The following is a 56277-nucleotide window of genomic DNA, read 5'->3' on the forward strand; positions in this document are numbered from 1 at the left end:
TATCTGCCACCCACCAGCTACGAGCGCAGGCCACCCAGACAACCTATCGAAGTGTCCGAAATTATTTGACCACCACACGGTGATATCCGGCTGGAACCATTCATTCTCTCGGCACGGACAAGCCCCCTCTCCCTTCAGGGAGAGGGCTGGGGAGAGGGAACGGTGTCACCCCAAACACCGAAGCCGCCAGTGAACACCATCCGCGAGCAAGCTCGCTCCTACAAAAGCCCTTCACCTCATGACAAGCTACGCGCCACCTCCCCCGCCGGCGCCACGCCGCTGTCCACCTCCTCCATCTCCAGATACGCCGTCTCGCGCAGGGCGAACGAGCAGACCGCCACCAGGGCCATGGCCGCCGCGCCGTACAGCGCCACGTAGACCGGCTGGTGCCCGCTGGCGATGAGGATGGCGGTGGCCGCGCTGGAGGCGGTGCCGCCGCCCAGGGCCGCGCCCAGCTGGTAGCTGGCGGAGATGCCCGAGTAGCGCATCCGCCGCGGGAACTGTTCGGCGAGGAAGGCCGGGATCGGGCCCTGGGTGGCGCCCATGAAGAAGCCCACCACCAGGTAGCCCAGCAGGGCCAGCGCCAGGTGGTGGGTGCCCAGCAGCGGGAAGAAGGCGAACAGCCCCAGGGCCATGATGGCCGCGCCGAAGATCATCACCGTGCGGCGGCCGTGGCGGTCGGACAGGTGGCCGAAGAACGGCGCCGAGATGACGATGGCGATGGACAGCGCGAAGTCGAACAGCAACGCCTGGCTGCTGCTGTAGCCGATGTCGGTGGCGTAGGCGAGGAAGAAGGTGCTGATGTAGGCCACGGTGATGTATCCGAAAGCGATGCCGGTGCACAGCAGCAGCTCGCGCGGGTGCTGGCGCAGGGCTTCGAGCAGCGGCAGGCGGGCCTTGGGCCGGGCCTTGGCCGGTTGCGCCGGCGCCGGGTTCTGCAGGCGCGCGTAGAGGCCGACCAGCACCAGCACGCCGCCGAGCCAGAACGGGATGCGCCAGGCGATGCCGCCCAGGTCGTCGCCGAAGGCCAGGCTGACCAGGGCGAACACCGCGGAACCGAAGATGCCGCCGATGCCGATGCCCATGCTCGTGAAGCTGCCCCACAGGCCGCGGCGGCCGCGCGGCGCCACCTCGATGCCGAACAGCGCGGCGCCGCCCCACTCCCCGCCCGCGGCGAAGCCCTGCACCAGGCGCAGGCCCACCAGCAGGATGGGCGCGGCCACGCCGAGGCTAGCGTAGTCCGGCAAGAAGCCGATCAGCAGGGTGCTCATGCCCATCAGCAACAGGGTGGCGACCAGTGCCTTCTGCCGCCCGTAGCGGTCACCCAGGTGGCCGAACACCACGCCGCCCAGGGGCCGGGCGAAGAAGCCGGCGCCAAAGGCGGCGAAGGCCACCAGCACCGCGGTCAGGCGGTCCATGCCGGGGAAGAACAGCTTGGGGAAGACCAGCGCCGCGGCGTAGCCGTAGATGACGAAGTCGTAGAACTCCAGCGCGGTGCCCATGCCGGAGACGCAGAAGGTTTTGAACGCCGAGCGCGAGCCGGGCTGTGCGGGGGTGTGATCGATCATGGTGTCTGCTCTTGTTCTTGTGGCAGCAGTGGCCCGTGCGGCGGCCTGGGGGCCGCCGCCGGATGTCTTTCGCAGGTGGCGCGGCGCTAGGTCAGAAGCGCAGGAAGCCGTCGCGGGCCAGGGCCTTGGGGTTGCCGGCGACGTACTCCAGGTTGCAGCCGACGCTGTCCAGGCCGATGGTCAGCAGGGTTTCCCAGCGCTCGGTGTCCGGCTGCGACAGGTCCGGGTGGAAGCACACCACCGCCTGTTCGCCGGCGTCGCCGCAGAAGGCCTCGGCGCGGGCCGCCAGGTCCTCGCGGGCCATGCCCGGGGCCATGGCCGCCAGGTGGTCGAAGCGCGCGTAGGTGGTGGAGACGTCGGCGGTGCGCTCGCCCCTGGCCTGCTGCGGGTCGACGAAATGGTTGGTGTGCAGCACCCAGCCGTCGGCGCGCGGCGGCACCACGGCGGTGGCCGCCGGGCTCATCTCGATGCTGGCGGCGCGCAGCTCGGCGTCGTCGCGGCTGAAGCAGGTCAGCACGGTGGAGGCGCTGACGCGGGCCGAACCCACCAGTTCGATGGCCTCGGCCACGCTGGTGGCCTCCTCCAGCACGCGGCGGGCGATGGCGTGCACCGGCACCCCGGCCTCGGCGTTGTCGCCGGCGTGGTGGAGGATGTTGAAGTGCATGCCCAGACCGGCGCTGTTGACGCCGATCTTGCCGAGCATGCCGAACTCGGTGAACAGCTTGACCGTCAGGCCGCTGCCGGCGGCCAGCTGCAGCAGCAGGCCGTGGGGCACCAGGCTGTCGTGCCAGTCCCAGGTCTGGATGCTCAGCGGCGCGGCGGCGCCATGGGGCGCGTAGACCGCGGTGGAGCATTCGCCTTCCAGCGGTTGCGCCGGCATCACCGCGAGGATTTCGGTGCGCGCGTTCAGCGCTGCCAGTTGCCACAGCGGCAACCCCACGCCGGCGGCCAGGCCCTCGATCTCCCGGGCCAGGGCCGGGCACCAGGCGTCCAGCGCGGCCAGGCTGGCCTCGCCGATGCCGCGCGCCTGCCCGGCGGGCACGCCCACGCGGGGGAAGAAGTCGAGGTACAGCGCCACGCTGCGCCGAATCTGTTCCGCCCACCGCTCTCCAATCTGCCGCCCGCGCTCGAACGGCTCGCGGGTTTCGCTCACGAAGGAATGGATGATCACTGCAAGGCTCCTTTGTCGATTTGGAAAAACGCTGGGCGGGCTTCCCCGCCCCGGCCGATCAGCGCCGGGCCGCCAGCGGCCGGCTGTAGACTTCGCGGCCGGCGAACCAGGTGGCCAGCACCTGGGTGTCACGCAAGGCTTCGGGTTTCACGGTGAACACGTCGCGGTCCAGCAGCACCATGTCGGCCTGCTTGCCGGGCTTGAGCGAGCCGATGCGGTCTTCCAGGCGGATCATGCGCGCGGCATTGAGGGTGTAGGCCTGGAACATCACCTGGCGGTCGATGGCCTCGTCGGCGTTGAGCACGCCCTTGGGGCCCTTGCGCGTCACCGCCTGGTAGATGGCCTTCCACGGGTCGGGCGTGGTGATCGGCCAGTCGCTGGCGCCGGCTATGGTGGCGCCGTGCTTGAGCAGGGAATGGGCCGGGTAGGTGTACATGAAGACCATGGCGTCCACGTAGGGTTTGACGAGGTCGATGCTCGATTCATCCGCACTGGCCCAGTAAAGCTGCATGGAGGCGATCACGTCCAACTGCCTGAAGCGGTCGAAGTCCTTGGGGTTGACCATCTGCAGGTGGGTGATGGAGTGCGGGATGCCGCTGTGGCGGTCGCGGCGCGCCTGGGCCATGCCGTTGAGCGCCTCGTGGATGGCGCGGTCGCCGATGGCGTGCACGTGCACCAGCCAGCCGCGGGCGTCGGCGGCGCTGACCAGCTCGCCGAAGTGCTTGGGGTCGATCAGCAGTTCGCCGAACTTGTGCGAGTTCTTGTAGGGCTCGAGCATGGCCGCGCTCTGCGCCGGCACCTCGGCCACGCCGTCGGCGAAGACCTTGATGCCCGGCAGCGTCAGGTTGGGCACGCCGAGGAACTGCTGGCGCACCTTGTCCAGCTCGTCGAGGTCCTTCGGGGTGGCCTTGGAGTCGGCCATCAGCAGCGCGGCGACGTGGGCGGAGAGGTCGCCCTTCTCGGCCAGGGCCTTGTAGATCGGCAACACGCCGGTGGAGGCGTTGGTGATGTCGGCGCCGGGGATCTCGTTGCCCAGCGGGTCCATCCAGGCGGTGATGCCCAGGCTGTTGTAGTACTTGAGCGCGGCGTAGGCGCCGCGGGTCAGCTCCTCGGTGCTGGGCAGCGGCAGCAGGGCCTGCAGCGGGTAGAGCCCGGCGTCCACCAGGAAGCCGTTGGGGGTGCCGTCGGCGTGGACGCCGAGGGTGGCTTTCTCCTCGCCCTTGAGCGAAGAGACTTTCGCCGCGTCCACCTTGGCGAGTTTCAGCATGGCCTGGTTGGCCCAGCCGGTGTGCAGGTCCCAGCCGACGAAGAGGATCGGCACCTGGGCCCATTCGCCCTGGTTGAAGGTCTTCTCCAGCGCCGGGATGTCGCCCCAATAGGTGGACGGCAGGCCGCCGACGCTGAGGAACCCGCCACGCTTCGCCTTGCCGTCGTCGCGCCACTCGCGCAGCTTCTTCTCAAGCTCCGGCACCGGCAGCAGCTCGCCGTCGAGGTTGGCCTGGAGCATCTGCAGGCCGCCCTTCACGGTGTGGCTGTGGGAATCGATGAAGCCGGGCATCAGCACCCTGCCCTGCAGGTCGACGACGCGGGTGCCGGCGGCCTTCAGGCGCAGCACCTGCTCGTCGCTGCCCACGGCCAGGACCTTGCCGTTCTCGATGGCCACCGCCTGCTGCAGGCCCTGGCCGGGTTCGGCGGTGTAGACCTTGCCGCCGTGGAGGATGAGGTCGGCTGCGGCCATAGTTTCCGCTGAGGAAAAAACACAGGCCATGGACATCAGCGCCGGAATCAGTATTTTCATGGGATCGCCTAGATTCTTGTTGTGTGAACGCAGGTTAACCAAAGCCCGGCGCGGCTTTAACGCCGATTTTTTGCACAACTTCTGTGCCTGACAGGAATAGATGAATGGACAAGATGACCGCCCTGACCATGTTCGTCGCCACCGCCGACCATGGCGGCTTCAGCCGCGCGGCCGAACACCTGGGCAAGACGCCCTCGGCGGTGACCAAGGGCGTGGCGCAGCTGGAAGCGGAACTCGGCGCGCGGCTGTTCGAGCGCACCACCCGGCGCATGGCGCTGACCGAAGCCGGGCAGATCTACCTGGAAGGCGCGCGCCAGGCGCTGCTGCACCTGCAGGTGGCCGGCGCGGAAGTGGAGCAGTTGCAGAAGGACCTGCGCGGCACCCTGCGCATCGCCGCCCCGCCCTCCTTCGCCCCGGCCTTCCTCGGCCAGGTATGCCGAGAATTCCTCGACGAGCACCCGCAGGTACGCCTGGAGGTGGACCTGCAGGACGAGTTCGCCGACCTGGTGGAAGGCGGCTACGACCTGGCCCTGCGCGACGGCCCCGTCGACCTGCCGGGGGTGATCGCCCAGCCGCTGCTGGAGAACCACCTGCTGCTCTGCGCCAGCCCCGCCTACCTGGCACGCAAGGGCATGGACGTGACCCTGGAGAACTACGCCGGGCACGACTGGCTGATCTTCCGCCACCCCATGCTCAACCGGAACTTCTGGTGGGTGAACCGCGACGGCGAACGCATCCGCCTGAAGCAGCCGGTGCCGCGCCTGGCCAGCGACAACTACGACTTCCTGTTGGCCTGCCTGCTGGCCGGCCAGGGCGTACAGTTCCTCCCGCAGTGGAGCGCGCGGCCCTACCTGGAACGCGGCGAACTGGTGGAACAGCTACCGGACTGCTGGCGCGACCAGAGCGCCTTCGGCGCCACCATCCACGTGCTGTTCCTGCCGCACCGGCGCAACACGCGCAAGGTGCGGGTGTTCATCGAGGGGTTGAGGGCGCACCTGCGGGCGCAAGGGTTGGGCTGAGGGGGATGCCGCCGGCGCTTTTCGTAGGGCGCATAACGCCTACGGCGTTATCCGCCATGATCGCGGACGGAGTCCGCTCCTACGCTGGTCGAGCCATGCCATTCCCCTGTAGGAGCGCGCCCTGCGCGCGAATCGCGGGCAGGGCCCGCTCCTACAGTTCCAGGAAGCACCGTCGTAGGAGCGGACTCCGTCCGCGATTGGATTCACCGGCCACGCCAGACGCCCCGGTAGCACGGCCAGCGGCGGATAACCGCGAACGGTTATACGCCCTACGGTTGCACCACCGTAGGAGCAACTGTCCATTGGGTTCCCGCGTTCGTTCGCGAGCAGGCTCGCGCCTGCGAGAAGCCGGCGACACCAGCCGGCCCTAGAGCGGCAACTGCCCCGCCACCTCGGCGATCTGCTGGCGCAACCACGCATGTGCCGGGTCCTGCTGGTTGCGCCGGTGCCATACCGCGCGTACCACGGAGATCGGCGCCTCGTAGGGAACGGCGCGGGCGAGGAAGGCGCCGTCGCGGGCGAACTCGGCGGCCAGTTGGGATGGCACCAGGGCGACCATGTCGGTGTCGCGCAACAGTGCGGGAATAGCCAGCGAGTGGGCGACGGCGATGCGCACGCGGGGCGCCGTGCCGGCGTCCGCGTAGGCGTCTTCCAGGGCCTGGCGGCCGAACATCTCCGACTGCCGGGCGAGGCCGCGCTCCATGATGAAGCCGCCGACCGCGCCCTCCTCCTGGCCACCCAGGGACACGGTGACCAGCGGGTAACCGGCCAGGGCCCGCCTGTCGATGCCGCGGTCCGCCAGCGGGTGGCCCTTGCGCAGCACCAGGGATTCGCCCTCGCGCCACAGCTCCAGGGCCTGGAAGCGCACCGGCAGGTCGGCGAAGACGCCGATGGCGATGTCGATGTGGCCGATGTCGATCTGGCTCGCCAGGTCCAGGCGCGTGGAGGGGCGTATGGTCAGGTCCACCAGCGGGCCGAGTTCGCCCAGGCGCCGGCCCAGGTGCCCCAGCAGCAGTTGGCTGACGTAGTCGTTGGCGGCCACCACGAAGCGGCGTTGCGCCCGCTGCGGCTCGAAGGGCTCGGCGCCGAGGGTGGCCTGGATCTGCAGCAGTGCGCTGCGCAACGGCCCGGCCATCGCCGTGGCCCGCGCGGTGGGCTCCATGCCCCGGGCGGTGCGCACGAAGAGGTCGTCCTGCAGCGCCTCGCGCAGCCGGCCCAGGGCGTGGCTGATGGCCGACTGGCTGAGGTGCAGGCGCTTGCCGGCGCGCAGCAGGTTGCGTTCTTCGAACACCGCGTCGAACACGCGCAGCAGGTTGAGATCGATGCGTCCGAGGTTCATGGTCGCCCCAGGTCATGGCCGAAACCTGGATTCTAGCCAGCGCGGCAGCGTCGCCGACAGGCCGGCGCCATGCACGGCATGCAACATCACCTTGCACATCCATCGCTTCGAAGCCGGAGCGCGGCCTGGCATCGTCCTGGCCATGGCGCGGCCCGAACGGCCGCCCTCCTCCAGCAACCGGACGAGAGCATTCCCATGGCAAACCAACCCTCCCCCAACCAGCAGGTCCTGCTGGCCCGCTGCATCCCCTTCCTGGAAACCGTGAAGGACATGACCCCCGGCAGCCAGGTCGAGGCCTGGCTGAACAGCAACTACGGCCCCGACAGCGCCTTCTACCAGGACGTGGCCCGGCTGATCCGGCTGGGCGTGGAAGTCGAAGGCTGGGCCGCCAACGTCGAGATCCAGGGGCGGCACTATCGCCGCTCGCGGATCGCGCCACCATCCGAGGCGACCTTCGGCTTCAGCGTCACGGCGGTCTACATGGACAGCCGCGACAATGACCAGGGCAACCCGGAGGGCAGCTTCCGCGGCGACTACCATGCCCACCCCTACGGCGAATTCAACATGGTCATCCCGCTGGACGAAGGTGCCGCCCTGGCCGGCCCCAACGGCTGGTGCCATGCGGGCTGGACGGCCCCCGCGCCGGGCAGCCGGCACTTCCCCGAAGCCAGGGGCGGCGCGGTGATCGCGCTGTTCTTCCTGCCTGCCGGGCGCATCTCGTACGACGTGCAGGCACCCGAGGCGTGACGCCGGGGTCAGGCCGCCATGCCGAGCACCCGCGCGATCTCGTCGGCGACCAGTTCCGGTTCGCTGAGGATCAGCCCATGGCCGGAGCGCTCGGCCAGCACGTGGCGGCCTTGGGGCGACTGCCGGGCGCGGTGGGCATGGGCGGCGTTGGCCGCCGTGCGTATCTGTGCGCTCATGCCGAAGTCCGCCAGGGCGCCGGAGATGACCGTCAGCGGGATGTCCGGCAGCACCGGCGGCTGGCTGCGATAGGCCTGCAGCGCCGCCACCAGGCCGGCCAGCTCGGCGCCGCGGGTGCGCATCACGGCCATGGTGAAGCCTTCCCGGCGCAGGTCGGCGAGCACGTCCTCGGGCAGCACGGCGATCGCCTTGCGGTAGCAGCGTTCCAGCAGGCCACAGCGGGCCAGCAGCCAACTGGCCAGGTGGGCGAACTTCTCCAGGCGGCGGAAGGCCGGGGTGAAGATCAGCTCGCAGGCTTCGTCGGAGACGTCCGCCAGCACCAGTCCGACGATACGCTGCGGCCGCGCGGCGGTGGCGGCGCGCACCAGGGGGCCGCCGCCGCTGTGCGCCACCAGCACGAAGGGGCCGGGGCCCAGGTGGTCGAGCAGGTCGTTGAGGTCATCGGCCATCCGCTGCATGCTACGCGGCTGGGCATCCGCCGGGCTGCGGCCGAGGCCGCTGCGGTCGTAGACCACCGCGCGGGCCCGCTGCGCCACCAGCGGCTGCACCAGCCCCCAGAAGGAACGGCTGGCGGCCAGGCCGCTCTCGAACACCACGGTGGGCGCCCGCCCGTCCGCCGGCCCCGGCAGCGCCTGGTAGAACAGCTCGCGGCCATCGCGGGTGCGCGCCAGCCCTGGCGTGCCCTGGGTCGGCGCGGGTGCTGCAGGCTCGATGGCCATGGTTCGTCTCCTGGTGGCATGGCGAAAGATGGCAAATGATAATCATTAATTCACATCGATAGACAGGTGTCTGTGCGCCCAGGATGACTCGGAATCCAGCGTCGCTCGGGACGGCTCCCTCTCCCGCTTGCGGGAGAGGGAACGGGGTCAACCCGAAACATCCATGCAACCGGGTTACACCGTTCGCGAGCAAGCTACTCGTGAGTTCAGTGCTCGCCCTGAAGAGCGCCCTCTCCCCAGCCCTCTCCCTGAAGGGAGAGGGGGCCAGTCCGTGCCAAGAAATGTGATGGCTTCAACCGGAAACCCTCGGTGTTGCCGGCTGCCTCAGGAATATCCAAGCGCACCGAACAGCCCCTTTCCCTGAATGGAGAGGGGGCCAGTCCGTGCCAAGAAATGTGATGGCTTCAACCGGAAACCCTCGGTGTTGCCGGCTGCCTCAGGAATATCCAAGCGCACCGAACAGCCCCTTTCCCTGAATGGAGAGGGGGCCAGTCCGTGCCAAGAAATGTGATGGCTTCAACCGGAAACCCTCGGTGTTGCCGGCTGCCTCAGGAATATCCAAGCGCACCGAACAGCCCCTTCTCCCTGAAGGGAGAGGGGGCCAGTCCGTGCCAAGAAATGTGATGGTTTCAACCGGAAACCCTCGGTGTTGCCGGCGGCCTCAGGAATATCCAAGCGCACCGAACGGCCCCTCTCCCTGAAGGGAGAGGGGGCTAGTCCGTGCCAAGAAATCTGATGGTTTCAGCCGGAAGCCCTCGGTATCGCCGGCTGCCTCAGGAATATCCAAGCACACCGAACGGCCCCCTCTCCCGCTTGCGGGAGAGGGCTGGGGAGAGGGTGGCGGAGTCAGTCCGAAACACCCATGCAACCAGCTAGCACCGTTCGCGAGCAAGCTCGCTCCTACGAGAAGCAACCCCGCGCAGCTTCAAAGCACCCACCATTCCGCTCTACCATGCCCCATCTCCCACGCGTACCCGCCCATGCAGCTGAACAACCTGATCCGCCGCCTCGACCTGGTCACCCTGCAGCTCTTCGTGGCCATCCACGAGGAAGGCAGCCTGACCCGCGCCGCCGCCCGCGAGGCCATCGCCATGTCGGCGGCGAGCAAGCGCCTGAGCGAGCTGGAGGCCGCGCTCGGCACCGCGCTGTTCGCCCGCCAGGCGCGCGGCATGAGCCTCACCCCGGCCGGCGAAACGCTGCTGCACCACGCCCGGCGCATGCTCTTCAACCTGGAGAAGATCGGCCTGGAGCTGGGCGAGCACCTGCAGGGCGTGCGCGGCTACGTGCGCATGCTGGCCAACCTCTCGGCGATCATCCAGTTCCTGCCCGAAGACCTCGCCGCCTTCGCCGCGCGCCACGAGCGGATCAAGGTGGACCTGGAGGAACGCCCCAGCAACGGGGTGGTCCAGGGCGTGCTCGACGGCGTGGCCGACCTGGGCATCTGCTCCTCCGACAGCGACACCCGCGAACTGCTCAAGGTGCGCTACAAGCGCGACCAGCTGGTGCTGGTGCTGCGCGCCGAGCACCCGCTGGCCAGGCTGCGCCAGGTGGCCTTCGCCGACACCCTGGACAACGACTTCGTCGGCCTGCATTCGGCCAGCTCCATCAACATGCGCACCCACGAGGCCGCGCGGCGCGCCGGCAAGGTGCTGCGCCTGCGCATCCACGTGCCCAGCTTCGACGCCGTGTGCCGCATGGTGCAGGCCGACATGGGCGTGGGCATCCTGCCGCGCCAGGCCTTCGAGCTGTTCGGCGGCGCCCTGGGCCTGCGCGCGGTGGCGCTGAGCGACGACTGGGCCGAGCGCGAACTGCTGCTGGTGGCCCGCGAGCTGGAGTCGCTGTCGCCGGTCAGCCGCCTGCTGTTCGAGCACCTGCGGGACGCGCCCTAGGCCGGGCCTTTGCGCCGAACCTTCGCGTTTGGCGAAGGGTTGTTGCCGACACAGGGTTGGTGCGCGGCGCCCGTGGTCCCTAGTCTCGGCGCAAAGTCCAAGAACAACGAGGTACCGCGGTATGACTGCCCCGCTCGAAGGCATCAGGGTCCTGGAAATAGGCACGCTGATCGCCGCCCCCTTCGCCGCCCGCCTGCTCGGCGAGTTCGGCGCCGAAGTGATCAAGATCGAAGCCCTGGGCCAGGGCGACCCCCTTCGCAAGTGGCGAAAGCTGCACCAGGGCACCTCGCTCTGGTGGTACCTGCAGTCGCGCAACAAGAAGTCCCTGGCACTGGACCTCAAGGCCGCCGAGGGCCTGGCCATCGTCAAGCGCCTGCTGCAGCGCACCGACGTGCTGATCGAGAACCTGCGCCCCGGCGCCCTGGAGAAGCTCGGCCTGGGCTGGGACGTGCTCCACGCCATCAACCCCGGGCTCACCCTGGTGCGCATCTCCGGCTACGGCCAGAGCGGCCCCTACCGCGACCGCCCGGGCTTCGGCGCCATCGGCGAGGCCATGGGCGGCATCCGCTACACCACCGGCGAGCCGGGCTCGGCGCCGGCGCGCGCCGGCATCAGCCTGGGCGACTCGCTGGCCTCGCTGCACGCGGTGATGGGCGCCCTGCTCAGCCTGTTCAACGTGCGCGCCAACGGCGGCGAAGGCCAGGTCGTCGACGTCTCGCTGGTGGAAAGCGTGTTCAACCTAATGGAAAGCCTGGTGCCCGAGTACGACCTGCTCGGCCACGTGCGCGAACGCAGCGGCGGCTCGCTGCCGGGCATCGCCCCGTCGAACACCTATCGCACCGCCGACGGCGCCTTCGTGGTCATCGCCGGCAACAGCGACCCGATCTTCCGCCGCCTGATGCAGGCCATCGGCCGCCCGGACCTGGGCGAGGCCCCCGGGTTCGCCCACAACGACGGCCGCGCCGCCCAGGCCGCGCTGCTGGACGACGCCATCGAGGCCTGGACGCGCCGCCATTCCATCGACCAGGTGCTGGCCGCGCTGGAAACCGCCGAGGTGCCCGCCGGACGCATCTACTCGGTGGCTGACATCGTCGCCGACCCGCACTACCAGGCCCGCGGCATGCTGCTGGACAGCGCCCTGCCGGACGGCACCCGGGTGCGCATGCCGGGCATAGTGCCCAAGCTCTCCGCCACCCCCGGCCGGGTCAACTGGCAGGGGCCGCAGTTGGGCGAGCATACCGACGCCCTGCTCGCCGGCCTGGGCCTGGACGGCGGCGAGATCGCCCGCCTGCGCGAACAGGGGGTGGTGCAATGATCCCCGACAATCCCGAATTCCTGGTGGTCCAGGAGGTCGCACCGCGAGACGGCCTGCAGATCGAGCCGACCTGGGTCCCCACGCAGGACAAGATCGACCTGGTCGACGGCCTCTCGCGCCTTGGCTTCAGCCGCATAGAGGCGGGTTCCTTCGTCTCGCCCAAGGCCATTCCGGCGTTGCGCGACGGCGATGAGGTGTTCCGCGGCATCCGCCGCCAGCCGGGCGTGGTCTATGTCGCGCTGATCCCCAACCTCAAGGGCGCCGAGCGCGCCCTGGCCGCCGGCGCCGACGAGCTGAACCTGGTGCTCTCGGCCAGCCAGTCGCACAACCGGGCGAACATGCGCATGCGCCGCGAGCAGTCGCTGGCCGGCTTCGGCGACATCGCCCTGGCGGTACGCGGCCGCGCGGTGAGCCTCAACGCCACGGTGGCCACTGCCTTCGGCTGCCCCTTCGAGGGCAAGGTCGATGAAGACCTGGTGCCGCGCCTGCTGGACGCCTACCTGGAGCTGGGCGTGCAGGGCGTGACCCTGGCCGACACCACCGGCATGGCCAACCCGCATCAGGTGGCGCGCCTGGTCAGGCGCAGCCTGGAGCGCCTGCCGGCGGCCATGCTCACCCTGCACTTCCACAACACCCGCGGCCTGGGCCTGTGCAACGTGCTGGCGGCCTACGAGGCCGGCGCGCGGCGCTTCGATGCCGCGCTCGGCGGCCTGGGCGGCTGCCCGTTCGCACCGGGCGCTTCGGGCAACATCTGCACGGAAGACCTGGTCAACCTCTGCGAGGAAACCGGCATCCCCACCGGCATCGACCTGCCCGGCCTGCTGGCCCTGTCGCGCCGGCTGCCGGCGCTGCTCGGCCACGAGGTGCCGGGGCAACTGGCCAAGGCCGGGCGCAACTGCGACCTGCACCCGCTGCCGGCCGACCTGCCCGCCTGAGCCGGCGAAAAACACCGGGGCGCCAAGGCCCCAGCCAGACTACAAGAACAACAGGGCTGCCCACGCGGTGGCCCGACTGGAGAAAAACGATGAGTCTCGATGCCCTGCACCTGGGCGCCGCCGACGGCGCCGACAGCGAGAAAGCCCTGGTCCGCAAGGTGGCCTGGCGGCTGATGCCGCTGATCATGGTCTGCTACCTGTTCGCCTTCTTCGACCGCATCAACATCAGCTTCGCCAAGTTCCAGCTGCAGACCGACCTGGGCTTCAGCGACACCGCCTACGGCCTGGGCGCCAGCCTGTTCGTGGTCGGCTACGTGCTGTTCGAGGTACCCAGCAACCTGATGCTGTACAAGGTCGGCGCGCGCCGCTGGATCGCCCGCATCATGATTTCCTGGGGCCTGGCCACGGCGGCCATGGTGTTCGTCAACAGCGAATGGCAGTTCTACGGCCTGCGCTTCGTCATCGGCGCCATGGAAGCCGGCTTCGCGCCCGGCGTGCTCTACTACCTGACGCTGTGGTTCCCGCGGCACTTCCGCGGCCGCATCACCTCGCTGCTGTTCCTCGCCTCGGCCTTCTCCGGGCTGTTCGGCGCGCCGCTGTCCGGGCTGGTGCTCGGCCACCTCGACGGCGTGCTGGACATGCGCGGCTGGCACTGGCTGTTCCTGCTCGGCGGCCTGCCCTGCGTCGGCCTCGGCCTGCTGGTGCTGGCCCTGCTGAAGGACCGCGTGGAAGACGCGCCCTGGCTGAACGCCGAGGAAAAGCGCCTGCTGCTGTCGCGCATCGACCCGCCCCAGGCCGCCCACGGCCAGGGCTCGCTGCTGCAGGCGATCCGCATCCCCGGCTTCCTCACCCTGGGGCTGATCTACTTCCTCATCCAGGTCGCCTCCTACGGCCTGAACTTCTGGGCGCCGCAGCTGATCCGCAGCGCCGGCACCGAGAACCCCTCGGTGATCGGCCTGCTGACCGCAGTGCCCTACATCTGTGGGGCCATCGCCATGGTCATCTGTGGCCGGCTGTCCGACGCCAGCGGCGAGCGCCGCTGGTTCACCGCCGGGCTCATCGCCCTGGGCGCGCTGGGCTTCCTCTGCGCCGGCCTGTTCGACGACCACACGCCGCTGCTGATCCTCAGCCTGGGCCTGCTCGGCGCCGGCGTGGTGGCCTCGATCCCGAGCTTCTGGGCCCTGCCGCCGAAGCTGCTGGCCGGCGCTGGAGCGGGCGCGGCCGGTGGCATTGCGCTGATCAATACCCTGGGCCAGCTGGGCGGCATCGTCAGCCCGGTGCTGGTGGGCCGCATTCGCGATCTCACTGGCAGTACCACTCCGGCGTTGTACCTGATTGCTGTCACCAGCCTGGTTACGGCTGCGTTGGTCTTGTTTGCTTTGCCGCAGAAGTTGCGGATGCGTGATTTGCCGGTGCGGTGAGGGAGGATCTCCTTGTAGGAGCGAGCTTGCTCGCGAACGGTGCTCACCCGTGGCTACGGTGTTTTGGGGGAGCGCCTTTTCCTCTCCCCAGCCCTCGGCTGCGCGCCCCGCCCTGAAGGGAGAGGGGGCTAGTCCGTGCCGAGAGAAGGAATGGCTTCAGCCGGCAATCTCTGCGCTAGCCGGCTGACTCCAGAACATCAACGTCTGCCCAACGGTCCCCTCTCCCTTCAGGGAGAGGGTTAGGGAGAGGGCGCTCTTCAGGACACGCCCCGAATCCAGCCGGCAGAACACCGTTCGCGAGCAAGCTCGCTCCTACTTCGCCTTGTTCTCCCGCAGCATGCGTCTGGGAATCCCCAGCAGAATGGTCAAGCCCCCCGCGATCAATACCAAGGCAACCGTATACATCCCCCACGACAAGCTCCCCGTCGCCCCACGCACCCAGCCGATGACGATGGGCGCAGTCAGCCCGCCCACCTGCCCCAGGCTGCTGATCAGCGCGATACCGCCGGCCGCCGCCGTGCCGGACAGAAAGGCGGTGGGGATGGTCCAGAACAACGCCGTCACCGAGAGATAGCCCACGCACATGATCGACAGCAGGACGATCGACAGGCTCCAGTTCGATGGCAGGTAGCCGATGGCGGCGACGGCCCCGGCCACCACCAGGATGCAGGCCATGAAGTGCCAGCGGCGCTCCACCACCCGGTCGGAGTTCCAGCAGACGATGAGCATGCCGATCGCGCCGACTATCCAGGGCAGTGCGGAGAGCAGGCCGATGTACCAGACGTTGGTCACGCCCGACTGCTTGATCAGCGTGGGGGCCCAGAAGTTCAGCACCGAGCCGGCCCAGGGAATGACGAAGTAGCCGAAGGCGGCGATGTAGACCCAGGGGTTCCGCAGCGCCGCGGAGAAGTCGTGGCCCTTCTCGACGGCGGCCTTGGCGCTGGCATCCTCGGCCAGGTGCGCCTGAACGATGGCCTTTTCCACCGGGCTGAGCCACTTCGCCTGCTCCGGCTTGTCGGCCAGGTAGAAGTAGGCGATCACGCCGGCGACGATGGACGGCGAGCCTTCGAGCAGGAACAGCCACTGCCAGGCCTTCAGCCCGTAGACGCCGCCCATGTTGTGCATGATCCAGCCGGAGACGATGCCGCCGATCGTCCCCGCCGCGGCGATGCCGAGGATGAACCGGGACGTCACCCGGGCCCGGCGCCCGGACGGGTACCAGTAGGTCAGGTAGAGGATCACCCCGGGCAGGAAGCCCGCCTCCGCGCAGCCGAGGGCGATCCGCGCGACGTAGAACTGCATGGGGGTCTGCACGAACATCATGCAGGTGGAGATCAGCCCCCAGAGGATCATGATCCGGGAGATGGTGACCCTTGCGCCGAATCGCTGCAGGCACAGGTTGCTCGGCACCTCGAAGAGGATGTAGCCGACGAAGAACAGGCCCACGCCGAAGCCGTAGGCGGCTTCGCTGAGGCCGATGTCGGCGCTGAACTCCAGGTGGGCGAAGCTGATGTTCACCCGGTCGATGAAGCCGAGCACGTAGCAGATGAAGAGAAAGGGCAGGATCCTCAGGTTCAGTTTCCGATAGGTCGCGTCGACGTCCGACGGGTTCAGTTCGGCCAGCGTTATTGCGGGGGTTGCTGATTGCATCGTTGTTCTCCACCCGTTGGCTGCCTGCGAAAGGCATGCAAAGGCCCTTGCCCACTCTTCGCAGAGGGACAGCCGCTATTCGATTGATCGTGCTGGTGAGTGCGGGGTCAGCCTCGCGGCCCGCCCGGGGCGGGAGGCCTCAAGGCTCCCGTTCGGCGCCGAATACGCCGCGCTCGGCGAGCGCCCTTATCTGCTCGGCGGAAAAGCCATAGGCCATGAGTACTTCGTCGCGGTGCTCGTCGAGCCGGGGCGGCCGCCTGCGCAAGGCGCCCGGCGTGCGCGCCAGCTTCACCGGGATGCCCGGGCCGCTGTAGCCCTCCTCGTCCATGACCATGTGGCGGTGCAACGTATGCGGCGCCTGCGCCACCGTCCCGACGTCGAGGATGGCCGCCGCCGGCACGCCCTTGCGCAGCAGTTCCTCGCCGAACGCCTCGCCGCGGACCTGCCCGAACAGCCTTTTCAGCTCGACGTCGAGCGCGGCCCGGTTCTCGACGCGCAACCCGTTCGTGGCGTACCGCGGGTCGTCTGCCAGCCCGGGCGCCCCCAGCAGTCGAGCGAGCAGGCGGAACTGCCGGTTGTTCGCCACAGCGACGAATATCGGCGCGCCCGCCGTCTCGAACAGGTCGTAGGGCACGATGTTCGGGTGGCCATTGCCGACCGGCTTCGGCGGCACCTTCGAGGCCAGGAAGTTCGCCAGGTACGGGTGCGCCATGCTCACCCCGCTGTCGTACAGGGCGACGTCGGCCATCTGCCCGCGGCCGGTGCCGTTGCGTTCGTGCAGCGCCAGCAGGGCCGCGAGCGCCGCATTCATACCCGTGCACATGTCGACGATGGGCGAGCCCAGCCTGACCGGCAGCCGCCCGGGCTCGCCATTGATGCTCATCAGGCCGGAAAGCGCCTGCACCACGGCGTCGTAGCCGGGCAGTTCGCCGAGCGGGCCGTCGTCGCCGAAGCCGGTGATGCGGCAGTGCACGAGCCGGGGCAGGCGCCGGGTGATCTCCAGCGGCGACTCGATGCCCCAGGCGCGCAGGGTGCTCGCCTTGAAGTTCTCGATGAGCACGTCGGCGCTTTCCAGCATCGTCCAGAACACCTCGCGGCCGGCCTCGCAGCCCATGTCCAGGGTGATCGCCCGCTTGTTGCGGTTCACCGCGTTGAAGTAGGCCGCGCTGCCGTCCACGAACGGCGGGCCGAAGCCGCGGCATTCGTCGCCCTCGGGGCCTTCCACCTTGACCACGTCGGCGCCGTGGTCCGCCAGTATCTGCGCGGCGAAGGGCCCGGCGAGGACCCGCGAGGCGTCGATGACGCGCAATCCGTCCAGTGCACCGGCCATCACGCACCTCCCCTGGGCGCTTCGCCCACCCGCCACTCGAAGCGGCCGGTCGCCAGGTCCTTCTGCGTGACGCTCAGCGCCAGCCGGTGGTTGTGCGCATCGGCGGCGCCTTCCAGCAGGCCGTTCCAGATGTCGAAGACCGCCGGGTGCAGGGCCCGGGACTGGCCGAACAACGTCCAGCCGCGCTGGGTGATGGCGTAGCCCTCGGCGGTTTCCCGCACAGACACTTCGTCCCCCTGGGCCCGGGCCAGCCTGGCCAGGAAGTCGACGAAGGCGTGCAGCGACTTGTCCTTCGCCACCCCCAGGCGCGCCGCGGTCTCGTGGTAGCACTGCATGGCCACCTGGCGCGCCGAGAGACGCAGCACGTTCACGGCCTCGCAGGGGCCGAAGAGGTCGACGGCGGTGGGCAGGGTCGAGCGGACGTATTCCATCGCATAGTTGCGGCTGGCCTTCTCGATGCGCGCCTGGGGCCAGGTGCTGGAGGGCAGCGTGGGCGCGGCGGCCGGGTCGAAGTCCGGGGCGTCCTCGTGCCTGGCGAAGCGCAACCGCTCGTGGGGCGCCAGGGGTTCGTCGTATTCGTAGTAGTAGCCTTCCAGGCCGGACTGGCCATCGGCGGTCTGCTTGGTGCACACGAAGCCCAGGCGCGGGTTGCCCAGGCTGACGCCGTTCTGCGCATGCCAGCCACGCAGCATGGCCGCGGAAACCTCCGAGGGAATGGCGCACAGCGCGGTGCCCGACCAGATCCAGCGCGGCGGCGTGTAGCGCACCCAGGCCTTGCGGTCGCTCTCGTACATGTACTCGACCGAGACGCCGCCGATGTTGTTCGACAGGTAGTGATATTGCGCGGCGGCCACCGCAGGCGGGAGCTCGTCGATGCCCAGTTTCGCCAGGCCCTGGAGGAACCGTTCCGAGCGTTGGCGGCAGAACACCTGGTAGACCAGTTCCGCCGCGCGGGAGGTGCCTTGCCGGGTCACCGAGGAAAGTACCATGCCGGTGAAGAACGAATGGTACCAGTGCGCTACCGCATGCCATGCCTCGCTGGTTTCTTTATCGACTACCGTATTCATCTCTACTACCTTCTAGTTGTTTTAGGTTTGCCTGAGACCATCTACGACGTAATCCGCAATCTCTTCTGCAACTTTCATCCGCTGCATATCCGTTTCGCCCGGTTGCCGGCGATACCACATGGTCGTCCAGTTCAATGCCCCCAACAGCGGCTTGACCAACAAGTGCGAATCGACGGACTTGAATATGCCGGCGACGATTCCCTCCTCTATCACTTCGCGAAACAATGCTTCGTATTCGTCGCGCATGACGATGAGCCGCTGCATCTCCGCACGCTGGGCATCGGTCAGGCTGCCGGTGAGGTGCATCTCGACGCCCTGCACGGTCACCCGCTGATAGGACGTGTATTCCATCATCAGCCGGGTATGCTCGACCGCCATCCGCCGGAGCCGCTGGTCCGCGCTCTGGGCTACGTCCGCGGCGATGGGCGCAACGCTTTCCAGGTTCATTTCCATGGCCCGCCGGTGCACGGCGGCGAACAGGTCCCCCTTGCTCCGGTAGTAGTAATAGACACTGCCCTTGGTAGCCTGAATCTGGTCCGCCACGTAATCGATAGAAGTCGCTTCATAACCAATTCTGGAAAAAGCCTCTGCCGCGGCATCCAATATCGCCGACTGGCGCAATGGCATGTTTTCGTAACGGACGGATTTATTGGCCACACTTCATTCCTTTTTGTTCAGGTTTCCACACAACGAATGTTTTACCTGGCGCGCCAGGACCACTCGCTGGATCTCCGAAGTGCCTTCGTAGATTTCGGTGATCCGCTGGTCGCGATAATAACGTTCCATCGCGCTGGGCTTTACGTAGCCCCGGCCACCAAGAATCTGTAGGGCATCGTCCACAATGCAGTGGGAAGCTTCGCTGGAGAACAGCTTGGCCATCGCCCCCAACGCCGTTATGTCGTCGCCACGGTCGTATGCGCGGGCGGCTTCGTAGGTCAGCATGCGGGCCGCGGACAGCGAGGTGACGGCGTCGGCCAGTTTGAAGCCGACGCCCTGGTGGTCGATGATCGGGCGCCCGAAGGTGCTGCGTTCCACTGCATGGGCCGCGGCCTCCTCGAATGCCGCCAGGGCGATGCCGTTGGCCTGGGCGGCTATGACCACGCGGCCCACGGCGAGGGTGGCCAGCGCCAGGCCAAGGCCCTTGCCGGCTTCGCCGACGATGGCGTCGCCCTCGACGTAGGTATCCAGCTTCAGGTTGGTGGTGGTCGTGCCACGGATGCCCATCTTGTCTTCGTAGTGGTCGATCACCACGCCCTCGGCATCCCGGGCCACGACGAAGGCGCTGATGGCCTTCCTGCCGGCGCTCTCGCCGGTGGCGGCGAAGACGATGAAGTGCCGGGAGTGGCCGCCGTTGCCCAGCCAGCATTTCTCGCCGCGTATCCGCCAGCCCTTGCCCATGCGGGTGGCGGTGGTCTGCAGGGCAGCGGGGTCGGAGCCCGCGCCACGCTCGCTGAGCGCGAAGTTCACCGCGGCCCCGGTTTCGGCGAGCCCGCCCAGCAGCCGGCGCTTCTGCGCGTCGCTGCCGCCGAGCAGCACGGGGAATGCGCCGAGGGACAAGGCCGCCACGATCGCGGCGGTGGAAGCGCAGCCGCGCGCCAGTTCCTCGACCACGGCCACCAGCGCGCACAGCGACGCCCCTTCGCCGCCATGTTCGCGGGGCACGAACATGCCGCTCAGGCGGTTTTCCAGCAGCACGGGCAGGTGTTCCAGCGGGTAGCGCTGGTCGCGGTCGATCTCGGCGGCCAGCGGGCGGAAATGGCGCTCGCCGAGCAGCCGGGCGATCTCCTGCCAGCGGCGCTCGTCAGCGGTCAGCGGTGGGCTCCAGATGATGCTCATGGGAATACTACCAAGTAGGTTTTCGGGAAGTGACAACGAATCCCGGGCAAGCCGGAATCCCGTCTTGCGATCAACATACTACTCAGTATCTAAAACCGTCATCGCCTCGCCAGCAGCCCGTCCCCGCTGCCCGCCAAGCAAGATGCCACCCCTCTCCAGCCCTTCCCCCAACGATTCCCGAGCAAGCCTCCAGCCCGCAAAGCAGCGCAAACCCTGACGCAGGATGGGTGGAGCGAAGCGATGCCCATCGCCCTGATAGCCACACCTATCAGGAACACTCCTACAGACATAGATACCGCTTTACCCAGTCCAAACGACCAACGCCCTACCCGTCTATTCCGAGCCTTCCGTCCACGCCGGCGGAACCTTCTGCTATCCTGTGCGTCCTTTCGCTGTCGGTCACCGCCTTGACCGTGCTCCGCATGACAGCCGCGCGCCTGCGCACTCCATAAGAACCAAGGACACCTGATGACTACCTCTGCAACCGAACCGCGACGCGGTGCGGCCCTGGTGCTATTCGCCCTCGCCGTGGGCGGTTTCGCCATCGGCACCACCGAGTTCGCCACCATGAGCCTGCTGCCGCTGTTCGCCCCGGCCCTGGGCATCGATGCGCCCACCGCGGGCCATGTGATCAGCGCCTACGCCCTGGGCGTGGTGGTGGGCGCGCCGCTGCTGGCGGTACTCGGCGCGCGCCTGCCGCGGCGTACCCTGCTGGTGCTGCTGATGGGGCTGTTCGCCCTGGGCAACGGCCTCAGCGCGCTGGCGCCGACCTACCACTGGATGCTGCTGTTCCGCTTCGTCAGCGGCCTGCCCCATGGCGCCTACTTCGGCATCGCCGCGCTGGTGGCCGCCTCGCTGGTGCCGCCGCACCGGCGCACGGTGGCGGTCGGGCGGATGTTCCTCGGCCTGACCGTGGCCACCATCGTCGGCGTGCCCCTGGCCAACTGGCTGGGCCAGGCCCTGGGCTGGCGCTGGAGCTTCGCGCTGGTTGCCGCCCTGGGCGTGACCACCATGCTCTGCGTGCGCCTGCTGGCGCCCTACTCGCCGCCCGAGGCCGGCGCCAGCCCGCTGCGCGAGCTGGGCGCGCTGAAGCGCGGCCAGGTGTGGCTGACCCTGGGCATCGGCGCCATCGGCTTCGGTGGCCTGTTCGCGGTGTACACCTACCTGGCCGACATCCTCGGCGCGGTCACCCATGTCTCCCCCGCCGTGGTGCCGCTGGTGCTGGCGGTGTTCGGCGTCGGCATGACCCTCGGCAACATGTTCATCCCGGTGCTCGCCGACCGCGCGCTGATGCCCACCGCCGGCGGCCTGCTGGTGTGGAGCGCGGTGGTGCTGGCGATCTTCCCGTTCACCGCCGGCAATATCTGGAGCATCGCCCTCTGCGTATTCTTCGTCGGCTTCGGCGGCGCCCTGGGCACGGTGCTGCAGACGCGGCTGATGGACGTGGCCGAGGACGCCCAGGGCCTGGCCGCGGCGCTGAACCACTCGGCCTTCAACTTCGCCAACGCGCTGGGCCCGTTCCTTGGCGGCCTGGCCCTGGCCGCCGGCTACGGCTGGACCTCGCCGGGCTGGGTGGGCAGCCTGTTGGCCATCGGCGGCTTCGTGCTCTGGTCGATCTCCCTGGCCAGCAGCCGCCGCCAGGAAAGGGCCGCCCTGCAGGGCGACTGCTGAGCGGACGCGGCGGCCCTACCCACGGGCCGCCGTCACGGCCGCCGCGCCGTGGGCCCGTCGCCCTGCTGCCCGTCCACCCAGAGCGAGCGCAGGTCGCAGATGACCCGCGACGGGTTGCCGATGGACACCAGGCACACGCGGTTCTCCCAGCGGTCCCAGAGGAACACGTACTGGGCGTCGCCGCCGGCGGGGGTGTAGCGCAGCATCATCGCGGCCACCACGGCGATGGCCCAGACCGACAGCAGCAGGGCGAGGAACGCGACCATCTTCATGGCCGCCGACCTCAGGGCCGGACCGCGAGAATGCCCGAATGCACCCGGTACAGCGCCTGTTCGGTGGTGCTGCCGATGATCTTCGCCAGGCCCGGGTGGTAGAGGGTGCCCATGACCACCACGTCCATGCGCTTCTCGTTGGCGAAATCGCTGATGACGCGGGTGGCCGGGCCCTTGACCAGGTGCTGGTAGGGCCGGCCGACGCCGAAGCGTTCGCCGATGCGGTCCATGCGCTGGCGCGAGCGGCCGCTCATCTGCTCGGCGACTTCCGGCGACCAGGCCACGGGGCCCGCGGCATAGGCCAGGTAGCCGCTGGCCAGGTCGTAGGCCTGCAGCAGGTGCAGCTCGGCGCCGCACTGGTGGGCCAGGGCCTGCGCCGACTCTACGATATGGTCGTTCAACTGGTCGACGAGCACGTCGTCCTGGGACAGGTCCAGCGCGGCCAGCACCCGCTGCGGGCACGGGTTGTCGGCGGTGCTGACCAGGTGCAGCGGCACCGGGCACTGGCGCAGCAGCTGCCAGTCCAGCGGGGTCATGATGGCGCGGCTCAGGGCCGGTTCGTACTGGCTGTCCTTCACTACCAGGTCGATGCCGTGCTGCTCCACCAGGCGCAGCGCTTCCTTCAGCGGGTCTTCCGTCCACACTGCCTCGGCGACGACCTCGATGCCCTGGGCGCGCAGGTCGGCGGCGTGCGCCTCCAGCCAGCGTTCCTGGCGCAGGCGCGTCTCTTCGCGGGCGCGGGTCTGCAGCACGCTGTCGAGCACGCCCAGGCCCACCGGCAGGGCATCCAGGGTGACCAGGTGCAGGTGGGCGCCGCCGGCCAGGGCCAGGGCCTTGGCGCGCGCCAGGGCGGCGGTGTCACGGAGCAGGGGATCGCAGATCAGCAGCAGGCGCGAGTAGGCGTTCATGGGGACCTCCGGAGGGGGACAGGGGTTGTGCCCCTAAGCCTGCGCCTTCACCGCCAGCGGCCCCTTGATGTGCATCAAGCGCGCCGTCGCGCCCGCCCTAGGGCAGCATGACCGCAGCGGAGGAAAGCCCGGCTAGTCGCCGGCCGGAGCTCGGGCGCTGCGCACTTCCCGAGAAACCTGGTTCTGGATGGCGTAGGCCGGGTCTTCCAGGGTGTTGAAGTTGCGCACGTACTGGCGGGCGAAGCCGTCCACGCCCAGTTCGCGGTACTGCTGCACGTGCTTGAGCTCGTGGGCCCAGAGAGCCAGGTCGTGCAGGGCGTCGTCCTCGTTGCGGAACACCACCACGTCGATCAGGGTCACGGCGACCACGTCCTGGTTCTGCAACATGGCGCTGGCGGCGTCGATGTCCTGGCCCTGGCCGACGCGGTAGCGCACCGCCTGCAGCAGGTCGTCCGGGTACCAGGCCTGCAGTTGCACGCGCAGGTCCAGGGGCAGCGGCTGCACGCCGGCGGCCACCATGCGGTCGCGGGACTGGGTGAGCCACTGCGCCAGGGCCGGCGCGGCGACGTTGCGCGCGTCCTCCTGGAGCACGCCGAACACCCCGTCGGGGTCGGCGACGCAGATGCAGCCGCCCAGGCAGACTTCCGACTGCCCGGCCGGGCAGGCATACAGGGCCGCGCTGGCACTGAGGCCGGCGGCAAGGACCAGTGAAAGCAGCGGGCGCGACGGGCGGGACTTCGACAAGCGGGGCTCCTGGGGTTCGGGCAGGCGGGCGAGTATACCCGCCTTGCTTCAGACAACGGCGGCGGGGGGTTAGCTCCCCGGGGATGCCTCGGTGGTCAGCGGCGTTTCACGTAGGGCGCATAACGCCTATGGCGTTATCCGCCGTTTGGCCTTGGCTTCCGGCGGCGCCAGGGTTGACCTTGGCGCTGGCTATGGCCCCGGTGTATCGGCGGATAACCGCGAACGGTTATCCGCCCTACGGCTCCAGGGAGGCACGGTCGTAGGAGCGGACTCCGTCCGCGATATGTCGATCCCGGGCAGCACAATCGCGGATAAATCCGCTCCTACGCTGCCCCGCTCGCGCCATTCCCCTGCAGGAGCGCGCCCTGCGCGCGAATCGCGGGCAGGGCCCGCTCCTACAGGTTGACGCCGAACGGCCCCCTCTGCCTCTGGGAGAGGGCTGGGGTGAGGGTGCTCTAGGCCTCTTCCGGCCGCAACCGCAGCGGGTCCACCAGCCCGGCGGCGATGGCCATGCCCACCAGGTCGGCGAGGGTCTGCGCCTGCATGCGCTTCATCACCCGGGCGCGGTACAGGTCCACGGTCTTCACGCTGATGTCCAGCTGCTCGGCGACCTCGCGGTTGGTGTAGCCGCGCACCAGCGGCAGCAGCACGTCGCGCTCGCGCGGGGTGAGCGCGGCGAGGCGTTCGTCCAGCTCGCCCAGGCCGGCCCGCGAGGCGTGCTGGCGGGCGCGGGACTGCAGGGCCTGCTGCACGCTGTCGAGCAGCAGCTGCTCGTTGTAGGGCTTCTCGATGAAGTCCAGCGCGCCGGCCTTGAAGGCGCGGATGACGATGGGCACGTCGGCGTGGCCGCTGACGAAGATCACCGGCAGCTCCAGGCCGCGCCGGCGCATTTCCTCCTGCACGCTCAGCCCGCCCAGGCCGGGCATGCGCACGTCCAGCAGCACGCAGCCGTGGGCGTCCGCCGGGCAGGCGTCGAGGAAATCGCGGCCGCTGGTGAAGGGCAGCGCCTTCAGGCCCACCGACTCGAACAACCAGACGGTGGACTCGAGCATGCCCGGGTCGTCGTCCACCACGTACACCACCGCCTCTTGCGGCACTTCCATCCCCTGCTCCTTCCGTTCCCCGTTCATCCCCGCCCCCCTTCGCCGGCCGCCGGCAGCCGGCACTCCAGGCGCAGGCCGTCGACCACCGGACGCGCGTCCAGGGTGCCGCCGAAGCCCTCGACCATGCCGCGGCTCATCGACAGCCCCAGGCCCAGGCCGTCCGGCTTGCTGCTGTAGAAGGGCGTGAACATGCGCTCCAGGGTCTGCTCGTCGGCCCCCGGGCCGTTGTCCTCCACCCACACGCACAGCCGCCCGTCCGCCTCCAGCGCCGAACCGATGGCGATGGCCGAAGGCGCGCCGGCGTGGCGCTCGCGGTTGGCCTCGATGGCGTTGCGCAGCAGGTTCAGCAGCACCTGCTGCAGCAACACCCGGTCGGCGTAGACCGGCGGCAGATTCTCCGCCAGCGCCTGGGCGATGGCTACCCCGCCCTGCCCCGCTTCCCAGGCGCACAGGCCCAGGGACTCGCGCACCAGTTCGTTGACGTCCAGCGCCTGCAGGCGGCGCTGGCCCTTGCGCAGGAAGGCGCGCAGGCGGCGGATGACTTCCGAGGCGTGGTTGGCGTGCTCGGTGATGCGCGCCAGGCCCTGGGCCACGCGCTGCGCCGCCTCCGGGTTGCTGCCCAGGGCCGCCAGGTAGCGCTGGCTGGCGCCGGCGTAGTTGACCACCGCGGCCAGCGGCTGGTTGATCTCGTGGGCGATGCCCGAGGCCAGCTCGCCGAGGGTGACCAGGCGCGCGCTGTGGGCCAGTTCGTCCTGGTGGCGACGCTGCTGGTTTTCGCGCAGTTCGCGCTCGGTCATGTCGCGGGCCACCAGCGAGTAGTAGCGCTCGCCGCCGGCCGCGCGGTGGCCCAGCAGCACCAGCGACACCGGCACCGGCGCACCGCCGCCCAGCGGCCGCAGCTGGCCTTCGGCGCGCCATACGCCCTGGCCGTCGGCAGCGTTCCAGCCCTCTGCCGCCAGGCGCCGCAGCAGGGCCTCGTCGAACAGCCCGTCGAGGCTCGCCGGCAGGCTTTCCTCGCCCAGCGCCAGCGCCTTGCGCGCCGCCGGGTTGGCATAGTTGGGGCGCCCGCCGGCGTCGACGAACAGCACCAGGTCGGCGTTGGCCTCCACCACCTCGGCCAGGCGCCGGCGGTTCTCCTCGGCGCGCACCCGCGCGGTGATGTCGCGGGATACGCTGACCACCTCCACCACCGCCCCGGTGTAGGTCTCGCGGATGGCGCGGCTGGCGGTCTCGAACCACAGGTAGTGGCCGTCGCGGTGGCGCAGGCGGTAGGTCAGGGTGGCGTAGCCGTCCTGCTCCAGGGCGTCGCGGGTATGCCGGGCCACGCGCTTGCGGTCATCCGGGTGCAGCAGCGGCAGCACCGACTGGCCGCGCATCTCCTCCGGCCAGTAGCCCAGCAGCGGCCAGGACGAGGGCGAGGCGTCGAGGATGACGCCGTCCAGGGTGCGCCGCGAGATCAGGTCGCTGGTGTTCTCGATGATCTGCCGGTACAGCCGCCGCGCCCGCGCCGCCTCGCGTTCGCCGGCGATCTGCGCGCTGGCCTCGCGGCCGCGCACCAGCACCTCGGCCTGGCCGGCGTCGGGGATGAAGCTCCAGAGGAAGTGCCGGCCGCCCTGCTCGCTGGGCGCGTCCTGTACTGCGCGGGCCTGGGCCAGGCAACTGCGCAGCAGCTCGCGATGGTTGCTCGGCAGCAGTTCGCGCACGTCCTCCAGGCCCAGCTCGGCGGCCAGGCGGCGCAGGGCCGGGTTGCCGTCCAGCAGGTGCCCGTCGCCATCCAGCAGCAACGCCGGCAGCGGCTCGGCGGCCAGCAGCGGCGCGCTGCGCCGAGCGCCCCCGGCCAGCGCGAGCACTTCGCCGAGCAGCTCGCCGATCCAGCCCAGCCAGGGCGCGGCCGCCTCCGGCGCCGCCAGCAGCAACAGGCCGGGTTCGCCGCCCAGCGCCAGGTTCAGCGCCAGGCCGTGGCTCCAGCCGGCGCGGCGCAGGCGCCCGCCCAGCCAGCCGGGCAACGCCAGCAGTTCGTCCAGGGGCATGTCGCGGCGCCCGGCGAAGGCGGCGTGCAGGGCCTCGTCGTTGGCCTGCAGCGGGTCGCCGGCGCCGGGTGGCAGGCGCTCGTCGCCCAGCGCCTCGTAGCTGCGCGAGCGCGGCCGCCAGGCCAGGTAAAGCGCACGCGCCAGGGGCGCGCGGGCACGGCACAGGGCGAGCAGCGCGTCGGCCTGGGCGGCCAGGGGCGCGGGCTCGCGGAGCAGGCGCACCAGGGTATTGAGTTCAGGCATGGAGGCGGTCCGGGTGCTTTTGTCTTTATCTAGTATTTATACCATAAGCATATGGTTGTACTTCCATAACAATCTCGGGATTGCTATAAATCGCCCCATCAGCCGCCCGACAAGCCTGCAGGCGGCCAAGAACAATGAGCTAACAATCAGCCACAGGGTATCTACATGTCGATCTTCGAACAGGGTCTCGCGCCTGCCCCGGTCAACCATACCGCGCTGACCCCGCTGAGTTTCATCGAACGCACCGCCAGCGTTTACCCCGACCGCACCGCCGTGATCCACGGCAGCCTGCGCCGCACCTGGCGCGAAACCTACCAGCGCTGCCGGCGCCTGGCCTCGGCCCTGGCCTGGCGCGGCATCGGCCGCGGCGACACGGTCGCGGTGATGCTGCCCAACACCCCGCAGATGCTCGAGGCGCACTTCGCCATCCCGATGATCGGCGCGGTGCTCAACACCCTCAACGTGCGCCTGGACGCCGAGGCCATCGCCTTCATGCTGCAGCATGGCGAGGCCAAGGTTCTGATCACAGACCGTGAGTTCCACGAGGTGATCCGCGCCGCCCTGGGCATGCTCGACCACCCGCCGCTGGTGATCGACGTCGACGACCCGGAATACGGCGAGGGCGAGCCAGTCAGCAGCCTGGACTACGAGGCCCTGCTGGCCGAGGGCGACCCCGAGTACGCCTGGGCCTGGCCGCGGGACGAGTGGGACGCCATCTCGCTGAACTACACCTCCGGCACCACCGGCAACCCCAAGGGCGTGGTCTACCACCACCGCGGCGCCTACCTGAACTCGCTGGGCAACCAGATGACCTGGTCCATGGGCCAGCACCCGGTGTACCTGTGGACCCTGCCGATGTTCCACTGCAACGGCTGGTGCTACCCCTGGACGGTCACCGCGCTGGCCGGCACCCACGTGTGCCTGCGCCGGGTGGACCCGCAGAAGATCCTCACCCTGATCCGCGAGCACCGCGTCAGCCACCTGTGCGGCGCGCCCATCGTGCTCAACGCGCTGATCAACATGCCCGACTCGGCCAAGGCCGCCATCGACCACCCGGTGCACGCCATGGTCGCCGGCGCCGCGCCGCCGGCCAAGGTGATAGGCGCAGTGGAGGAAATGGGCATCCACGTCACCCACGTCTACGGCCTCACCGAGGTCTACGGCCCGGTCACCGTGTGCGCCTGGCACGAGGAGTGGGACGCGCTGCCGCTGGACGAACGGGCGAAGATCAAGTCGCGCCAGGGCGTGCGCTACCCGACTCTGGAAGGGGTGATGGTCGCCGATCCCAAGACCCTGGAGCCGGTGCCGCGCGACGGCCAGAGCGTCGGCGAGATCTTCATGCGCGGCAACACCGTGATGAAGGGCTACCTGAAGAACCCCAGCGCCACCGAGGAAGCCTTCGCCGGCGGCTGGTTCCACACCGGCGACCTGGCCGTGTGGCACCCCGACGGCTACGTGGAGATCCGCGACCGGCTGAAGGACATCATCATCTCCGGCGGCGAGAACATCTCCACCATCGAGGTCGAGGGCGTGCTGTTCCGCCACCCGGCGGTGCTGGAGGCGGCCGTGGTGGCGCGCCCGGACGAGCGCTGGGGCGAGACGCCCTGCGCCTTCGTCACCCTCAAGACCGGCCATGCCGACACCACCGCCGAGCAGGTCATCGCCTTCTGCCGCGAACACCTGGCCGGCTTCAAGGTGCCCAGGACGGTGGTCTTCACCGAACTGCCGAAGACCTCCACCGGCAAGGTGCAGAAATTCGTCCTGCGCGACTGGGCCCACAAGCTCTGACGTCCCCTTCCCACTTGCGATAGCGCCCCGGCCTGGCCGGGGCGCCGAGGTACCCTCATGCCCGACTACAAGGCTCCGCTGCGCGACATGCGCTTCCTGCTCACCGACGTGTTCGACGCCCCGGCCCTCTGGCAGCGCCTGCCGGCCCTGGCCGAGCGCGTCGACGCCGACACCGCCGAGGCCATCCTCGAAGAGGCGGCGAAGCTCACTGGCGGCCTGCTCGCCCCGCTCAACCGCAGCGGCGACGAACAGGGCGCGCAATGGCGGGACGGCGCGGTCAGCACCCCGGCCGGCTTCCGCGAGGCCTACGCCACCTACGCCGAGGGCGGCTGGGTGGGCCTGGCCGGCAACCCCGGGTACGGCGGCATGGGCATGCCGAAGATGCTCTCGGTGCAGTTCGAGGAAATGGTCTACGCGGCCAACGCCAGCTTCGCCCTCTACTCCACCCTGTCCGCCGGCGCCTGCCTGGCGCTGGACGCCCACGCCAGCGAGGCACTGAAGCAGAAGTACCTGCCGGCCATGTACGAAGGCCGCTGGGCCGGCTCCATGTGCCTGACCGAGCCCCACGCCGGCACCGACCTCGGGCTGATCCGCACGAAAGCCGAGCCGCAGGCGGACGGCAGCTACGCCCTCAGCGGCACCAAGATCTTCATCACCGGCGGCGAACAGGACCTGACCGAAAACATCATCCACCTGGTGCTGGCCAAGCTGCCCGACGCGCCGGCGGGCTCGCGGGGTATCTCGCTGTTCCTGGTGCCCAAGGTGCTGGTGGGCGACGACGGCGCCCTCGGCGCGCGCAACGCCGTGAGCTGCGGCTCCATCGAGCACAAGATGGGCATCAAGGCCTCGGCCACCTGCGTGATGAACTTCGACGGCGCCACCGGCTGGCTGGTGGGCGAGCCGAACAAGGGCCTGGCGGCGATGTTCACCATGATGAACTACGAGCGCCTGTCCATCGGCATCCAGGGCATCGGCTGCGCCGAGATGTCCTACCAGGCGGCCCTCGGCTACGCCCGCGAACGCCTGCAGAGCCGCGCGCCGACCGGCCCGCAGCAGAAGGACAAGGCCGCCGACGCGATCATCAATCACCCGGACGTGCGGCGCATGTTGCTGACCATGAAGGCCCTGACCGAGGGCGGCCGCGCCTTCGCCACCTACCTGGGGCAGCAGCTGGACATCGCCAAGTACAGCGACGACACCACCGAGCGCAGCCGCGCCGAAGGCCTGGTGGCGCTGCTCACCCCGGTGGCCAAGGCGTTCTTCACCGACACCGGGCTGGAAAGCTGCGTGCACGGCCAGCAGGTGTTCGGCGGCCACGGCTACATCCGCGAATGGGGCCAGGAGCAACTGGTGCGCGACGTGCGCATCGCGCAGATCTACGAAGGCACCAACGGCATCCAGGCCCTGGACCTGGTCGGGCGCAAGGTGCTGGCCAACGGCGGCGAGCTGCTGGCGCTGTTCGCCGGGGAAATCCGCGCCTTCGCCGAAGCCGCCCCGGACGATGAATTCAGCGCCCCGCTGGTGGACGCCCTCGGCCAACTGGAAGCCCTGACCCGGCAACTGCAGGAGCGCGCAAGGCAAGACCCGCGCGAGCCGGGTGCTGCGGCGGTGGACTACCTGCACCTGTTCGGCTACACCGCCTACGCCTACATGTGGGCGCGCATGGCCCGTGCCGCCGCCGGCCAGGCCGACGACTTCCACAGCGCCAAGCTGGCCACGGCGCGTTTCTACTTCGCCCGCCTGCTGCCGCGCACCCAGTCCCTGGCCAGCGCCGTGCGCGCCGGCAGCGAAAGCCTCTACGCGCTGGAGGCCGGGCAGTTCTGATTCCCTGTTGAGCGTGTTGCGCGGCCAGCCCTTCGGGGGTGTGCCGCGCTTTTTTATTTCGTAGGAGCGAGCTTGTTCGCGAAGGGTGTTCTGTCGGTTGGGGGTGGTGCCTGTGCTGCAGAGCGCCCTCTCCCTAACCCTCTCCCTGAAGGGAGAGGGGACCGTTGGGCAGACGCTGATGTTCTGGAGTCAGCCGGACGTTGCGGCATCCGGTTGAAACCATCCTTGCAGCCGGCACGGACAAGCCCCCTCTCCCTTCAGGGAGAGGGCTGGGGAGAGGGGACGGCGTTCATCCCAAACACCGCTGCTATCGGCTGGCACCGTTCGCGAGCAAGCTCGCTCCTACAAGCCCCCCAGCCCCCCATTACCCCACCGCCCGGCGTAGAATGACCGTCCCAGCGACCCACCGACGCCCGCCATGCCCCTAGACGACCAGACGCTGCGCGACATCTCCCGCCTCACTCTGCAGCACTACCAGGACAGCGCCGAGGCCTTCCGCGAAGGCACCCGCGACCACGACGTCAGCCAGAACATCGCCGCCCTGCTGCGGCATATCCATGGCGAGGCGCCTTTCGCCCTGCTCGACTTCGGCTGCGGCCCCGGCCGCGACCTGAACACCTTCAAGGCCCTGGGCCACGCCCCGGTGGGCCTGGACGGCTGCCCGAACTTCGTCGAGATGGCCCGCCAGGCCAGCGGTTGCGAGGTGTGGCTGCAGGACTTCCTGGCGCTGGACCTGCCGGCGGCGCGCTTCGATGGCATCTATGCCAATGCCAGCCTGTTCCACGTGCCGCGCCAGGAACTGCCGCGGGTGCTGGGCGAGCTGCGTGCGGCGCTGAAGCCCGGCGGCGTGCTGTTCGCCTCGAACCCGCGCGGGGACAATGCCGAGGGCTGGAACGGCCCGCGCTACGGCGCCTACCACGATTGGGAACACTGGAAGCAGCTGCTCGAAGCGGCGGGCTTCGAGCAGTTGGAACACTACTACCGGCCCGCCGGGCTGCCGCGCGAGCAGCAGCCCTGGCTGGCCAGCGTGTGGCGCCGCGCCGAGCCCTAGTTGGCCTTGGCCGCCCAGGCGTTGAAGCGCAGCTCCAGCTCCTCGCCGTGGTCCACCCAGAAGGCGAAGTCCACCGGCACCGCCTGCTCCAGGTTGGCCGGCGCGGTGTTCAGGCGCTCCACCAGGGCCGGGTCGAGCAGCGCGGTGGTCTGCTTGTTGACCGAGCCGTAGCCCAGCTTCACGGTGTGGATCTTCTGCTGCTCGGGGCGCAGCGAGAAGGCGATGAAGTCCTCCGCCTCCTGCTTCTTCGGGCTGCCCTTGGGGATGGCCCAGGAATCGATGGCGTACAGGCTGCCGTTCCACACCACCTTCATCGGCGCGCCCTCCTCCTGGGCGGCGAACACCCGGCCGTTGTAGGCGGTGCTCATCACCACGTCGCCGCTGGCGAGGAACTGCATGGGCTGGGCGCCGGACTCCCACCACTGGATCGACGGCTTGATCTGGTCCAGCTTGCGGAAGGCGCGGTTCACACCCTCGGGGGTGGACAGCACCTTGTAGATGTCCTGCTTGGGCACGCCGTCGGCCAGCAGGGCGATCTCCAGGGTGTACTTGGCGCCCTTGCGCAGCGCGCGCTTGCCGGGGAATTTCTGCGTGTCCCAGAAGTCCGCCCAGCCGGTCGGCGCGGTGCTCAGGCGCTTGGCGTCGTAGGCCATGGCCATGGACCACACCAGCAGGCCGGCGCCGCAGTCGGACACGGTGCCCGGCACGTAGTCGGCGACATTGCCCAGGCGCGCCGGGTCCAGTTGTTCGAACAGGCCCTCGTCGCAGCCGCGCAGCAGTTCCGGGCCCTCGACCTGGACCACGTCCCAGTTGACGCTGTGGGTGTCGACCATGGCCTTGATCTTGCCCATCTCGCCGTTGTACTCGCCGGCGATCACCTTGTTGCCGGTGGCCTTCTCGAAGGGCTTGTAGAAGGCTTCGGTCTGCACGTCCTTGCTGGTACCGCCGAAGGAGATCACGCTCAGGTCGGCCGCCATGGCGCCGGACGCCAGGCCCATGAGCAGGGCCACCGCTATCGGGTTCTTCATTTCCACCTCTTGGCTTTGTTGTTGGCAGATTTCAAGCACGCTAGGCGCCCGGCCTCTGCGGGCCGGGACGCACGCAAAGGGATCAGCTGCGGTAGTCGGCCTCGCCGTCGGCGATCAGGCGCAGGGCCGACTCCCAGGCCAGCAGGTGCAGGCCGCCGGCCAGGGCTTCTTCCTCCTGCACGGCCACGCGCTCGCGCACGGCCTCCGGCGGGTAGCGCAACTGGCGGCCGCCGGCCAGGGCCTGGACCTGGGCCTGGCAGGCGCGCTCGAGGAAATAGATCTGGTTGAAGGCCTCGGCGATGCAGCGCCCAGCGGCCAGCAGGCCGTGGTTGCGCAGGATCATCGCCATGTTCGAACCCAGGTCGCGGACCAGCCGCGAGCGCTCGTCCGGGTCCAGGGCGATGCCTTCGTACTCGTGGTAGCCCAGGCGGTTGTGGAACTTCAGCGCGTGCTGGCTGATCGGCAGCAGGCCGTCCTCCTGGGCCGACACGGCGATGCCGGCGGCGGTGTGGGTGTGGATCACGCAGGCCACGTCCGGGCGCGCGGCGTGCACCGCCGAGTGGATGTTGAAGCCGGCGCGGTTGACGCTGTTCGGGCCGAAGCGCGGGTCGATGACGTCGCCGGCGTGGTCGACCTTGACCAGGTCCGAGGCGCGCATCTCGTGGAACATCACGCCGTAGCGGTTGATCAGGTAGTGGCCCGGCTCGCCCGGCACGCGGGCGGAGATGTGCGTGTCGATGTGGTCGGTCCAGCGGAAGTACGCAACCAGCCGGTACAGCGCGGCGAGGTCGCAGCGGGCCTGCCACTCTTCGGCGGAAATACTCGCGGGGTCGATGTTGTAAGCTGTGTCGCGCATGGCAAATCCTTGTTATCAGGCTCGCGCGGCGTAGGCGCCGCGTTCTGCCCCGGAGTGTGCGGCGCCCGCCGTGGCGCCGCCATGCACAGGGGCGATGGAGTGCCTGCAGTGCTGTTATGGTCGCGTGGCCTGTACAGTTTCCGTTTCCCCCTACCGGACGCTTCGATGCTGTTGCTCGACCCCACTTGCGAAACGCCCCTGGTCACCCAGATCGTCGAAGGCATCGCCCAGGCCATCGACGAGCAGCGCCTGCGCCCCGGCGCCAAGCTGCCCTCCATCCGCAGGTTCGCCCAGAGCCACGGGGTGAGCCATTTCACCGTGGTCGAGGCCTACGACCGCCTGGTGGCGCGCGGCTGCCTGAACGCCGTGCCCAACGCCGGCTTCTACGTACGCGGCCCGGCCAGCGAGGACGCCGCCGAGGCGCCCGCGCCGGAGTTCGACTTCGACGCCCACCTGCTGCTGCACAAGGTGTTCCAGCCCCTGGGCATGGAGCTGCGCCCCGGCGTCGGCCTGCTGCCCGAGCACTGGCTGGACGCCGAGGGCCTGCTGCGCGGCCTGCGCACCCTGGCCCGGGAAGAGCCGCGGCAATTCGGCAACTACGGCCACAGCAAGGGCAACCCGCGCCTGCGCGGCAAGCTCGCCGACCGCCTGGCCGACGCCGGGGTGGCCGCCAGCCCCGAGCAGGTCCTGCTGACCAGCGGCGCCAGCCAGGCGCTGGACCTGGCGGTGCGCTACCTGGTGCAGCGCGGCGACCCGGTGCTGGTGGACGAGCCCGGCTACCACAACCTGTTCCTCAACCTGCGCCTGCAGGGCGCGCAACTGCTGGGCGTGCCGCGCAGCGCCGACGGCCTGGACCTGGAGCGCCTGGAACAGCTGGTGCGCGAGTACCGGCCCAAGGTCTACTTCACCCAGGCGCGGCTGCAGAGCCCCACCGGCGCCAGCCTGTCGCTGGCCGCCAGCCACCGCCTGCTGCAGCTGGCGGAGAAGTACGACTTCCTGATCGTCGAGAACGACATCTACGCCGACCTCGACCCCGCCGGCCAGCTGCTGCTGGCCAACCTCGACCAGCTGGCGCGGGTGATCTACATCGGCAGCCTGTCCAAGGTCATAGCCCCGGCGCTGCGGGTGGGCTTCATCGCCGCCCACCCGGAGCTGATCGAGGAACTGGTGCCGCTGAAGATGGTCGCCGGCCTGACCAGCTCGGAACTCACCGAGACACTGGCCCTGGACATCCTCCTCCAGGGCCGCCAGCGCAAGCACGTGCGCCAGCTCCGCGAACAGCTCGGCGAGGCCCACGACAGCGTGGCCCGGCGCCTGGAGGCGGCCGGCCTGGAGCTGTTCCACGAACCGCGCGCCGGGCTGTTCCTCTGGGCCCGCCACCGCGCGGTGGCCGACGCCACCCTGCTCGCCGAACGGGCCAAGGAGGCGAAGATCCTGCTGTTCCCCGGACAGCTGTTCATGCCCGACGGCCGCACCGTGCCCTGGCTGCGCTTCAACGTCGCCCATTCGCTGGACGCGCGGCTGTACGACTTCCTCGCCCGCCAGGACGGCTCTTCGTAGGGCCTGCCCGCGAATCGCGCGCAGGGCGCGCACCTACAAGGTGACTCATTCGCGTCGATCCGGCGGATATCGCCAGGCGCCGCGCCAGCGCTTAGACTTGCCGCCCATCACGAACCAGCCAAGAGAACACCATGGGCGCCCAGTGGAAAGCCAAACATAAGGAAGCCGCCGCCAACGCCAAGGGCCGCGTCTTCGGCAAACTGTCGAAGGAAATCATGATCGCCGCGCGCAATGGCGCCGATCCGGACATGAACCCGAAACTGCGCCTGGTGGTCGAGCAGGCCAAGAAGGCCTCGATGCCGCGCGACACCCTGGAGCGCGCCATCAAGAAAGGTGCCGGCCTGCTCGACGGCGGCGCCAGCTTCGAGCGCGTGGTCTACGAAGGCTTCGCCCCGCACCGCGTGCCGGTCATCGTCGAATGCCTGACCGACAACGTGAACCGCACCGTGGCGGAAATCCGCGTGCTGTTCCGCAAGGGCCAGCTCGGCGCCTCCGGCTCGGTGGCCTGGGACTTCGACTACCTGGGCCTGGTCGAAGCGACCCCGGCCAGCAGTGACGCCGACCCGGAACTGGCCGCCATCGAGGCCGGCGCCCAGGACTTCGAGCCCGGCGAGGAAGACGGCGACACCCTGTTCCTCACCGACGCCACCGACCTGGACGCCGTCTGCCGCGCCCTGCCCGAGCACGGTTTCAGCGTCGTCTCGGCCAGGCTCGGCTACAAGGCGAAGAACCCGGTGAGCCTGTCCGGCGCGGAACTGGAGGAAGTCGAAGCCTTCCTCGACGCCCTGGACGGCAACGACGACGTGCAGAACCTGTACGTCGGCCTGGCCTGACTCCACGCGCCGGGTCCCCAGGGGCGTAGGGCGTATAACCGTTCGCGGTTATACGCCGTTTCACCTTTTTCATCGCCAACGCCATGGCTGAGCCAGGCGCTCCCACCCAGAATGCCCAGGCTCGCCCCCGAGCGGGGTTCGACCAAGGCCAAACGGCGGATAACGCGGAGCGTTATTCGCCCTACGCTCCCCGCCCCATCAGCACCGCCTGGCTCGCCTCGGCCTTCTCGCGGAGGAAGTCCCAGGTGGTGCGCATCCGCGCGATGTCCTTGAGCTCCGTGGGCATCAGCATCCAGAAGGTCCGCACGAACTCGATCTCGCCCGGCAGCACCGACTGCAGCGTCGGGTCCTCCGCCGCGGCGAACGCCGGCAGGATGGCCAGGCCGGCGCCCTCGGCCACCGCGCGCTGCTGGGCCAGGATGCTGGTGCAACGCAGGGCCATGTGCAGCGGCCGGCCGATCTCGTCCAGGTACTGCAATTCCTTGCTGTACAGCAGGTCGTCGACGTAGCCCACCAGTGCGTGCTTGCGCAGGTCGTCGCGGCTGCGGATGGGGCCGCGCTCGGCCAGGTAGTCCCTGGCCGCATACAGGCGCAGCACGTAGTCGGTCAGCCGGGTGATCAGGTAGGGCCCGCGGCCGGGGCGCTCCAGGGTGATGACGATGTCCGCCTCGTGGCGCGACAGCTGCAGCGCCCGCGGCACCGCCAGCAGGTCCACGCCCAGGTGCGGGTGGCGGCGGTTCAGCTCCACCAGCTGCGAGGTCAGCAGGGTCGAGCCATAGCCCTCGGTGGCGCCGATGCGCACCTTGCCCGAGAGGTTGTCCTCCGCCCCGGCCAGGCGCTTCTCGATCACCTTGCAGGCGCTTTCCATGGCCTCGGCCTGCGGCAACAGCCCGTGCCCGGCCTCGGTCAGGCGGTAGCCGGAAGGTTCGCGCACCAGCAGCTGCGCGCCGATGCTCTTTTCCAGCGCCTGCAGGCGCCGCGCCACCGTGGTGTGGTCCACGCCCAGGCGCCGCGCGGCCACGGTGAGCTTGCCGGCGCGGGAGAGTTCGAGGAAGAAACGCAGGTTGTCCCAGTCCATCGCCGGCTCCAATTGTGCAAAAACGCAGAGCATGCTTGCACATCACCGCATTGAATTCATCAAAAATGCACTGCTAGGATCAACCCAACCTCCTTGAGGCTCGCCCCAAGGCCCATAACAACAAACCGCCGCAGGCTGGGAGTTCCGATGAGTACCACCAATGCTGCCGTTCCCACGGTCAAACTCTTCATCGACGGCAAGCCCGTCGAATCCACCAGCAGCGAATGGCGCGAGGTGATCAACCCCGCCACCCAGGAAGTCCTGGCGCGCGTGCCCTTCGCCACCAGCGATGAAGTCGAGCGCGCCGTGGCCAGCGCCAAGGCCGCGTTCAAGACCTGGAAGAAAACCCCGATCGGCGCCCGCGCACGCATCTTCCTCAAGTACCAGCAGCTGATCCGCGAGAACATGAAGGAACTGGCGGCCATCCTCACCGCCGAACAGGGCAAGACCCTGCCCGACGCCGAAGGCGACGTGTTCCGCGGCCTGGAGGTGGTCGAGCACGCCGCGGCCATCGGCAACCTGCAGCTGGGCGAACTGGCCAACAACGTGGCCGGCGGCGTCGACACCTTCACCCTGCTGCAGCCACTGGGCGTGTGCGCCGGCATCACTCCGTTCAACTTCCCGGCGATGATCCCGCTGTGGATGTTCCCGATGGCCATCGCCACCGGCAACACCTTCGTCCTCAAGCCCTCCGAGCAGGACCCGATGGTGACCATGCGCCTGGTCGAGCTGGCCCATGAAGCCGGCATCCCGCCGGGCGTGCTGAACGTGATCCACGGCGGCCCCGACGTGGTCAACGCCATCTGCGACCACCCGGACATCAAGGCCGTGTCCTTCGTCGGTTCCACCCGCGTCGGCACCCACGTCTACAACCGCTCTTCGCTGGCCGGCAAGCGCGTGCAGTGCATGATGGGCGCCAAGAACCACGCCGTGATCCTGCCCGACGCCAACAAGGACCAGACCCTCAACGCCATCGCCGGCTCGGCCTTCGGCGCCGCCGGGCAGCGCTGCATGGCAGTGTCCGTGGCGATCCTGGTGGGCGAGGCCAACGAGTGGATCCCGGACCTGGTGGCCAAGGCCAAGACCCTCAAGGTCAGCGGCGGCACCGAGGCCAACACCGACGTCGGCCCGCTGGTCTCCTGCGCCGCCCTGGACCGCGTCAGCGGCCTGATCGAGCGCGGCATCCAGGAAGGCGCCAAGCTGGAGCTGGACGGCCGCAACCCGCAGGTGGCCGGCTATGAGAAAGGCAACTTCGTCGCCCCGACCCTCTTCTCCGGCGTCACCGCGCAGATGAGCATCTACCGCGAGGAAATCTTCGGCCCGGTGCTCTGCGTGGTCTCGGTGAAGACCCTCGACGAGGCCATCGAGCTGATCAACGCCAACCCCAACGGCAACGGCACCGCCATCTTCACCCGCTCCGGCGCCGCCGCGCGGCACTTCAAGGAAGAGATCGACGTCGGCCAGGTGGGCGTCAACGTGCCCATCCCGGTGCCGGTGCCGCTGTTCTCCTTCACCGGCTCGCGCGGCTCCAAGCTGGGCGACCTGGGCCCCTACGGCAAGCAGGTGGTGCAGTTCTACACCCAGACCAAGACGGTGACCGAACGCTGGTTCGACGAGAACGAAGTGGGCGGCGCGGTGAACACCACCATCCACCTCAAGTAACCCCCGCAAACCCGCCCGCGCGCCCCGCCGGCCAGGCCCCGCAGCAGGAAGCTCCGGGGCCGCAGGCCACGCGCGGCGCGGGCCCTGCTCCCGACAACGACAACAAGGGGAAACCCCATGCGCATCGGCTTCATCGGACTCGGCAACATGGGCGGCCCCATGGCCGCCAACCTGCTCAAGGCCGGCTTCGACCTGAGCGTCTTCGACCTCTCCGCCGCCGCCGTGCAGGCCGCCGTGGCCCAGGGCGCCAAGGCCGTGGCCTCGCCGGCGGAACTGGCCGGCGCCGACGTGGAGGTGATCATCACCATGCTGCCGGCGGCGGCCCACGTGAAGCAGGTCTACCTCGGCGCCGACGGCCTGCTGGCGAAAGTGCAGCCGGGCGTGCTGCTGATCGACTCCTCCACCATCGACCCGCACAGCGCCCGCGAGGTCTCGGCGGCGGCCCAGGCCCACGGCAACCCGATGCTCGACGCGCCGGTCTCCGGCGGCACCGCCGGCGCCGCGGCCGGTACCCTGACCTTCATGGTCGGCGGCGAGGCAGCCGACTTCGAGCACGCCAGGCCGGTATTGGCGGCCATGGGCAAGAACATCGTGCACTGCGGCGGCGCCGGCAACGGCCAGGTGGCCAAGGTGGCGAACAACCTGCTGCTGGGCATCAGCATGATAGGCGTGGCCGAGGCCATGTCCCTGGGCGTGAAGCTGGGCATGGACGCGGAGGTGCTGGCCGGCATCATCAACACCTCCAGCGGCCGCTGCTGGAGCTCGGAGGTGAACAACCCCCTCACCGGCGCGCCGGCGGCCCGCGGCTACAGCGGCGGCTTCGGCACCGACCTGATGCTCAAGGACCTGGGCCTGGCCAGCGAGGCCGCGCGCCAGGTACGTCAGCCGGTGCTGCTCGGCGCGCTGGCGCAGCAGCTGTTCCAGGCCTTCAGCAACCAGGGTAATGGCCAGCTGGACTTTTCGGCGATCGTGAAGCTGTATCAGGAGGGGTGAGGCCAACCGCTCTCGTAGGAGCGAGTAAGCTCGCGAATGGAGTCAACCGGCGGTAGTGGTGCTTTGGGTTGACTCCGTACCCTCTCCCCAGCCCTCGGCTGTGCGCCCCGCCCTGAAGGGAGAGGGGTTGTCCGTGCCGGCTGAAAGCATGGCTTCAGCCGGACGCCGTAGTATCCAGCTAACTCCGAAATACCCGAACACTCCGAACAGTCCCCTCTCCCTTCAGGGAGAGGGTTAGGGAGAGGGCGCTCTTCAGCACAGGCACCGCCCCAGCCGGCAAGCACCGTTCGCGAGCAAGCTCGCTCCTACAAAAGCTCCACTCCCCTCCCGCACTCTGCGAAATTTCATACCCCAGCTTTCCATTGAGCCCCTACAAACCCCGCCGGTAGGCTCTGCCCGTCACGGTCACTGCCGTGACACGGGTGTAGCAACCTGTAGAGTCAGAGCGCGGTAGCCCCTTGCCTTCCCATGCACGGTGCTTTTCCCGCCAGCCCCTCAAGGGCACTCATGGCGGGCCGCTCGGGGCAGGCTTCGGCCTGGCCGGCTCTCTGGCTCCGGTTTGCTACCCCCGCGCGGCCCGCCTCCCTTTCCGGGGGCGGTTCCTCACCCACTCGAGGAGCAATGGGCATGCCACTTCCGGCCAACCGCGTGCATCGCCCTGCTGCCTCTCACCCGGAGGCAGACGATGCCTGACATGATCCCCCTCACCACCCTCTCCCAACCCCACGAGGACGTTCTCTACGTCAACCTCCAGGCCCCGGTCGAGCACCTGATGGGCACCGCCGAGCGCCGCCTGGAATCCCTCAGCGTGCTGCTGCGCCTGCTGGAGGACAGCGCCGACGAAATGCCCATGCCTGCCGGGGTGGCGCGCCTGTCCGCCAGCCTCGCGCCGCTGCTGGAGGAAGCGCGGCAACTGTACGACCTGGCGGAGCGCAAGGCCCGGCAGGAGCAGGCCGGCGCCTGAGCCCCCGGCGGAGGGCGCCGCGTCCTCCGCCTACCCCGCGCCACCAGGCGGGCATCTCGGCTATGATGCGCGCTCCCCCGTGTACCCGCCTGGAAGCCCCCGCATGATCCTCCGCCCGCAAACCCCGACGCTCTGGGTGCTGCTGTTCTCCCTCAAGGGTTCGATCATCCCGGCCATCTGGCGCAAGGTGCTCTACACGGTGCTGCTCAGCTCGCTGGTGGTGGCCACCCACGGCACCCTCTACCACTACAAGGTGGTGATCACCTCCACGCCCTTCACCCTCTGGGGCCTGACCCTGGCGATCTTCCTGGGCTTCCGCAACAACGTGGCCTACCAGCGCTTCTGGGAGGCACGCACGCTCTGGGGCGAGCTGCTGATCGTCTCGCGCAACCTGGCGCGGCAGAGCCTGTCGCTGCTGCCCGGCCTGGACGACGCCGGGCGCCGCCTGCTGGCCCAGCGCCTGGCCGCCTTCGCCTACGTGCTGCGCGACCAGTTGCGCGAGCGTCCGCAGAGCGAGGACGCCCGCCGCCTGCTCGGCAGCGAACTGGCCGACGCCCTGGCCCGCACGCCCGGCCCGGCCAACGCCCTGCTCGCCCGCCTGGGCCGCGACTTCGCCGAGGCAGGCCGGCGCGCCGGCGCCAACGACATGCTGCAGGCCAACATCGACCAGCAGGTCAGCCGCCTGTCCTACGTGCTCGGCGGCTGCGAGCGGATCAAGGGCACGCCCATCCCCTACCCCTACATCCTCATGCTGCACCGCATCGTCCACGTGTACTGCTTCCTGCTGCCGTTCTGCCTGGTCGACAGCATCGGCTGGTTCACCCCGCTGGCGGTGTGCGTGCTGGCCTACACCTTCTTCGGCCTGGACGCCCTGGGCGACCAGATCGCCGACCCGTTCGACACCCAGCCCAACGACCTGCCGCTGGACGCCATGAGCCGGCAGCTGGAGATCGCCGTCATGGAGATCCTCGGCGAGGCCGAGCTGCCGGCGCCGCTGGAGCCGGTCGACGGCCTGCTGCTCTGACCTTCGAGGAACCACCCATGAACCACCTGCAAGACGTCCCCCTGGCCAAGGCCTACCTGCTGCTCAACCACGGCCCCTCCACCCTGGTCACCAGCGAGCACGAGGGCGTGGCCAACGTGATGGCGGCGGCCTGGGTGATGCCGCTGGACTTCGACCCGCCCAAGCTGCTGCTGGTGCTGGACCGCAACACCTGGTCGCGGCACCTGGTGGAAGGCGCCGGCGCCTTCGTCATCCAGCTGCCGTCGCGGCGCCAGGCCGAACTGACCCTGGCGGTGGGCTCCAGCAACGGCGGCGAGCTGGACAAGTTCGCCCGCTTCGACATCGCCACCGCCCGCGCCCGCCAGGTGCAGGCGCCGATCGTCGAAGGCTGCCTGGCCTACCTGGAATGCAAGGTGATCGCCGAGCCGCACAACCAGGAGAAGTACGACCTGTTCATCGCCGAGGTGGTGGCGGCCTATGCGGACGAGCGGGTGTTCTCGAAGGGGCGCTGGCATTTCCCCGACGAGGAATCGCGGACCATTCATTACCAGGCCGGCGGGGCTTTCTTTGCGACAGGGGAGGCTTTTCAGGTGGTCAAGGCTGAGGCTTGAAGCAAGAGCCCCTCTCCCCAGCCCTCTCCCTGAAGGGAGAGGGGACTATCCTCTGCCAATCGAAGCATCAGCGCACGCCTGCCTCTTCAGGCTGACACCTGACTACCCGTACATGCCGAACGGCCTCCTCTCCCTCTGGGAGAGGGCTGGGGTGAGGGCAAGCGCGCTCAAACCCCACACCCCGGCTATCCCCGCACCACCCCCGAAACCACCCGCCCCCGCAAACTCACCCAACACCCCGGCGCCCCATCCCCCACGCTCATCGCCAGGTCGTGCAGCCGCGCCACCGCCGCCACCAGGCTCAGCCCCAGGCCGTTGCCCGGCGTGTGGCGGCTGCGCTCGGAGCGGTAGAAGCGCCGCAGCACCGCCTCGCGCTCGTGCTCCGGAATCCCCGGCCCGTCGTCGCGCACCTGCACCTCCACCCACTCCTCGCCCGCTTCCACCCGCACCTCGACGCGCCCCTCGGCCGGGGTGAACTTCAGGGCGTTGTCCACCAGGTTGCTCAGGGCATCGAACAGCAGGTGCGCGTCGCCCTGCAGCCAGGCCGGCTGCACCGGGCCGCTGTAGCTCAGGTGCAGGCCGCGCTCCTCGGCCAGGGGCTCGAACAGCTCGACCACGTCGGCCGCCACCTGGGTCAGGTCCACCGCGACGAAGCCGGTGCGCCGCGCGCTGTCCTCGATCTCGGAGATGCGCAGCAGCGCGCGGAAGGTCAGCAGCAGGCCGTGGGCGTCCTCGATGGCCTGGTCGATGGCGGCGGCGTACTCCTGCTGGCTGCAGTCGCGCCGCTGGGCGCGCTCAAGCCCGGCCAGCAGGCGGGTGAGCGGCGTGCGCAGGTCGTGGGCGACGTCGTCGCAGACACCCTTCACCTCGTGCATCAGCCGCTCGATCTCGTCGAGCATGCGGTTCACCACCACCGCCAGGCGGTCGACGTCGTCGGAGCTGCCGCGCACCGGCAGGCGCTCGCTGAGGTCACCCTTGACGATGCGCTCGATGGCCCCGGTCACCGCGTCCAGGCGCTGCTGCGAGGTGCGCCCGGCGATGATCGCGCCGGCCAGGCCGAGGATGAGGATCAGCACCCCGCCGGAAGCCATGGCGCTGACCAGCAGCTCGTCGAACTCCAGCAGGTCCTGGATGTCCTGGCCGATCACCAGCACCTCGCCCGAGGGCATGCGGTGGACGATGCCGCGCACGCGCCGCTCGCCGCCGGAGAGGCTGCGCCGGCTGAACTCGATGGGCGTGTCCAGCACCTGGGTCGGCGGCTGCTCGGCGAGGGTACCGGCCAGGCGCCGGCCGCTGGCGTCGAACAGCGCCTGGGGGAAGTGCTGCTCGGGGTCCTTGGCGGCGTGCTCCTGCACCTCGCGCAGCAGCTCGGGCAGCTCCAGGCCGGCGCGGTTGTGGACCTGCCGCGTCAGGTTGGCCTGCACCTCGGCGCGCAGGTAGCCGGCGGTGCGCCAGTACACGTAGCCGAACAGCGCCAGCGAGGCCACGCCGAACAGCAGCAGGAACAACAGCGCCACGCGGAAGCTGGTGGTGCGCGGAATCTCACTCAGGCGCCCGGAGAACATAGCCCGCCCCCCGCACGGTGTGGATCATCGGCGGCTCGCCGTCCACGTCGACCTTGCGCCGCAGGCGGCCGATGTGCACCTCGATGACATTGGTGCGCTCGTCGTAGCGGTAGTTCCACACCGCCTCGAAGAGCATGGTGCGGGTGACGATCTGCCCGGCGTGGCGCGCCAGGTATTCCAGCAGCTGGTACTCGCGCGGCACCAGGTCGATCTGCCGCTCGCCGCGGCGTACCGAGCGGCGCAGCAGGTCGATGTCCAGGTTGCCGATGCGCAGCCGGCTGTCGCGCGCCTCGCCGCCACGCGCGGCCCGGCGGGTCAGGGCGTCCAGGCGGGCGGTCAGCTCGATGAACTCGAAGGGCTTGGTCAGGTAGTCGTCGCCGCCGGCGCGCAGGCCGCGCACGCGCTCGTCGAGGTCGGACAAGGCGCTGAGGATCAGCACCGGCGTCTCCACCCCGGCCGAGCGCAGCGCGGTGAGCATGGCCAGGCCGTCCATGCCGCCGGGCAGCATGCGGTCCAGGACGATCACCGCGAAGCTCTCGCTCAGGGCCCGCACCAGGCCGTCGCGGCCGTTGCCGACCAGGCTGACCTGGTAGCCGTGGTCGTGCAGCGCGGCGCCGATCTCGGCGGCGGTGGCGGGGTCGTCTTCGACGACGAGAACCTGGGTCATGGGCAGCGGTCCGTGGCGGCGGCGGGAAGTGTCCGGCAGTATATTTCGCCAGGTGCGGGCGAACGCCAGCCTCGCGCCAAGATGAACAAAAGTTTAGGTGCGCCCTTGAGAATCCTGGTCATCGAAGACGAACCGCAGGCCGCCGGCTACCTGGTGCGCGGCCTGCGCGAGAGCGGGCACATAGTCGACGCCGCGAGCGATGGCGTCCACGGCCTGGACCTGGCCCTGGAAAACCTCTACGACGCCCTGGTGCTGGACCGCCGCCTGCCCGGCCTGGACGGCCTGGAGCTGGTGCGCCGGCTGCGCGCCGCGGGCTCCGACACGCCGGTGCTGATGCTCAGCGCCCTGGCCTCCACCCACCACCGCGTCGAGGGCCTGCAGGCCGGCTGCGACGACTACCTGGCCAAGCCCTACGCCTTCGTCGAGGTGCACGCGCGCCTGGCCGCGCTGCTGCGCCGCCCCGGCCGCCAGCTGCTCGGCGCGCGCCTGCAGGTCGGCGACCTGCTGCTGGACTGCGAGGGCCGCGTGGCCCAGCGCCAGGGCCGCAGCATGGTGCTGCAGCAGCGCGAATTCCTGATCCTGGAAAAACTCATGCGCCACGCCGACCAGGTGGTGACCCGCGGCATGCTGCTGGAAAGCGCCTGGGACTACGACTTCGACCCGCGCGACAACGTCATCGACAAGCACATCCACCGCCTGCGGCAAAAGGTCGACCAGGGCTTCGAGCACCCGCTGATCCACACCGTGCCGGGCGCCGGCTACATGCTCAGCGAGACGCCGCCGGAATAGGGGTAGCTGCGCGTCGGATTCACCGTCCGTAGGGCGAATAACCGTTCGCGGTTATCCGCCATCGGGGCCACCGGGGCGCCCAGCGTGGCCGGAGAATCCAATCGCGGACGGAGTCCGCTCCTACGACCGTGTCTCCTGGAACCGTAGGAGCGGACCTTGTCCGCGATAGCCGGGCGTCCCGGCGCGTTTCGCGGATGAGATCCGCGCCTACGGGTTGCCTCACGCGCCGAGCCCCTGTAGGAGCGCGCCCTGCGCGCGAAATCGCGGGCAGGGCCCGCTCCTACGGGGTTCCAAGGCTGGGGCAAGCCAATCCCCCTACCCCACCTAAACTTTTGTTCAGCTTGGGAAGAACCGCCCGGTAGCTGCCTGGCGCTAGGCTCGTCCTCCACAGCAGCCCGCAGCGCGCGGGACGCAGAAGGACGCACCCCATGCCCCCATCCACCGCCGGCGCCCTGCCCCGGCTGGCCGCCGCCCTCTCCCTGGCCCTGCTCGGGGCCTGTTCGCTGGTGCCTCAGTACCAGCGGCCCGGCGTCGCCGTCGCCAGCTACTGGGACAACGCCGCCGCCCCTGGTGCCCAGGTGCCGCAACAGTGGTGGAAGGACTACGCCAGCGCCGAGCTGGACCAGCTGATCCAGCGCGCCGGCAGCGACAGCCTGAGCCTGCAGGCGGCCATCGCGCGGGTCGACCAGGCCCGGGCCAATGCCCGCGTTGCCGGGGCCGCGCTCTACCCGGACCTGAGCCTGGGCGGCAGCTACGTCCACGACCATGACAGCAGCAAGAACGCCCACGACCTCTACGCCCAGGCCAGCTACGAGCTGGACTTCTGGGGCCGCAACCGCGCCCTGGCCGATTCCGCGACCGCGCAGGCCCAGGCCACGGCCTACGACCTGGAGACGGTGCGCATAGGCCTGCAGGCGGACATCGCCGACGCCTACTTCCAGGTGCTCTCGCTGGACGAGCGCCTGGCCGTGGCCCAGCGCATCGCCAGCGACGCCGAGAACATCCTGCAACTGGTGCAGACGCAGTCGCGCCTGGGCTCTTCCTCGGACCTCGAGGTGGAACAGCAGCGCAACGCCCTGCAGAACTTCCAGGCCAACGTCAGCGTCCTGGCCCAGCAGCGCGATGCCTCGCTCTACCAGTTGGCGGTACTGGTGGGCGCCGCACCCGAAGGCTTCGCCCTGCAGCACCGCGGCCTGGACGGCATCCAGCTGCCCGAGGCGCGCGCCGGGCTGCCGGCCAGCCTGCTGGGCCAGCGCCCGGACATCCAGGCCGCCGAGGCGCGGCTGGTGGCGGCCAACTTCGACGTCGGCGCGGCGCGGGCGGCCTTCCTGCCGAACATTTCCCTGGGCGCCCTCGCCGGCAGCGACGTGCACACTGGCGGCGGGCTCTGGCAACTGGCCGCCAGCCTCGGCCAGCCGCTGTTCGACGGCGGCCTGCTGGAGGGCCAGCTGCAGGCCGACCGCGCCCATGCCCGCGAGCTGGTCGCCGACTACCGGCAGAACGTGCTCCAGGCCCTGCAGGACGTGGAGACGCAGCTCAGCGCCAACGCCCGCCTGGCGCAGACCCAACGCCTCGACCAGGCCGCCGTGGACTCGGCGCGCAAGGCCGCCGACCTGGCCCAGGTGCGCTACCGCCTGGGCAGCACCGACTTCCTCACCCTGCTGACCGTGCAACGCACCCTGTACCAGGCCGAAGACAGCCTGTTGCAGGTGCGCCTGCAACGCCTGCAGGCCTCCGTAGGGCTGAACCGCGCCCTCGGCGGCGGCTTCCAGGCACCGCAGGCCCAGTTGGCCAGCAACCCACCTCCCGCACAGGCGACCCGACCGTGAGCCCGTCCCCCGCTTCCTCCCAGCGCCGCTACTGGCGCCTGGCATTCCTCTTCCTGGCCGTGGCGCTGGCCGCCTTCGCCTGGCGCCATTTCGACGCCGCCAAGACGGCCAGGCCAGCCGAGGCGCCGGTGCCGGTCAGCCTGGGCGTGGCCGACCAGCGCGACCTGCCGATCTGGCTGCAGACCATCGGCACGGTGCAGGCGCTGAACGCGGTGGACATCAAGGTGCGGGTGGATGGCGAGCTGCAGCAGTTGCACTTCCAGGAGGGCCAGATGGTCAAGGCCGGGCAGTTGCTCGCCGAGATCGACCCGCGCCCCTATGCCGCCCAGGTGCTGCAGGCCAAGGCCAACAAGGCGCGCGACGAGGCGCAGCTGGCGGTGGCCAGGGTCAACCTCGAGCGCGCCGGCAAACTGGCCGCCGCCCATGCCGGGCCGAGCCAGGACGTGGACACCCTGCGCGGCCAGGTGGCCACCCTGCAGGCCACGATCCAGGCCGACCAGGCGGCGCTGGACACCGCCCAGCTGCAACTCGGCTACACCCGCATCGCCGCGCCCTTCGCCGGGCGCACCGGGCAGCGCCTGGTGGACGCCGGCAGCATCGTCCACGCCGGCGACAACACTGGCCTGCTGACCCTCACCCAGATGGCGCCCATCTCCCTGGCCTTCAGCCTGCCCCAGGAGGACCTGGCCGAAGTGCTGCAGGCCAGCGCCGGGCAGGCGCTGCAGGTCGAGGCGCTGAGCCGCGACGGCCGCCAGCACATCGCCACGGGCCGGCTGAGCTTCATCGACAGCCAGGTCTCCACCGGCAACGGGCAGATCCTGTTCAAGGCCGACTTCGACAACGCCGACGGCAAGCTCTGGCCCGGCGAGCTGCTCAGCGTGCGCCTGCTGCTGCGCACCGAGAAGGCCGCCACCGTGGTGCCAGCCAGCGCCGTGCAGCAGGGGCCGCAGGGCAGCTTCGTGTACGTGGTCGGGCGCGACCAGCAGGCCCAGGTGCGCGAGGTGAAGGCCGGCACCGTGGTCGACGGCCTGCAGTGGATCCACCAGGGCCTGGCGCCCGGCGAGACCGTGGTCACCGGCGGCCAGTACCGCCTGGCTCCGGGGCTGAAGGTCGCGGCCCTGGCCGACGCCCGCCAGACCGCCAGCGCGGAGCAGCGGCCATGACGCTCTCCGAGCCCTTCATCCGCCGCCGGGTGGCCACCACCCTGCTGGCCCTGGGCGTGCTGCTGCTCGGTGGCGCCGCCTACTTCCTGCTGCCGGTGGCGCCGCTGCCGCAGGTGGACATGCCGACCATCCAGGTGCAGGCCACCCTGCCCGGGGCCAGCGCCGAGACCATGGCCTCGTCGGTGGCCACACCGCTGGAGCGGGCCTTCGCCAGCGTCCCCGGGGTCACCCAGATGACCTCCTCCAGCTCGCTGGGGCTGACGCAGATCACCCTGCAGTTCGACCTGGAGCGCAACATCGACGGCGCCGCCCAGGACGTGCAGACGGCGATCAACGCCGCCGGCGGCAACCTGCCGAAGAACCTGCCGGCGCCGCCGACCTTCCACAAGGTCAACCCGGCGGAGTTCACCTTCCTGTCCCTGGCCCTGACCTCGCCGACCCGCACCCTGCCGGAGCTGGACCACTACGCCGACGACTACCTCGGCCAGCAGCTGTCACAGATCCCCGGCGTCGGCCTGGTGGACTTCCACGGCGAGCAGCGCCCGGCGGTGCGCGTGCGCATCGACCCCGACGCCCTGGCCGCCCGCGGCCTGACCCTGGACGACGTGCGCGGCGTGCTGGGCAGCGCCACGGTGGACGCGCCCAAGGGCAACCTCGACGGCGCCGAGCGGGCCATCACCCTGGACACCACCGACCAGCTCACCCGCGCCGCGCAGTACGGTTCGCTGGTGATCGCCTACCGCAACGGCGTGCCGATCCGCATCAGCGACCTGGGCACGGTGATCGACGGCGCCGAGGACGTGCGCCAGGCCGCCGGCCTGCAGGGCCAGCCGACGGTGATCGTCGACATCCACAAGCAGCCCGGCTACAACGTGCTGGCGGTGACCCAGGCGATCAAGGACCGCCTGCCCTCGCTGCTGCTGCAGCTGCCGCGCGACGTGCAGGTGCACCTGGTGGGCGACCGCACCCAGACCATCAACGCCTCCATCGACGAGGTGCAGTTCAACCTGCTGCTGTCCATCGCCCTGGTGGTGGCTGTGGTCTTCGTGTTCCTGCGCAACGTCAGCGCCACGGTGATCCCGGCGCTGACCATCCCGCTGTCGCTGGTGGCCACCTTCGCGGTGATGTACGTGCTGGGCTACAGCCTGGACAACCTGTCGATCATGGCCCTGAGCATCGCCGTGGGCTTCGTGGTGGACGACGCCATCGTGGTCATGGAGAACATCATCCGCCACCTGGAGATGCACAAGCCGCCGCTGCAGGCGGCCATCGAGGGCACCGCCGAGGTGGCCTTCACCATCGTTTCCATGACCGTTTCGCTGGTGGCGGTGTTCATCCCCATCCTGTTCATGGGCGGGGTGATCGGCCGCCTGCTGCGCGAGTTCGCGGTGACCGTGAGCGTGGCGGTGGTGATGTCCGGGGTGGTCTCGCTGACGGTCACGCCGATGCTCTGCGCCTGGTTCATCCGCCACGACCTGCACGGCGTGCAGAACCGCTTCCTGCAGTGGAGCGAGCGCACCTTCGAGGCCCTGCTCGACGGCTACCGGCGCAGCCTGCGGCGGGTGCTGCGGCACGAGCGCCTGACCCTGGCCGTGGCCCTGCTCACCCTGCTGGTCACCGCCGTGCTCTACGTCGAGGTGCCCAAGGGCTTCTTCCCGCAGCAGGACACCGGGGTGATCATGGGCGTGGCCGAGGCCAACGCGGACGTTTCCTTCGCCGCCATGCGCGAACGCATGGCCGCGCTCAGCGAGGTGATCCGGCGCGACCCGGACGTGGCCAACGTCTACTACTGGATCGGCCCCAACCCCACCCTCAGCCAGGGCCGGGTGATGATCAACCTCAAGCCCTACGAGCAGCGCGCGGCCAAGGCCGACCAGGTGGTGGCGCGGCTCAAGCGCGAGCTGGCCGCGGTGCCGGGCATCGCCCTGTACATGCAGGTGCGCCAGGACGTACAGATCGGCGGGCGGCCGAGCAAGACGCAGTTCCAGTACACCCTGCAGGACCCGGACAGCCACGAGCTGGACCACTGGGCCGGCGTGCTGCTGGCGCGCCTGAAGCAGTTGCCGCAGCTGCGCGACGTGGCCACCGACCAGCAGCAGGCGGCGCCACGCGCCACCCTGCACATCGACCGCGACAGCGCCGCGCGCCTGGGCGTGAACGTGCAGGCCATCGACGACGTGCTCTACGACGCCTTCGGCCAGCGCCAGGTGGCGACCCTGTTCACCGCGCTGGACCAGTACCACGTGATCCTCGAGCTGGACCCGCGCTGGCAGGTTTCAGAGGAAAGCCTCAGGCACCTCTATGCGCGCTCCAGCCTGACCGGCGACCTGGTGCCGCTGAGCGTGCTCGGCCGCCTGGAGCCGGACCTGGCGCCCATCACCATCAACCACCAGGGGCTGTTCCCGGCGGTCACCCTGTCGTTCAACCTGGCGCCGGGCTACGCGCTGGGCGATGCGGTGAGCGCCATCAACCAGGCCACCCGCCAGGCCGGCCTGCCGGACAGCGTCAGCGGCACCTTCCAGGGCACCGCCCAGGCCTTCCAGGATTCGCTGCGCAGCCAGCCGTGGCTGATCCTGGCAGCGGTGGTGACGGTGTACATCGTCCTCGGCGTGCTCTACGAGAGCCCGCTGCTGCCGCTGTCGATCCTCTCCACCCTGCCCTCGGCCGGCCTCGGCGCGCTGCTGGCCCTGCTGCTGTGCGGCCAGGACCTGTCGCTGATGGGGATGATCGGCATCATCCTGCTGATCGGCATCGTCAAGAAGAACGCCATCATGATGATCGACTTCGCCCTGGTGGCCGAACGCGGCGGCATGACGCCGGAACAGGCGACCATAGAGGGCAGCACCCTGCGCTTCCGGCCGATCCTCATGACCACCCTGGCAGCGCTGTTCGGCGCCCTGCCGCTGGCCCTGGGCACCGGCTCCGGCGCCGAGCTGCGCCAGCCGCTGGGCATCGCCATCGTCGGCGGCCTGCTGGTGTCGCAGGTGCTGACGCTGTACACCACGCCGGTGATCTACCTGTGGTTCTCGCGCCTGGCCGCCGGCTTCCGCGCCTGGCGCCAGGCCCGCGGCGGCCTGCTGGCGCCGCAGCAGCGCTGAGCGTACTCAGGCGGTCGTCTCGAAGCTCCAGTACGGTTTCGACGAGCCCAGCGCCGCCGCCGGCAGGGCCCACTGCAACGGCGTGCCTTCCAGTAGCAGTGGCGGGCGCAGGCGCTGCGCCGGGCCCCAGGCGGTGGTCTCGATGGCCGGGTCGAGATCGGCCGGTGCCTCTTCGGCCAGGGCCGGCAAGGCGTCGGCCCGCATCCCCTGCTCCACCAGGAACTGCGCGGTGCGCGCCAGCGACAGGCGCCAGGTGCTGCCGCGCCCGCTGCCCAGGCGCCGGCCCAGGCCACAGAGCGCGGCGGCGGCCATCAGGTAGCCGGTGGCGTGGTCCAGGGCCTGCACCGGCAGCGGCACCGGCTTGTCGGACTGGCGCCAGCGCATGCCGGCCTCGGCGATGCCGGTGCTCATCTGCACCAGGCTGTCGAAGCCCCGGCGGTTGCGCCAGGGGCCGCTCCAGCCGTAGGCGTTCAGGCTCACGTCGACCAGCCCCGGCGCCAGGTCCTGGCGCACTTCGGCGTCGAAGCCGAGGTTCTCCAGGGCGTCGCCGCGGTAGCCGTGGATCAGCACGTCGGTGTGGCGCAGCAGTTCCTCGAAGCGCTCGCGCCCGGGCAGGTCCTTCAGGTCCAGGCGCGCGCAGCGCTTGCCCAGGCAGACCTCGGGGATCACCCCCGGCTCGTCCCAGCCCGGCGGGTCGATGCGCAGCACCTCGGCGCCCAGGCCGGCAAGGAAACGGCTGGCCACCGGCCCGGCGAGCACCCGGGTGAGGTCCAGCACCCGCACCCCGGCCAGCGGCCGGTCCGCCGCCAGCGCCCAGGCCGGCGCGGGGGCGATGGCCTGCTCCTGGCTCCAGATCAGGTCCTGCTCCGCCAGGGCCTGGCCCTGGGGGTGCGCCTTCCATTCGTCGATGGAGCGCATCTCCGCGGCGCAACCGCCGGTGGCCACCACCGCGTGCTCCAGTTCGGCCTTGTTCCAGGTGGCGACGCGGGCCGCCGCCTCTTCGCGGCTGGCCACCGGCCCCAGCACGCGCACGACCGCGGCGCGGTGGTGCGGGGCGTTGGTGTGCAGGCGGATCCAGCCGTCGCGGGTGGCGTAGTCGCCGGCGATGTCGCCCCACATGGGCGGCAGCGCCCAGCCCTGGGGCCGCAGCGTCCAGGCGAACCAGAAGGACGCCAGGCGGCGATCCACCTGCAACGCCCCCGGCGCCTGGCCGGCGCGCTTCAGCAAGGCCGCGGTGGCCAGGCCGGCAGCGGCGATGGAGGCACTGGCGAGGTCGGTGACGGCGAAGGTCGAGGGCAGCCCGCCCTCGGCCTGGAAGGACAGGGGCGCGGGCAGGGCCGCGTTCTCTTCCAGGGCCTGCCACAGGGCCCTGGTCATCTGGCTGGCGAGCATGCTGCACCTCGATCGAAGGAGTCCATGAAACGGACCCGCCAGGCAACCTTAGCCCGCCCGCCGCGCCGCCGCGAGCCGGCCTTGCGCCGCAGGGGAATCGCAGGCAATAAAAAACCCGCCGGTGGCGGGTTCTTTACTGGGGCGCTAGTCCTTTAGCGATGTGCCTACCATCGCCCCCGAAGCGTGAAAATTTCGTGAAGAACCTTGAGTCAACCTGAATAATCCAGTGCCGTCCAGGCACGGCTGAGGTCGTCGCGGATGCGACAGGCGGACAGGTCGCCGCCCTCCTCGCCCACGCTCAGCAGGCGGGTGGCGCCGGTGCCGTCGTCGTGCACCTCGGTCAGCGTCTGCAGGCGGCCGCAGTTGGGCGTGTCTATCACATAGCTGGCCACCACCGCCGAGCGCGAGCGCGGCACACGGATGGCGTCGCGCACGATGCCGTGTTCCTCCACCCGCTTGCCGTCGGCCACCAGCACCGCCCAGGCCTCGCGGCCGTCGATCACCAGGTAGGCGCCATTGGCCTTGGGCCCCTCGGCCTGCGGCTGGGCGCAACCGGCGAGCAGGGCCAGGAGGGTGAGCACCAGCAGGGCTTTGACTTGCTTCATCACGCGTTCCTCTTCTTCGTCGTCGCCGCGGGGCGGGGCCCGGTTTCGCGGCGGCCATGGATTCAGTGAGCCAGCGGAAACCATGGTAGCCACAAAATACTGTTCATGCATACAGTATTTTTCGATTATCCTTCTGTCATCGACGAAAGGCACCCTGGCAACAGGTGGCAGGCAAGGACCCGAACAGGAGCGAAAGCGATGGTGGACATCCGCCAGATGAAATACACCGTGAACCACATGGGCGTGGAGGAAGTCAGCGAAGCGGTCGCCGAACTGCACCTCGAGGGCCTGGTCACCGAGGGCAAGACGCCCTTCTCCCGCACCCACTTCAACACCTGCTTCGCCGAGATCGAGGCACTGCTGCAGCGCGCCGGCTACCACCGCCCGCTGGACGTGGTGGGCTACCAGGGCCAGGCCTACGCCATGTTCGACCCCACGCGCTGGGACGCGGTGGAGGTGCTGCGCTGGCTGAAGGAATACGTGGAGGAGGCGCGCAGCGAGGCGGCGGGGGCCTGAACCTTACCCCGTGCGGGGATGGCAAAAGGCCGCAAAGGCTTGCCGCAGAGCGGCCGGACTTGCGCTGAAGGAGTTCGGCCACTAATGTCCTTGGGGCAGTTACGCACCACCACGCTGAATCAAGGACGAGTCCATGAGCAAGACGCTCCCCCAGGACTGGCTGTGGGCCTACCAGAAACTCCGCAGCCTCGCGGTCGGCCGCACCAGCTCCGCCTTCCTCGCCACCCTCTATCACCTGCGCGGCGATACCGGCCCCTTCTACTGCAAGGGCGGGCTGCGCAAGTCGCGCCTGGTGCGCAAGGAGTCCTGAGGCGGCGCATCGCGGACGGAGTCCGCTCCTACTGTTAGCGCCGCGCCCCTTGTAGGAGCGCGCCCTGCGCGCGATCGCGGGCAGGGCCCGCTCCAGGTTGACGTCGAGCTTCCCGCGCTCACGGAGCCATCCGTAGGGCGCATAACGCCTACGGCGTTATCCGCCGCCATCGTGCACCGGTGCCGCGGCCAACGGCGGATAACCGCGAACGGTTATTCGCCCTACGATTGAGCCCGAGCGTCGGCGAACGGCGCCCATTCAGGGATACGACTGCCGCTGCCCGTTCGAGCGCGTCGTCCCCGGGGTGACGTCGAATTGCACGCCATTGGGGTATTCGATGCTCTGGCGGATGCCACCGTTGGTACCACCGCCGCTGTTGTCGATGATCACCCGGCTGGAGCCCTGTTCGTAGCTGCGCGGAACCTGCACGCCACCGTAGCCGTCATAGCGCTGCACACTCGACGAGCTGTCGATGCTGCCACTGGCGCCGGGGCTGACGTAGATGCGCTCGATGCTGCGCACCGGCGGCTGGCCGGCCAGCGCCGCCCCGGCCAGCAGGCTGGCGAGCAGGCCGCAAAGCGCTCGGCTCTTCATGCTGGTCATGCTGGCTGAACCTCCGGTTAGGCTGGAAATGCCCCCAGTCTAACAACTCCAGTTTCCTACGCACCTGTTCCTTGCCATTCGATTGCCACGATTGGCAGATCGTTTCATATCAGTAAGATGCGACGATTTCTGAAAGAAGTTTCTGATGAATATTCGTCGCACAGCCTTCCTCCTCTTGATTGCGGTCCTGCCCCTGGCCGCCTCCGCCGCCGCCCCGCGCACCTTCCAGGAAGCCAAGAAGATCGGCTGGAAGCTCTATGCCCGCCAGTCGGTGGAGTTCTATTGCGGCTGCCGCTACAAGGGCAACCGCGTCGACCTGGCCAGTTGCGGCTACGTGCCGCGCAAGAACGCCAAGCGCGCCGGGCGCATCGAGTGGGAGCACATAGTCCCGGCCTGGGTCATCGGCCACCAGCGCCAGTGCTGGCAGAGCGGCGGGCGCAGCAACTGCTCGCGGCACGACCCGGTGTACCAGCGCGCCGAGGCCGACCTGTTCAACCTGGTGCCGAGCATCGGCGAGGTCAACGGCGACCGCAACAACTTCGGCTACGGCTGGCTGCCGCAGCAGGCGCCGCAGTATGGCGCCTGCCCGATGGTCATCGACTTCAAGGCGAAGAAGGCCATGCCGCGCCCGCAGATCCGCGGGATGATCGCCCGCACCTACTTCTACATGAGCGACCGCTACGGCCTGAGGCTGTCCAGACAGGACCGCCAGCTGTACCAGGCCTGGAGCAAGCAGTACCCGGTGGAAGCCTGGGAGCGCCAGCGCAACCAGATGGTCGGCTGCGTGATGGGCTGGGGCAACCCGTACGTGGGCAAGATCGACCTGCAGGGCTGCGGCACCGCGGCCAGCGTCGCCGGGCGCTGAAAGCCAGGCGACGGCCGTCACGCCTGGCAGTAGACTCAGCGGGCGCACCCTGTCGCGCAGGCCTCTTTTCCCCTGTCTGGAGTACCTCGCATGTCCCTGTCGATCTACCAGATTTCCGTTCCGGTGTTCATCCGCACGCTCGGCAACCTCTCGGCCATCCTGGCCAAGGCCGAGGCCCATGCCCAGGCCAGGTCCATCGACCCGACGGTGCTGCTGAACGCCCGCCTGGCCCCGGACATGTTCCCGCTGACGCGCCAGGTGCAGATCGCCAGCGACGCCGCCAAGGGCTGCGCCGCCCGCCTGGCCGGCGTGGAGATTCCCAGCTACGCCGACGAGGAACAGAGCTTCGCCGACCTGCAGGCGCGCATCGCCAAGACCATCGACTACCTCAAGGGCTTCAAGCCCGAGCAGTTCGAAGGCGCCGAGAACCGCGAGATCCACATCAAGACGCCGAGCCGCGAGCTGCACTTCAAGGGCCTGGACTTCCTGCTCGGCTTCGCCAACGCCAACTTCTACTTCCACGTCACCACCACCTACGCCATCCTCCGCCACAACGGCGTGGAGCTGGGCAAGATGGACTTCCTCGGCGGCGCCTGAGCCCGCCCGGTGCCGGCCACGCCGGCACCCTTCCCTAGCGTCCGGGCAGCGGCAGGCTGGTGGTCGACTTGATCT

The 56277-nt window shown here is 69.5% G+C and carries 49 protein-coding genes (1 of these 49 only partly in view); 25 read left to right on the top strand and 24 right to left on the bottom strand.

Annotated features, from left to right (window positions below):
- Positions 1–236 precede the first annotated feature (236 nt).
- The 3 genes from VV867_RS08390 to VV867_RS08400 all read right to left on the bottom strand — a co-directional run bounded on the left by VV867_RS08390 (position 237) and on the right by VV867_RS08400 (position 4537).
- Positions 237–1568 carry an MFS transporter gene (locus VV867_RS08390; protein ID WP_328566086.1) on the bottom strand — a complete coding sequence of 444 codons (1332 nt, stop codon included), beginning with the start codon at positions 1566–1568 and terminating at the stop codon, positions 237–239.
- A 91-nt stretch (positions 1569–1659) separates the two neighbouring features.
- Positions 1660–2739 (bottom strand): C45 family autoproteolytic acyltransferase/hydolase, encoded by a 1080-nt coding sequence (locus VV867_RS08395; RefSeq protein ID WP_089391308.1) that lies wholly within the window; start codon positions 2737–2739, stop codon positions 1660–1662.
- A gap of 58 nt (positions 2740–2797) precedes the next feature.
- Positions 2798–4537 carry an amidohydrolase gene (locus VV867_RS08400; RefSeq protein WP_328566087.1) on the bottom strand — a complete coding sequence of 580 codons (1740 nt, stop codon included), beginning with the start codon at positions 4535–4537 and terminating at the stop codon, positions 2798–2800.
- Between the two features lie 104 nt (positions 4538–4641).
- Here VV867_RS08400 and VV867_RS08405 point away from each other — a divergent pair, with 104 nt between their 5' ends.
- Complete coding sequence (locus VV867_RS08405; protein WP_275630011.1) at positions 4642–5556, top strand: LysR family transcriptional regulator; 915 nt, start codon at positions 4642–4644, stop codon at positions 5554–5556.
- A gap of 367 nt (positions 5557–5923) precedes the next feature.
- On the opposite strand, the gene VV867_RS08410 is transcribed toward VV867_RS08405, so the two are convergent.
- Complete coding sequence (locus tag VV867_RS08410; protein WP_328566088.1) at positions 5924–6895, bottom strand: LysR family transcriptional regulator; 972 nt, start codon at positions 6893–6895, stop codon at positions 5924–5926.
- A gap of 195 nt (positions 6896–7090) precedes the next feature.
- On the opposite strand from VV867_RS08410, the gene VV867_RS08415 reads away from it, so the two are divergent.
- The gene (locus tag VV867_RS08415) at positions 7091–7642 is read left to right on the top strand and encodes a 4-hydroxylaminobenzoate lyase (protein WP_328566089.1); all 552 of its coding nucleotides are present in this window, start codon (positions 7091–7093) and stop codon (positions 7640–7642) included.
- Positions 7643–7650: 8 nt separating this feature from the next.
- On the opposite strand, the gene VV867_RS08420 is transcribed toward VV867_RS08415, so the two are convergent.
- Positions 7651–8538 (bottom strand): alpha/beta fold hydrolase, encoded by an 888-nt coding sequence (locus VV867_RS08420; protein ID WP_328566090.1) that lies wholly within the window; start codon positions 8536–8538, stop codon positions 7651–7653.
- 980 nt (positions 8539–9518) lie between these two features.
- On the opposite strand from VV867_RS08420, the gene VV867_RS08425 reads away from it, so the two are divergent.
- The 4 genes from VV867_RS08425 (at position 9519) to VV867_RS08440 (ending at position 14098) form a co-directional block, all read left to right on the top strand.
- Positions 9519–10427 carry a LysR family transcriptional regulator gene (locus tag VV867_RS08425; protein ID WP_328566091.1) on the top strand — a complete coding sequence of 303 codons (909 nt, stop codon included), beginning with the start codon at positions 9519–9521 and terminating at the stop codon, positions 10425–10427.
- A 121-nt stretch (positions 10428–10548) separates the two neighbouring features.
- Positions 10549–11742: a CaiB/BaiF CoA transferase family protein gene (locus tag VV867_RS08430; protein WP_275630005.1), complete on the top strand. Its 1194-nt coding sequence runs from the start codon at positions 10549–10551 to the stop codon at positions 11740–11742.
- Positions 11739–12677: a hydroxymethylglutaryl-CoA lyase gene (locus VV867_RS08435; RefSeq protein WP_328566092.1), complete on the top strand. Its 939-nt coding sequence runs from the start codon at positions 11739–11741 to the stop codon at positions 12675–12677. The genes VV867_RS08430 and VV867_RS08435 overlap by 4 nt, the downstream gene beginning before the upstream one ends.
- Positions 12678–12766: 89 nt before the next feature.
- Positions 12767–14098: an MFS transporter gene (locus tag VV867_RS08440; protein ID WP_328566093.1), complete on the top strand. Its 1332-nt coding sequence runs from the start codon at positions 12767–12769 to the stop codon at positions 14096–14098.
- A gap of 312 nt (positions 14099–14410) precedes the next feature.
- Here the strand turns inward: VV867_RS08440 and VV867_RS08445 are convergent, their stop codons facing one another.
- The 5 genes from VV867_RS08445 to VV867_RS08465 form a co-directional block, all read right to left on the bottom strand.
- The gene (locus VV867_RS08445; protein ID WP_328566094.1) at positions 14411–15748 is read right to left on the bottom strand and encodes an MFS transporter; all 1338 of its coding nucleotides are present in this window, start codon (positions 15746–15748) and stop codon (positions 14411–14413) included.
- A 139-nt stretch (positions 15749–15887) separates the two neighbouring features.
- A complete protein-coding gene (locus tag VV867_RS08450; protein ID WP_328566095.1) occupies positions 15888–17078 on the bottom strand; it encodes a CaiB/BaiF CoA transferase family protein in 1191 nt (396 codons plus the stop codon).
- Positions 17078–18145: a hypothetical protein gene (locus tag VV867_RS08455; protein WP_328566096.1), complete on the bottom strand. Its 1068-nt coding sequence runs from the start codon at positions 18143–18145 to the stop codon at positions 17078–17080. Before VV867_RS08455 ends, VV867_RS08450 begins: the two co-directional genes overlap by 1 nt.
- 21 nt (positions 18146–18166) lie before the next feature.
- A complete protein-coding gene (locus VV867_RS08460; protein ID WP_328566097.1) occupies positions 18167–18802 on the bottom strand; it encodes a TetR/AcrR family transcriptional regulator in 636 nt (211 codons plus the stop codon).
- 3 nt (positions 18803–18805) lie between these two features.
- Entirely contained in the window at positions 18806–19981 is a 1176-nt protein-coding gene (locus tag VV867_RS08465; RefSeq protein ID WP_328566098.1) for an acyl-CoA dehydrogenase family protein, read from the bottom strand.
- 468 nt (positions 19982–20449) lie between these two features.
- Between VV867_RS08465 and VV867_RS08470 the strand changes: the two genes are divergently transcribed.
- The gene (locus VV867_RS08470) at positions 20450–21652 is read left to right on the top strand and encodes an MFS transporter (protein WP_109936682.1); all 1203 of its coding nucleotides are present in this window, start codon (positions 20450–20452) and stop codon (positions 21650–21652) included.
- A 32-nt stretch (positions 21653–21684) separates the two neighbouring features.
- On the opposite strand, the gene VV867_RS08475 is transcribed toward VV867_RS08470, so the two are convergent.
- From VV867_RS08475 to VV867_RS08495, 5 genes are all read right to left on the bottom strand, one after another.
- Positions 21685–21924 (bottom strand): hypothetical protein, encoded by a 240-nt coding sequence (locus VV867_RS08475; protein WP_328566099.1) that lies wholly within the window; start codon positions 21922–21924, stop codon positions 21685–21687.
- A gap of 11 nt (positions 21925–21935) precedes the next feature.
- Entirely contained in the window at positions 21936–22832 is an 897-nt protein-coding gene (locus tag VV867_RS08480; RefSeq protein WP_328566100.1) for a universal stress protein, read from the bottom strand.
- 132 nt (positions 22833–22964) lie between these two features.
- Positions 22965–23576 (bottom strand): eCIS core domain-containing protein, encoded by a 612-nt coding sequence (locus tag VV867_RS08485; RefSeq protein ID WP_328566101.1) that lies wholly within the window; start codon positions 23574–23576, stop codon positions 22965–22967.
- A gap of 455 nt (positions 23577–24031) precedes the next feature.
- Complete coding sequence (locus VV867_RS08490; RefSeq protein WP_109936989.1) at positions 24032–24679, bottom strand: response regulator transcription factor; 648 nt, start codon at positions 24677–24679, stop codon at positions 24032–24034.
- A gap of 23 nt (positions 24680–24702) precedes the next feature.
- Positions 24703–26952 carry a PAS domain-containing sensor histidine kinase gene (locus VV867_RS08495; RefSeq protein WP_328566102.1) on the bottom strand — a complete coding sequence of 750 codons (2250 nt, stop codon included), beginning with the start codon at positions 26950–26952 and terminating at the stop codon, positions 24703–24705.
- Between the two features lie 165 nt (positions 26953–27117).
- Here VV867_RS08495 and VV867_RS08500 point away from each other — a divergent pair, with 165 nt between their 5' ends.
- The 3 genes from VV867_RS08500 (at position 27118) to VV867_RS08510 (ending at position 31615) form a co-directional block, all read left to right on the top strand.
- Positions 27118–28740 carry an acyl-CoA synthetase gene (locus VV867_RS08500; protein ID WP_109936987.1) on the top strand — a complete coding sequence of 541 codons (1623 nt, stop codon included), beginning with the start codon at positions 27118–27120 and terminating at the stop codon, positions 28738–28740.
- Positions 28741–28797: 57 nt separating this feature from the next.
- A complete protein-coding gene (locus tag VV867_RS08505) occupies positions 28798–30564 on the top strand; it encodes an acyl-CoA dehydrogenase C-terminal domain-containing protein (RefSeq protein ID WP_328566103.1) in 1767 nt (588 codons plus the stop codon).
- A gap of 418 nt (positions 30565–30982) precedes the next feature.
- Positions 30983–31615 (top strand): class I SAM-dependent DNA methyltransferase, encoded by a 633-nt coding sequence (locus VV867_RS08510; RefSeq protein ID WP_275629982.1) that lies wholly within the window; start codon positions 30983–30985, stop codon positions 31613–31615.
- Here VV867_RS08510 and VV867_RS08515 read toward each other — a convergent pair.
- Positions 31612–32643, bottom strand: coding sequence for an ABC transporter substrate-binding protein (locus VV867_RS08515; protein ID WP_328566104.1), 1032 nt, complete (start codon positions 32641–32643; stop codon positions 31612–31614). The genes VV867_RS08510 and VV867_RS08515 overlap by 4 nt on opposite strands.
- Positions 32644–32725: 82 nt before the next feature.
- Positions 32726–33499 carry a class II aldolase/adducin family protein gene (locus VV867_RS08520; RefSeq protein ID WP_328566105.1) on the bottom strand — a complete coding sequence of 258 codons (774 nt, stop codon included), beginning with the start codon at positions 33497–33499 and terminating at the stop codon, positions 32726–32728.
- Between the two features lie 165 nt (positions 33500–33664).
- Between VV867_RS08520 and VV867_RS08525 the strand changes: the two genes are divergently transcribed.
- Together VV867_RS08525 and VV867_RS08530 are read left to right on the top strand one after the other, a co-directional pair.
- Positions 33665–35059: an aminotransferase-like domain-containing protein gene (locus tag VV867_RS08525; protein WP_109936983.1), complete on the top strand. Its 1395-nt coding sequence runs from the start codon at positions 33665–33667 to the stop codon at positions 35057–35059.
- A 131-nt stretch (positions 35060–35190) separates the two neighbouring features.
- Positions 35191–35892 (top strand): YebC/PmpR family DNA-binding transcriptional regulator, encoded by a 702-nt coding sequence (locus VV867_RS08530; protein ID WP_275629981.1) that lies wholly within the window; start codon positions 35191–35193, stop codon positions 35890–35892.
- A 181-nt stretch (positions 35893–36073) separates the two neighbouring features.
- On the opposite strand, the gene VV867_RS08535 is transcribed toward VV867_RS08530, so the two are convergent.
- Positions 36074–36970 carry a LysR family transcriptional regulator gene (locus VV867_RS08535; RefSeq protein WP_328566106.1) on the bottom strand — a complete coding sequence of 299 codons (897 nt, stop codon included), beginning with the start codon at positions 36968–36970 and terminating at the stop codon, positions 36074–36076.
- 147 nt (positions 36971–37117) lie between these two features.
- Here VV867_RS08535 and VV867_RS08540 point away from each other — a divergent pair, with 147 nt between their 5' ends.
- The 5 genes from VV867_RS08540 to VV867_RS08560 all read left to right on the top strand — a co-directional run bounded on the left by VV867_RS08540 (position 37118) and on the right by VV867_RS08560 (position 42203).
- Positions 37118–38632 carry a CoA-acylating methylmalonate-semialdehyde dehydrogenase gene (locus tag VV867_RS08540; RefSeq protein ID WP_109937288.1) on the top strand — a complete coding sequence of 505 codons (1515 nt, stop codon included), beginning with the start codon at positions 37118–37120 and terminating at the stop codon, positions 38630–38632.
- A gap of 117 nt (positions 38633–38749) precedes the next feature.
- Positions 38750–39625 carry a 3-hydroxyisobutyrate dehydrogenase gene (mmsB, locus tag VV867_RS08545; protein ID WP_328566107.1) on the top strand — a complete coding sequence of 292 codons (876 nt, stop codon included), beginning with the start codon at positions 38750–38752 and terminating at the stop codon, positions 39623–39625.
- A 685-nt stretch (positions 39626–40310) separates the two neighbouring features.
- Positions 40311–40589: a hypothetical protein gene (locus VV867_RS08550; protein WP_109935385.1), complete on the top strand. Its 279-nt coding sequence runs from the start codon at positions 40311–40313 to the stop codon at positions 40587–40589.
- A gap of 103 nt (positions 40590–40692) precedes the next feature.
- Positions 40693–41613: a bestrophin family protein gene (locus tag VV867_RS08555; protein ID WP_109935384.1), complete on the top strand. Its 921-nt coding sequence runs from the start codon at positions 40693–40695 to the stop codon at positions 41611–41613.
- A 17-nt stretch (positions 41614–41630) separates the two neighbouring features.
- Positions 41631–42203 (top strand): flavin reductase family protein, encoded by a 573-nt coding sequence (locus VV867_RS08560; protein ID WP_109935383.1) that lies wholly within the window; start codon positions 41631–41633, stop codon positions 42201–42203.
- A gap of 185 nt (positions 42204–42388) precedes the next feature.
- On the opposite strand, the gene VV867_RS08565 is transcribed toward VV867_RS08560, so the two are convergent.
- The gene (locus tag VV867_RS08565) at positions 42389–43768 is read right to left on the bottom strand and encodes a sensor histidine kinase (RefSeq protein ID WP_328566108.1); all 1380 of its coding nucleotides are present in this window, start codon (positions 43766–43768) and stop codon (positions 42389–42391) included.
- Positions 43746–44435 (bottom strand): response regulator transcription factor, encoded by a 690-nt coding sequence (locus tag VV867_RS08570; RefSeq protein WP_089391332.1) that lies wholly within the window; start codon positions 44433–44435, stop codon positions 43746–43748. The genes VV867_RS08565 and VV867_RS08570 overlap by 23 nt, the downstream gene beginning before the upstream one ends.
- A gap of 105 nt (positions 44436–44540) precedes the next feature.
- On the opposite strand from VV867_RS08570, the gene VV867_RS08575 reads away from it, so the two are divergent.
- The 4 genes from VV867_RS08575 to VV867_RS08590 all read left to right on the top strand — a co-directional run bounded on the left by VV867_RS08575 (position 44541) and on the right by VV867_RS08590 (position 51314).
- Positions 44541–45224, top strand: coding sequence for a response regulator transcription factor (locus VV867_RS08575; protein WP_275629975.1), 684 nt, complete (start codon positions 44541–44543; stop codon positions 45222–45224).
- 428 nt (positions 45225–45652) lie between these two features.
- On the top strand, positions 45653–47053 hold the full coding sequence (locus tag VV867_RS08580) for an efflux transporter outer membrane subunit (RefSeq protein WP_328566109.1): 1401 nt from the start codon (positions 45653–45655) through the stop codon (positions 47051–47053).
- Entirely contained in the window at positions 47050–48216 is a 1167-nt protein-coding gene (locus VV867_RS08585) for an efflux RND transporter periplasmic adaptor subunit (RefSeq protein WP_328566110.1), read from the top strand. The genes VV867_RS08580 and VV867_RS08585 overlap by 4 nt, the downstream gene beginning before the upstream one ends.
- Entirely contained in the window at positions 48213–51314 is a 3102-nt protein-coding gene (locus tag VV867_RS08590; RefSeq protein WP_109932295.1) for an efflux RND transporter permease subunit, read from the top strand. The genes VV867_RS08585 and VV867_RS08590 overlap by 4 nt, the downstream gene beginning before the upstream one ends.
- Positions 51315–51320: 6 nt before the next feature.
- On the opposite strand, the gene VV867_RS08595 is transcribed toward VV867_RS08590, so the two are convergent.
- Both VV867_RS08595 and VV867_RS08600 read right to left on the bottom strand, forming a co-directional pair.
- A complete protein-coding gene (locus VV867_RS08595; protein WP_442965009.1) occupies positions 51321–52706 on the bottom strand; it encodes a CoA transferase in 1386 nt (461 codons plus the stop codon).
- A 209-nt stretch (positions 52707–52915) separates the two neighbouring features.
- Positions 52916–53311, bottom strand: a complete 396-nt coding sequence (locus VV867_RS08600; RefSeq protein ID WP_089391337.1) for a hypothetical protein — start codon at positions 53309–53311, stop codon at positions 52916–52918.
- 198 nt (positions 53312–53509) lie between these two features.
- Between VV867_RS08600 and VV867_RS08605 the strand changes: the two genes are divergently transcribed.
- Both VV867_RS08605 and VV867_RS08610 read left to right on the top strand, forming a co-directional pair.
- Positions 53510–53827 carry a transcriptional regulator gene (locus VV867_RS08605; protein WP_089391338.1) on the top strand — a complete coding sequence of 106 codons (318 nt, stop codon included), beginning with the start codon at positions 53510–53512 and terminating at the stop codon, positions 53825–53827.
- A 133-nt stretch (positions 53828–53960) separates the two neighbouring features.
- Positions 53961–54137, top strand: coding sequence for a hypothetical protein (locus VV867_RS08610; protein WP_167364811.1), 177 nt, complete (start codon positions 53961–53963; stop codon positions 54135–54137).
- 258 nt (positions 54138–54395) lie between these two features.
- On the opposite strand, the gene VV867_RS08615 is transcribed toward VV867_RS08610, so the two are convergent.
- Complete coding sequence (locus tag VV867_RS08615) at positions 54396–54740, bottom strand: hypothetical protein (RefSeq protein WP_328566111.1); 345 nt, start codon at positions 54738–54740, stop codon at positions 54396–54398.
- Positions 54741–54885: 145 nt separating this feature from the next.
- On the opposite strand from VV867_RS08615, the gene VV867_RS08620 reads away from it, so the two are divergent.
- Both VV867_RS08620 and VV867_RS08625 read left to right on the top strand, forming a co-directional pair.
- Positions 54886–55605: an endonuclease gene (locus VV867_RS08620; RefSeq protein ID WP_109932291.1), complete on the top strand. Its 720-nt coding sequence runs from the start codon at positions 54886–54888 to the stop codon at positions 55603–55605.
- 90 nt (positions 55606–55695) lie between these two features.
- Complete coding sequence (locus VV867_RS08625; RefSeq protein ID WP_328566112.1) at positions 55696–56202, top strand: DUF1993 domain-containing protein; 507 nt, start codon at positions 55696–55698, stop codon at positions 56200–56202.
- A gap of 34 nt (positions 56203–56236) precedes the next feature.
- On the opposite strand, the gene VV867_RS08630 is transcribed toward VV867_RS08625, so the two are convergent.
- On the bottom strand, positions 56237–56277 hold the final stretch of the coding sequence (locus tag VV867_RS08630; RefSeq protein WP_043273730.1) for an Lrp/AsnC family transcriptional regulator. Its footprint extends 433 nt past the window's final position; the window shows 41 of its 474 coding nt (coding positions 434–474); the start codon falls outside the window, past its right edge; its stop codon occupies positions 56237–56239.

The sequence above is a fragment of the Pseudomonas sp. JH-2 genome (assembly GCF_036231725.1).
GTDB lineage: Bacteria > Pseudomonadota > Gammaproteobacteria > Pseudomonadales > Pseudomonadaceae > Pseudomonas > Pseudomonas delhiensis.

What these genes read in the sequence shown, in the direction of transcription:
- VV867_RS08500 (WP_109936987.1), top strand. Translation starts at nt 27,118, where the DNA reads ATGTCGATCTTCGAACAGGGTCTCGCGCCTGCCCCGGTCAACCATACC.
- VV867_RS08550 (WP_109935385.1), top strand. Translation starts at nt 40,311, where the DNA reads ATGCCTGACATGATCCCCCTCACCACCCTCTCCCAACCCCACGAGGAC.
- VV867_RS08560 (WP_109935383.1), top strand. Translation starts at nt 41,631, where the DNA reads ATGAACCACCTGCAAGACGTCCCCCTGGCCAAGGCCTACCTGCTGCTC.
- VV867_RS08580 (WP_328566109.1), top strand. Translation starts at nt 45,653, where the DNA reads ATGCCCCCATCCACCGCCGGCGCCCTGCCCCGGCTGGCCGCCGCCCTC.
- VV867_RS08415 (WP_328566089.1), top strand. Translation starts at nt 7,091, where the DNA reads ATGGCAAACCAACCCTCCCCCAACCAGCAGGTCCTGCTGGCCCGCTGC.
- VV867_RS08410 (WP_328566088.1), bottom strand. Translation starts at nt 6,895, where the DNA reads ATGAACCTCGGACGCATCGATCTCAACCTGCTGCGCGTGTTCGACGCG.
- VV867_RS08400 (WP_328566087.1), bottom strand. Translation starts at nt 4,537, where the DNA reads ATGAAAATACTGATTCCGGCGCTGATGTCCATGGCCTGTGTTTTTTCC.
- VV867_RS08450 (WP_328566095.1), bottom strand. Translation starts at nt 17,078, where the DNA reads ATGGCCGGTGCACTGGACGGATTGCGCGTCATCGACGCCTCGCGGGTC.
- VV867_RS08465 (WP_328566098.1), bottom strand. Translation starts at nt 19,981, where the DNA reads ATGAGCATCATCTGGAGCCCACCGCTGACCGCTGACGAGCGCCGCTGG.
- VV867_RS08425 (WP_328566091.1), top strand. Translation starts at nt 9,519, where the DNA reads ATGCAGCTGAACAACCTGATCCGCCGCCTCGACCTGGTCACCCTGCAG.
- VV867_RS08535 (WP_328566106.1), bottom strand. Translation starts at nt 36,970, where the DNA reads ATGGACTGGGACAACCTGCGTTTCTTCCTCGAACTCTCCCGCGCCGGC.
- VV867_RS08420 (WP_328566090.1), bottom strand. Translation starts at nt 8,538, where the DNA reads ATGGCCATCGAGCCTGCAGCACCCGCGCCGACCCAGGGCACGCCAGGG.
- VV867_RS08625 (WP_328566112.1), top strand. Translation starts at nt 55,696, where the DNA reads ATGTCCCTGTCGATCTACCAGATTTCCGTTCCGGTGTTCATCCGCACG.
- VV867_RS08445 (WP_328566094.1), bottom strand. Translation starts at nt 15,748, where the DNA reads ATGCAATCAGCAACCCCCGCAATAACGCTGGCCGAACTGAACCCGTCG.
- VV867_RS08405 (WP_275630011.1), top strand. Translation starts at nt 4,642, where the DNA reads ATGGACAAGATGACCGCCCTGACCATGTTCGTCGCCACCGCCGACCAT.
- VV867_RS08610 (WP_167364811.1), top strand. Translation starts at nt 53,961, where the DNA reads ATGAGCAAGACGCTCCCCCAGGACTGGCTGTGGGCCTACCAGAAACTC.
- VV867_RS08455 (WP_328566096.1), bottom strand. Translation starts at nt 18,145, where the DNA reads ATGAATACGGTAGTCGATAAAGAAACCAGCGAGGCATGGCATGCGGTA.
- VV867_RS08540 (WP_109937288.1), top strand. Translation starts at nt 37,118, where the DNA reads ATGAGTACCACCAATGCTGCCGTTCCCACGGTCAAACTCTTCATCGAC.
- VV867_RS08390 (WP_328566086.1), bottom strand. Translation starts at nt 1,568, where the DNA reads ATGATCGATCACACCCCCGCACAGCCCGGCTCGCGCTCGGCGTTCAAA.
- VV867_RS08440 (WP_328566093.1), top strand. Translation starts at nt 12,767, where the DNA reads ATGAGTCTCGATGCCCTGCACCTGGGCGCCGCCGACGGCGCCGACAGC.
- VV867_RS08590 (WP_109932295.1), top strand. Translation starts at nt 48,213, where the DNA reads ATGACGCTCTCCGAGCCCTTCATCCGCCGCCGGGTGGCCACCACCCTG.
- VV867_RS08525 (WP_109936983.1), top strand. Translation starts at nt 33,665, where the DNA reads ATGCTGTTGCTCGACCCCACTTGCGAAACGCCCCTGGTCACCCAGATC.
- VV867_RS08470 (WP_109936682.1), top strand. Translation starts at nt 20,450, where the DNA reads ATGACTACCTCTGCAACCGAACCGCGACGCGGTGCGGCCCTGGTGCTA.
- VV867_RS08620 (WP_109932291.1), top strand. Translation starts at nt 54,886, where the DNA reads ATGAATATTCGTCGCACAGCCTTCCTCCTCTTGATTGCGGTCCTGCCC.
- VV867_RS08555 (WP_109935384.1), top strand. Translation starts at nt 40,693, where the DNA reads ATGATCCTCCGCCCGCAAACCCCGACGCTCTGGGTGCTGCTGTTCTCC.
- VV867_RS08530 (WP_275629981.1), top strand. Translation starts at nt 35,191, where the DNA reads ATGGGCGCCCAGTGGAAAGCCAAACATAAGGAAGCCGCCGCCAACGCC.
- VV867_RS08615 (WP_328566111.1), bottom strand. Translation starts at nt 54,740, where the DNA reads ATGACCAGCATGAAGAGCCGAGCGCTTTGCGGCCTGCTCGCCAGCCTG.
- VV867_RS08605 (WP_089391338.1), top strand. Translation starts at nt 53,510, where the DNA reads ATGGTGGACATCCGCCAGATGAAATACACCGTGAACCACATGGGCGTG.
- VV867_RS08490 (WP_109936989.1), bottom strand. Translation starts at nt 24,679, where the DNA reads ATGGAAGTGCCGCAAGAGGCGGTGGTGTACGTGGTGGACGACGACCCG.
- VV867_RS08595 (WP_442965009.1), bottom strand. Translation starts at nt 52,706, where the DNA reads ATGCTCGCCAGCCAGATGACCAGGGCCCTGTGGCAGGCCCTGGAAGAG.
- VV867_RS08480 (WP_328566100.1), bottom strand. Translation starts at nt 22,832, where the DNA reads ATGAACGCCTACTCGCGCCTGCTGCTGATCTGCGATCCCCTGCTCCGT.
- VV867_RS08570 (WP_089391332.1), bottom strand. Translation starts at nt 44,435, where the DNA reads ATGACCCAGGTTCTCGTCGTCGAAGACGACCCCGCCACCGCCGCCGAG.
- VV867_RS08435 (WP_328566092.1), top strand. Translation starts at nt 11,739, where the DNA reads ATGATCCCCGACAATCCCGAATTCCTGGTGGTCCAGGAGGTCGCACCG.
- VV867_RS08520 (WP_328566105.1), bottom strand. Translation starts at nt 33,499, where the DNA reads ATGCGCGACACAGCTTACAACATCGACCCCGCGAGTATTTCCGCCGAA.
- VV867_RS08510 (WP_275629982.1), top strand. Translation starts at nt 30,983, where the DNA reads ATGCCCCTAGACGACCAGACGCTGCGCGACATCTCCCGCCTCACTCTG.
- VV867_RS08430 (WP_275630005.1), top strand. Translation starts at nt 10,549, where the DNA reads ATGACTGCCCCGCTCGAAGGCATCAGGGTCCTGGAAATAGGCACGCTG.
- mmsB (WP_328566107.1), top strand. Translation starts at nt 38,750, where the DNA reads ATGCGCATCGGCTTCATCGGACTCGGCAACATGGGCGGCCCCATGGCC.
- VV867_RS08565 (WP_328566108.1), bottom strand. Translation starts at nt 43,768, where the DNA reads ATGTTCTCCGGGCGCCTGAGTGAGATTCCGCGCACCACCAGCTTCCGC.
- VV867_RS08505 (WP_328566103.1), top strand. Translation starts at nt 28,798, where the DNA reads ATGCCCGACTACAAGGCTCCGCTGCGCGACATGCGCTTCCTGCTCACC.
- VV867_RS08515 (WP_328566104.1), bottom strand. Translation starts at nt 32,643, where the DNA reads ATGAAGAACCCGATAGCGGTGGCCCTGCTCATGGGCCTGGCGTCCGGC.
- VV867_RS08475 (WP_328566099.1), bottom strand. Translation starts at nt 21,924, where the DNA reads ATGAAGATGGTCGCGTTCCTCGCCCTGCTGCTGTCGGTCTGGGCCATC.
- VV867_RS08495 (WP_328566102.1), bottom strand. Translation starts at nt 26,952, where the DNA reads ATGCCTGAACTCAATACCCTGGTGCGCCTGCTCCGCGAGCCCGCGCCC.
- VV867_RS08600 (WP_089391337.1), bottom strand. Translation starts at nt 53,311, where the DNA reads ATGAAGCAAGTCAAAGCCCTGCTGGTGCTCACCCTCCTGGCCCTGCTC.